The sequence below is a fragment of the Myxococcus xanthus genome (genome assembly GCF_006402735.1).
Classification (GTDB): Bacteria; Myxococcota; Myxococcia; order Myxococcales; family Myxococcaceae; genus Myxococcus; species Myxococcus xanthus_A.
Window position 1 is genome coordinate 432,092 of the sequence record NZ_CP017174.1, and the last position, 54,310, is coordinate 486,401.

Consider the following 54,310-nt stretch of genomic DNA (forward strand, 5'->3'; position numbering starts at 1 on the left):
CCACACCCTGGGGGTGTACCCCACCCAGCTCTTTGAGTCCGTCGGGCAGTTGGTGCTGTTCGTGGGGCTGCTGTACGCCCGGCGCTACCGCCGCTTCCATGGCCATGTCCTGGCGTTCTGGCTGATGGCCTACGCGGTGCTGCGGAGCACGGTGGAGCTGTTCCGAGGGGACGTGGAGCGCGGCACCCTGCACGGCCTGCTCCAGTCGCTGGGGGCGGGGGAGTTGGCGGCGGCGGTGCCCCTGGAGGCGTGGTACAATGTCTCCACCAGCCAGTTCATCTCCCTGTGCATGTTCACCTTTGGCGCGGTGCTGCTCGCCCAGAAGGGCCGCCGCCGGGAGAGCGAGGCGGCAAGCCTGGGGCCTACCCCCTCGGCTGCGTGAGGTTGAATCGCGCGGGCCTCTTGGGGACACTCTGAGGAGTCATGCCGCCCCCCGACGCCCGACAGTCCGCTTCCAAGAGCTTCGCTGGCAGGTCCACCTCGGCCGACCCCGGCTCCAGCGAGGCCGTCCTCCAGGAGTGCGAAGTCCTGGAGGCGGAGGTCGCCGTCCTCCGCAACCTCTATGAACAGTACTTCCTGGGCTACGAGCGTCAGGCGCCGTCGCGTGCTCACGAAGACCTCAAGAAGCGGATGAACAAGCTGAAGGGCGCGTTCATCCGCAGCACCTCCGCCAAGTTCCGCGTCGCCAGCCTGTACAACAAGTTCCTCACGTACGAACGGCTGTGGGTGCGCACGCTCCAGGAAATCGAAGCGGGCACCTATCGCCGGGATGTCTTCAAGGCGCGCCGCCGCGCGGAGGGCCGGAAGGCCAGCGCGACGGGCGCGGTGGGCCAGAAGGGCGTGGTCGAGCTGCCGGAGGACATCTCCGACATGGACTTCGAGGAGGTGGAGGAGTTGAGCCGCCCCCGTCCCGTCAATGAGCCGCAGGTGGCCACCAGCTATCTCCAGGCCACGGGTGGAACGCCGTCGAAGGGCACGCCCGCGGTCGCGCCGCTGATGCCCGCCATCGCGCCCCTCACGCCCGCGGTGGGAAGCACGCCGCTGCGAGGCACCCCCGCCGTGGCGCCGCTGACGGGCATTCCTTCCGTGGCGCCCGTGGCGGGGACACCGCCGCGCGGCCTGCCCACCGTGACGTCCGCGGTGGCTGGCACGCCCGCCCACGGCACGTCGGTGGCGCCGCCGGGCATGGCGGCGAAGGCACCGGGCGTCGTGGCCAGCACGCCGCCTCCGTCGCGGCCCGTGGCCACCGGCACCGGGAGCATGCCTCCCCCGTCGAAGGCCCCCGGAACGGGCGCGGCCGGCAGCATCCCTCCGTCGTCGCGGCCCGCTTCGATGCCACCTCCCGCCACGGCGGCACGGCCTCCCTCGGCGAGCGGCGGCGGGATGTCGGACGACAAGCTGCGTGCCGTCTACGACGCGTACGTCACCGCGAAGCGCCGCTGCCAGGAGGACACGTCGAAGCTGTCCTACGAGTCGGTGGCGGCCACGTTGCGCAAGCAGGTGCCGGAGCTGCTCAAGCAGCACAACGCGAAGGCGGTGGAGTTCAAGGTCGTCATCAAGGACGGCAAGGCGTCGCTCAAGGCCGTGCCGAAGTAGACGTCACCGGACAGTGCGCGGGCGTCCGCACGTCGTTGGCTGGACGCCGGTGTGCGCGCACCCCCTTCCGCCGCCGACCTGCCCCCCGCGCCGCCAGTGTCGGGAACCGTCGCCTGCTGAAAAAACGACTGCCTCTGCTGCTTGAGCGGGTTGTCGCCCCGGGGGTGCCTCCCTAGCTTGCGTTTCGCGTAAGCGGCCGGTGGGCGGCGCGAGACACTGCGGGAGGCGACGTGGGGATTCGGCGGAGGTGGCTCGGGCTTTCCATGGTGATGGGACTCTCCCTGGGCACGGGGTGCATGTCGCCCTCTCAGGAGGCTCAGGAGCGTCTCTCGGCGCTGGAGGCCGAAGGCGAGGCGATGGACGCGGTGCTCGACTCCGTCGAGGAGCGGCTCCTGGGCAACCAGGCCATGCTCCAGACGTGGCAGGAGCTTGGCCGCCGCCACCAGCAGGTGACGCAGCTGCACTGCGAGACGTCCGACCCGCACATGGTCGCGATGATGAAGCACTACAAGAAGCAGGAGGACCGCGCGCGTCAGCTCAAGCGGCGCGGCAGTGGTGTCGCCTCGGTGGACAAGGCGGTGCTCACCTCCGGCAAGGCGCCGCGCGGCAACAACTGACGGCGGGACATCTCCACCTCGCGGCCACTGCGCAGGCGCGCCACCAGCGTGCCGCTGGGCCCTGGCTCCAGGGACTCGATGAAGTCCAGGTTGATGCGGTGCTGGCGGCTGGCGCGGAAGCAACGCGCCGGGTCCAGCCGCTCCTCCAGATAGGTCAGCGAGCGCAGTCGCAGCGGCTCGTGCCCATCCAACGTCAGCCGCGCGTAGTTTCCCTCGGAGGTGATGAGCGGAACCTGCGCGAGCTGCACCCGCCAGAAGCGCTCACCATCCTTCACGAACACCCGCTCCAGCGGCGCACCCGGTGTCTGTCCGTGCAGCCGATGCCCGAACCCCCGCGGCCTCAGGAGGGCCCGTCCAATGCCACGGACGCACAGGCGAGCGAGCCCTTCGCGGTGTACCTGGTGCACAAGCTGCTGGCCGAGCAGGGCTTCGCGCCGGAGATGTTCGCGGAGTCGGAGCTGCGCGTGGCGGTCGCGCAGAAGCACATCCTGGTGCACTTCTTCGCGGGGACGGCGCTGCCGCTCATCCTCCACGAGGAACTGGCCATGGTGCTGATGCGCCAGGGACGTGAGGGCGAGGCGCGCACCTTGATGCAGCCCATCTGCAAACCGGGCGAGGACGGGATGCTGCCGCCGAGCCTCATCGAGCGCGGCCGCTGTCGGCCAGCGCCGTGAAGGGGCTCAGCGTCGTCGCAGAAGCCACGCGCGAGCGGAGCGGTCCATCGCGGCGACGGCGCGGAGGAAGAGGCTGGGGGACATGCGGCGCAGGCGCCAGCCCCAGCGCGCATCCGCCATGGGGACGGTGTAGAGGCTTCGCGCATCCACGGCCTTCAGGAGCCTGTGCGCGACGACCTCCGGGCCCACGCGGGCTTCATCCAGCATCATGCCGGCGAGGGTTCGAAGCGTGTCGTTGGTGTAGTGGCCCGCGCTGGCGATTCGGGTGCGAAAGAAGCTGGGGCACGCCACGGTGACGCCGATGCCGGTGGCCTTCAGTTCGGCGTGGAGTGTTTCGGAGAGCGCGACCACGCCCGCCTTGGACACGTTGTAGGCCGCCAGGTCAGGCACGTACACGAGCCCCGCCGCGGAGGCGATGTTGAGGATGTGGCCGGACCCCTGCCTGCGCATCCGGGGGACGAAGACATGGCAGCCGTGGATGACGCCCCACAGGTTGATGTCCAGCACGCGCTTCCATTCGGAGAGCGACAGCTCGCCCACCGGGCCCGCGCTGACGACGCCCGCGTTGTTGACCAGCAGGTCCACGCCGCCCAGGACCCGCTGCGCGGCGTCGGCCATGGCTTCGACCTGGGCCGGCTCGGTGACGTCACAGACATGGACGTGGGCTTCGCCTCCCGCGCGGGTGACGTGCAGCGCCGTCTCCTCGGCGGAGGTTGCGTTGATGTCGGTGACGAGCACGCGGGCCCGCCTGCGTGCGAGCTCCTCGCAGAGCGCGCGGCCCAGGCCGCTGCCTGCTCCGGTGATGACGGCTCTTGGATGGGATGGAAGGGTCATGGGTGTCGTTGCTGCAATGGCCCAGCATGTCTCCACCGCTGCCTTCGCCGCCATCTCCCCGGCGGCGCCTTGACGCGAGCGCCCAGAACGGCCCTGACACCGGGTGCTCCATGACACACCTGACATCCCTGTCCCAGAATCGAGAACGAGGCTCCTCCGCGGTGCCAATGAGCCAGGCAAGCAAGCGGGGCGTCAGTGACGACGCGGGCGAATCCGGGTAGAACCGCCGCCGTGAGACGCGCCTTGTGCGGAGCGTTCGCCGCCATCGCGGTGGGCCTCTTCGGATGCAACGACTTGGAAGTCTGTGGCTCGACGGCCAGCGACATCACGCGTGATGGCGGGGAGCCCTACCGCTGCGTCACGTCCGAGGACTGCCCGCGCACCTCGCGCGTCAACGTCTGCGTCACCGACGTCTCGCCGGTGGAAGTCTGCGTCCGCTGTCAGGACACGAAGTGCGTCACCGTGACGCCGGAGGCCTGCGACTGATGAAGTCCTTGCGGCTCGCGCTCGCCGTGCTGTCCCTGGCCGCCACGGCGTGCCGGGACAAGCCCGTGGACCATCTCCAGCGGGCCCGTGACGCCACCTACGAGAAGCGGCCCGACGAGGCGCTCGTCGAGTACCGCAAGGCCTTCGACGCGCTTCGCCACGACTCCTCGCCGGAGGCGCTGGTGCTCCGCGCGCGCGCCCTCAAGGGGGCCGCGGATGTCTACTGGCTGGAGCAGCGCAAGGTGAAGGAGGCGGTGGGCGTCTACCGCGAGCTCATCCAGCAGTGCCCCGAGTCGCCGGAGGCGCTCGAGTCCCGCATCATCCTGGCGGACCTGCTGCGCGTGCATTACCGCGACCTGCGCGGCGCCATCGACCAGCTCACCGCGGCCCTCAAGCTCAATCCACCGCAGGGCGCGGAGCTGCACTACCTGGTCACCAAGCTCTACTTCGAGCTGGGCGACTATCAGCAGTGCGAGCTGGAGACCCGCCGTGTCATGGAGCGCTTCCCCACGAGCGCCTACGTGGATGACGCCCTGTATCTCCAGGCCCAGGCCATCGCGATGATGGAGGGCCGCCGCCAGGAGGCCTCCCGCACCTTCGCGGACCTGCGCACGCGCTTCCCGGACTCCGAGTTGGCGCCGCACGCCCTCTTCGAGATGGGCAAGCTGCGCGCCGACGCCGGAGAGAATGAGAAGGCCATCGAGACGTGGGTGGATGCGCTGAAGACGCACCCCGACCCCGCGCTGGTGCAGGACTACATCGCGAGGGCGCGTCGGCGCATCGCCAACACCACGGCCGCGGGCGTGGGGCAGCGCGAGGTGGCCTTCGACCGCGTCCGCCCGGCGCGTACGTCGCTGGAAGCCGTAGGTGGCCGCCCCGAGGAAGCCGCGCACGAGCACGACTGACGCGGGGCGGACACGCCGCCCTACGCCGGGACGTCCAGCGTCGCTTCCAGCAGGTTCGCGGGGCCCGCCCCATCTTCGGAGAGGGCCGCCAGGAGCAGCCGCACGCGCCCCTGTTCCACCCGGGCATCCACGCCCGTCACCGTCATGTGGCCCTCCAGCGCGTCGAGGAACTGCGGCGAGCCATCCGGCGCCAGCACGCCCACGACGGAGCCGCCCACGGTTGCCGTCGGGCCGGTGCTCTTCGCGGTCGCGGTGAAGACCATCCGCCCGCCGGGAAGCGGCGATGCCGCCGTGAAGGACAGTCGCATGCCTCCGGCCTGTCCCAGCTCCCAGCGGCGCGTCATGCGCACCACGTCCGGGCCCAGCGCGCCGGCTTCCAGTCCGCGCAGCACCCGCTCCGCGTCCAGGTCCACCAGTGCGTCGGTGCCGGGCTCGCCGCTGCCGCGCTGGAGCAGCCGCAGCAGTCCGCCCGACATCGCCGCCCCGGCGATACGGAGCGGTCCGAACTCCCGGCTGATTTGGGTGTACAGCGCCGTGACGTCCACCGCCCGGGCGTCTCCCGCCAGGGTGCCGTCCGCGCCCAGGGCGACCAGCGCGCCGCGCTGCCTGCCTGCGGAGATGCCCGCCGGCAGCACCAGCAGCGAACCGTGGGGCGAGCTGCCCTGGGGCGCGAGCAGACATGGCACTTCCAAGTCGGGATGCGACGACTTGAGGGAGACGGGCTCGTCGGGCTGGTGGTTCGCGAAGAGCGCCACGCCATGCCCGGGACTTGCCCCCGACAGGGGGAACGCGGCCAGGTTCAGCGGCTCGTCCGCGACGGTGTAGAGCCAGTCGCCCGCGCGGACCAGTCCGCTCAAGACAGAGACGTGCGCAGGACGTCCTGGAGCGACGGGCGCCTCCAGGTCGAGGGTGCGCCGTGGGGTCAGGTGAAGCATGGCCGTGTCTCCCGCGAAGCCGCGGCCTCACGGGCCCCGGTGCTTCAGAGCAGCGTACCGCGCAGCAGGAGGCTGGCGACGGTGAAGTAGATGAGGACGCCGCTAACGTCCACCAGTGTGGCCACGAAGGGAGCGGAGGCGCTCGCGGGGTCGAAGCCGAACTTTCGCAGCACCAAGGGCAGCATGGAGCCGGCCAGGGTGCCGAACGTCACGACGCCCAGCACGGACAGGGCGACGGTGATGCCCAGCACCAAGGCGTGTTCCCCGTAGACGCCGGAAATGGAGTTCCAGATGAGGATGCGCGCTAGGCCCACCACACCCAGCACCACGCCCAGCACCAGGCCGGAGAGCAGCTCTCGGCGAGCCACGCGCCACCAGTCCCTCAGTCGCATCTCGCCCAGCGCGAGCGAGCGGATGATGAGCGTGGAGGCCTGACTGCCGGAGTTGCCGCCCGAGGAGATGATGAGCGGCACGAAGAGGCTCAGCACCACGGCGGTGGCGATTTCGTCCTCGAAGCTGCTCATCGCGGTGGCGGTGAGCATCTGCCCCAGGAAGAGCACCAGCAGCCAGCCGATGCGCTTCTTCAACATGCCGAAGAAGCCGGTCTCGAAGTAGGGCGCCTCCAGGGCCTCCATACCGCCGGCCTTCTGGATGTCCTCGGTGGCCTCTTCCTGGACGACGTCGACGATGTCGTCCACCGTGACGATGCCCTTCATCCGCTGCTGGACGTCGAGCACGGGCAGGGCCATGAAGCCGTGCTCGGTGAACAGTCGGCTCACGGCCTCCTGGTCGGTGTCTTCCGACACGGTGATGACGTCGCGCTGCATGACGTCCGCCACGCGCTTGTCGCTGGCCGTCTGGAAGAGCTGACGCAGGGACAGCACGCCCAGCAGGTGCTGTTCGGCGTCGAGCACATAGGCGTAGTAGACGGTCTCCACCCGCTCCCGCGCCTGCTTGCGCAGGTAGCTGATGGCCTCGTCGATGGACATGTCCGGCCGCACGCGTGCGAAGCGCGGATTCATCAGACCGCCAGCGTCGTCCTCCGCGTAGGCCAGGAGCACGTTGACTTCGCGGCGGCTGGCGTCGTCGAGCTGCGAGAGGATGGACTCCGCCTGCTCGGGCTCCACCGCTTGTACCAGGTCGGCCAGGTCGTCCGGGGGCAGCAGCCGGACCCAGGTCCGTCGCTCGGCCGGCTGAAGGTGGAGGATGAGCTCCGCCTGCTCACGCGCCGACAACGCCAGGAAGAAGTCGTCCGCCACCGAAGCGGGAAGCAGCCGGAAGCCCTCCAGCCGCTCATCGATGGAGAGCACGGGCCACGCCTCGTGCAGTTCCTCCATGGAGAGCGCGGCGCTCTGGGGGCTTTCCATCATGGGGGCTCACCTCCGGGCGTGTCGGGTGGAGCGCGTGGTGCCGCGGCGCGCCGGCCTCTCTACACCCGGAAGGCCAGGTATCGCGAGAGGCAGGCAGGCGACATTTCGCGCTTTTCCTTCCGTGTGTGCCCCAACCGTCTCGTTATTTCAACGGAGACGCACGCCGTTCGTATACCCGCGTGCCACCGAGCCCCTGCCCGCCGCCGGCCTCCCAGTAGAAGCGCGGAGAGAGGGTCCGCAGTCCGGGAGACAGGTCAGCGTTGCCCGGCAGCAGCTCCAGTCCCAGCGGGCCCTGTGACTCGGGTGGCACGGGCACGACGGAGCCGACGCGTGATTGCCGCCACTGGATGAAGGGGATTGCGAAGCCAGGGCGGAGGGGCGCGCTCACCAGATCGAGTGGCGCGTCCACCACCAGGGTGCCTCGTTCAGTCAGCGCGCCATCCACCGCGGCCCATCGGTACAACGTCTGTCCTGGCTGCGGCAGGAGCAGTGAGTCCACGCGGGTCCACACCGCGCCGTCCTCGATGCCCGCTGGCACGCCCGGCAGGCGCTGGCACGGCGCCTCCGAGGCGACGAAGGCCCCGTCCGGGCCCAACCGGAACGTGCACGCGCGGCTGTCGGGGTCCTGCGTCGCCTGGATGACGCTGACCGTGTCGGGGCCCAGACGCACGAGCAGGCCCAGCACCATGTCGACGCCGAAGGGCAGCTGGTTGACCCGTCCCCACGGCGTGGGGGCGGCACCGGTGACGACGCCTTCTGGGGTGAAGGCGAAACGGTGCAGGCGCTCCGAGTCGAGCACCCACAGCTCATCCGCGGTGGCGAGCCGGCTCTGGATGACCTTCACCGTGTCGCGCTGGTTGAGCAGGAGCGAGCCGGTGAGCTCGAGTTCCGAGCCGGTGTCGACGAAGCGGCGCACCCTGTCCTCGCCCACGACCCAGACGACATTTCCCGCGACGGCCACGTCGGGCATGCCAGAGACGCCGCCGAGTGGCGTCTGGGTTCCGTTCGCCGCGTGCACCGCCACGCCGTCACACAGCCAGGTGCCATGCGTGGTGCGGTCCAGTTGCGTGCAGCGGGGCAGCGGGAGCACCGTCGGACCTCCTCCGGTCCATGCGCGTGACACGTAGGCGCCGAACTGCTGGAGGCTGCCCACCGGTGCGAAGGCGACGCGGACATGGTGGCGTCCGGTGGTCGTCGGGGTGAAGCGGACGGTGGCCGCCTGTCCATTGCCGGTGAGGGACGCCTCTGAGGCCACGGTGTGGTTGTTCGGGTCGAACACCTCCGCCGTGATGCTGTCGGGGACCTGGGAGGTGTCGGGGCCCTCACAGATGAAGTTCATGCTCGGTTGGACGTGGAGCTCCGCGGGGACCTCCAGCGATAGCAGGGGCGGGCTCTGCCCCATGCCACCTGGAAGCGGGACGAGGCCGCAGTCATCGCCGGTGTCCGCACACCCGGACAGGGACAGCATCGCGGACCATGCGAGCAGGCAGGGAACGGTCTTCATCGAGGGGTGCGCCGCCCGGGTGACCTCGGCCAGGGGGAGGCGGCGCAGGCTCCGGGGCCTTCTTACCCCATCCGTGGTCCGGGCCGGTGACAGGCGTGGCGCCATGTCAGGTCCCGCGCTTCCAGCGCGTCATTTTTCACAGAAAGGAGCGGTGACATGCAGACGACGAACCTGACGAGCCCGATGAATCCCGACACCTTGAACGACACTGTCATCGGCATCGGCGTGCTCGCGCCCGTCGCCCTGCTGCCCGCTCCCGTGCTGCCCGGTCTACCCATTGGCGGTAGATGGCCCGGACTCTGACGCCTTTCGCCCGTCCATCGACGTGGCATGGCAGGCCAGAGGCCGGGCTCCCCAAGGGAACCCGGCCTCTTTCTTTTCCGGGTCGTCGCAGCACATGCGGTCGTGGCCGAGTGGTCAGGCCCCTGGTCGCCATCCAGGTGAACACGGGTTCGAATCCCGTCGACCGCTTTCCGGCAACCCACCCGGGTTGCCGTCATCGAATAACGCCGCGGTAGCCCAACTGGTAGAGGCGCTGCACTCAGAATGCAGAGGGTGCGGGTTCGAATCCCGCCCGCGGCAAGTTTTCCGAGTCTAGTTACGCAAGGTTGGCAACGGCCTCCGTCCGTGTTGCACCTGTGTCGCACGCGGGCGCAACAGGCAGGTCCAGGACGCTGACGGCGTTCCTCCGCGTGTCCGGGCTGAGATGGGCGTACCGCTCTCCGTCATATCGATGGTGGCGTGGCCCAGCAGCTCCTGAATGACCTTCACTTCAGCGGAACGCCCCGCATGGGGAGGTGGCTTCCGTAGGTGTGGCGCAGGTCGTGCCAGCCGATGATTCCCATCTCGCGAGCGATGCCCGCTCGTCGACGCGGCCTGTCCATCCTATGGGCAGTCAGCGGCTTGCCGTCATCCAGGCAGAACACGTAGGGCCCGCGCAGGTTCCCGCCTGGTTCGACGACTACAACCGATGCCACCCTCATCGCGGATTGAAGATGATGTCACCCCGCGAATTCCGTATTGCTATTTCCCAAGCCTGAGCTGTCCGATTTGACGGGGGCAACTCCACCGCGACTGCTACGCGCTATCGCGCTCAACGCCGCCAAGCTACCTGTCTGCCCAGCATCCAGCCTGTCGACTCAGAAGCTACTGCGGTGGACAAAACGGCCTCGCTGGGCTAGTACGCCAGCCGCACCAGCTGCACTCAGTTCAGATTGCAGCCCTGCCCGGACGAGATGCGCCGTACCCGGTTACGTAAGACGACGCCCTGACCAGGGGTGCGTTATGTCGTGGCTGCTTGTTCTCGTTGCTGGGTTGCTGGAGACGTGCTGGGCTGTGGGCCTCAAGTATACGCAGGGCTTCACCCGGCCTTGGCCCAGTCTCTTTGTTGCCGTCACGTTGATTAGCAGCCTGGCGCTGCTGTCCATCGCGATGCGCACGCTGCCGGCCGGGACTGCGTACGCGGTTTGGGTTGGAATTGGGGCCTTGGGCGCCGCGCTTGTTGGCATCGTGCTCTTCCGTGAGCCGGCCACACTGGGGCGCTTCTTCTTCCTTGGACTCATGGTCGTCTCTGTCGTCGGCCTGAAGTTCACCAGCGGCGGGGACGCGCACTAGGGGCTGTCTGTCCGAGCGCGCAGTGCGCTCGGGCAGCCGCGCCTCGGCCGTGGCTCGCCGAGCCAGGTCTTGGCCTTCCGCGAGAGTGCGCCCCCAAGAGGCTTCTCACGGGGCCTCTCAGACGAGCGGCAATCTTGGCTTCGTGCCCAGCGCGTGCGCGCCGGGCGGTCGCTGTACGAGCGCGCGCAGTACGTGTCGAGCCTTGGCGACGACGCGCACCGCGCCTATCGGCTGAGCCTCATCAACGCCATGGTGGTGCACCACGGTGACTCGGCCGTGTGCGCCGGCCAGGTGAAGGAGATGTCCCATGGACCCCATCACGCCTCCGCTCGCCCCCGGCCAGAAGCACGTCGTCGTGCTGGGGGCGGGCTTCGCCGGACTCACGGCCGCCAAGGCGCTCGCGCGCCACTCGGCGCTGTACGTGACGGTCCTCGACCAACGCAACCACCACCTCTTCCAGCCGCTGCTCTACCAGGTGGCTACTAGCGGACTGAGCCCCGCGGACATCGCGGTGCCCATCCGCTCGCAGTTCGCACGCAAGCCCAACGTGTCGGTGCACTTGGGCCGCGTCACGTGGGTGAACCTCAAGGAACGCTGGGTGGGCGGCGAGGGCGACGTGCGGCTGCGCTACGACTACCTCGTCATCGCGTGCGGCGCGCAGCACAGCTACTTTGGCAAGTCGGAGTGGGAGGACTTCGCCCCGGGCCTCAAGACGCTGGAGCAGGCGACGGAGCTGCGCCGCCGCATCCTCAGCGCCTTCGAGCAGGCGGAGAACGAGCGCGACGCCGAGCGCCAGCGCGCGCTCCTGAGCTTCGTCGTCGTGGGCGCAGGCCCCACGGGCGTGGAACTGGCGGGCGCCATCGCGGACATCAGCCGCACGGTGCTGGTGCGCGATTTCCGCCGCATCAAACCGTCCCGCGCGCGCGTCTTCCTCGTGGAGGCAGGCCCACGCATTCTGCCGTCCTTCAGCGAGAAGCTGAGTGTGCGTGCGCACCGCGACCTTGCGGCCCTGGGCGTGGAAGTGCGCACGGAGGCACGCGTGACGGCGGTGGACGCCGAGGGTGTGACGCTCGGCTCCGAGCGCCTGGCCTCGCGCACGGTGGTGTGGGCTGCAGGCGTGCAGGCCGAGTGCCTCACGCGCGGGCTCGGCGTGCCGCTGGACCGCGCGGGGCGCGTGCAGGTGGCGGCGGACCTCACGCTGCCCGGCCACCCGGAGGTCTTCGCCGCGGGTGACGTGGCCCACGTGAAACTGGACGGTAATCTCGTGCCCGGCGTCGCGCCTGCGGCCATGCAGATGGGCCGAGCCGTGGCGCGCAACGTCCTCGCGGACCTGCGCGGCCGCCCCCGCACGCCCTTCCGCTATAAGGACAAGGGCGCGATGGCCACCATCGGCAAGCACCGGGCCATCGCTGAGACGGGCCGCGCCAAGCTGACGGGCTTCGTCGCGTGGGTGGCGTGGCTCTTCATCCACGTCTGGTACCTGGTGGGCTTCAAGAACCGCTTCGGCGTGTTCGTCACGTGGGTGTGGAGTTACCTGTTCAGCACGCGCGGCGCGCGGCTCATCACGGAGAGCGAGTGGCGGCTGAGCCCGAAGGTCGCGTCTGAGCGCGCGCCGCACGCGGGCAAGGTGACGGCGGACGACCCCACGGCGCCCACCAGTGACGCGCGGCCGCCGGACGGGACGACGACGGCGACGCGCGGCACCGAGGGCAACCGCGCAGGGGCCTCATGGACCTGAGTGCACCCAAGCCCAGCGCTCACCCCGCCGGACTGCTGGCCATCGTTCTATTTTCGGAGAGGGAAGAGTCGCAGCCGCGCCTCCTCGGTTGCGTGTTCCGGGGCATGCCGAGCCCGGTCCGGGCCTCTCCCATTGGCCGGTTGACGGTGAATCTTCATTGCAGCCCCGCTCGCGTTGCGGAGCCGTTCCACATCGGCACGGTCCTCGAAAATGGCCAGCCAGTTCAGCACCTCGTTTGGTCGACAATCGCAGGGGAGCTGGGGCCAAGGCTGTTGAGCGGGAAGCGGCAGTAGAGGTCAGGCGTGAGCAACGCGGCCAAGAAAGCTTGGGGCTTGCCGATTCGGGCTCTCGCCGAGGAGTGCATGGACGAGGGGGCGTGTGGCGCGAGCGTTACCCAGTCGCGAATCTGCCGGTCAGGGTCGGGGCTCTCGGCTGCCAGGCCATGGATGCCCCCCCCTCCATGACGTAACCCGTCAGCCCCTTACCCGACTCCCTGAAGGGGGTTAGGTCCTGATGACGAGCTTCTGAGGACACTCCTCCCCGACGAAGAAGCGTGACCAATAGCCCGGCTTCGCAGGTTGGTGAGGCGGGCGCCGCATACCTGTCAGGCTCGCAAAGGCTACGGCCACACTCGATGGCCCCAACTGTCGGTACAAGAGAGGTCGAGCCATCCGCAACTCGGCCCCTCTCTATCAGGCCCCTCCATGTTGCACGTGTGCCGCATGAACCTGCGGAGCGCTCCGGAACAGGGCGGGACGACAGGGAACGCGGCGGGATGGTGAATCCGAAGCACTCCGGGAGGTTGCAAGGTAGGGGCGCTATCCTGCTGGGGTTTCGCTCCACCCGGTTGCGGGTTCGAATCCCGCCCGCGGCAAGGTTGTTTCCGGGACGTAGCTCAGCTTGGACAAGAGCGCGCGCTTGGGGTGCGCTGTCACTACCCCTCCATCGGCGAGCAGAGCTCCACCAGGACGCCGTTGAGGTCTCTCACGTAGGCCACCGTCTGCCCCCAGGGCTTCTGCTTGGGAGGCTGCGTGGCCTCGGAGCCCGCCTCCACGGCGCGCGTGTATGCGGCGGCCACGTCGGTGGTGACGAGCGCCAGTTCGATGGCCGCCGCGTCCTCCTTCGGCCGCAGATGGCGCACGGTGAAGCCGTGCTCCTTCGCCGCGCCTTCCTCGACGAAGGCCAGGGCGGTGGTGCCTGTCTCCATCTCCGCGTAGCCACCGCTCTCGTGGATGAAGCGGCGCGCCAGTCCGAAGGCCTTCTCGTAGAACGCGATGGCGGCGCTCACGTCCGGTACGTAGAGGATGATGTAGCCGAGCTTCATGGCGGACTCCTGTCGGTCAGTGGGACGTCTGTGTGAGTGCGTCGTCACACGGATGGCGCGGGCCTGTCTTGAAGGAATCGGACAGCGCTCAACCCACGAGTGCGGTGGGTGACACGCCGGCCAGTTCCCGCACGTCTCGTGACAAATGCGCCTGGTCCGCGTAGCCGCATTCGAGCGCGACGTCACACAGGTCCGTGCCCTCGCGGGAGCGCAGCAGGGACACCGCCCGCTGGAAGCGCAGGACGCGCGCGAGCAGCTTCGGCGGTACGCCGGCTTCGTCCAGGATGTCCCGGTGCAGGGTGCGCTCACTCACGCCCAGCGCGCGAGCGAGCGCGGCCATGCGCACCTGCCCCGACGAGGCTTGAATGTGTCCCAGGGCCTGGACGGCACGCGGCTTCGCGATGCTCCGGAACGAAGCCCAGCGTCGGGCGATGGTCTGCTGGAGCAGGGCCATGGCCTGGGCGGGCGAGGCACAGTCTTCCATCCGCCGCTGAAGCTGCGTGAGGGCGGGCGAGCAGTCCTGGGCGGAGACGTTGAGTCCGCAGAGTTCACGCGGACTGACACCCAGCAGGGCCTGCGCCCAGCCAGGACGGAGCCTGACGCCCAGGCTCACCCCGCCGGGCTCGAGGTCGACGAGGACGAAGCGCTTCATGGGGCCGACGACGGCCAGCCGGGGTGCGGCCAGCCACACCGGGCCTGGGGCGTGTTGGAAGCCGAAGATGAGGTCGGTGCAGCCATCCGGAAGCACCCGGTGCTGCCGGGGGAGGGGGACGCCGTGTTGCTTTCGGGGCACCCAGAACTGCCAGAACGCGTCCACCGCATCCGCCATCTCGATAGGCGGTGCCCACTGGGTGTAGCCCTGCTGCTGTGCGTCCTCCGCCATCGCGTCCCTGTCTTCAGCCCGTGCACAGCCCGTCAGGCTCTGTGCGGCCATTGCGTCCATTTCCCATGAAAGGAGCGGTGGCCATGAAGACGGCGAACCTGTCGAGCCCGATGAATCCCGACACCCTGAACGATACTGTCATCGGCATCGATGCGCTCGCGTTCGCTGGCCAGGCCACCGCTCTTGATTCCGAGCGGGGAGAGACCTCCCGTCGAGATCGCCCGCCTGGATTCTGACCCACCGTGCCCCGTCGAAGGACAGGGCATGGCAGGCCAGAGGCCGGGCTCCCCGAGGGAACCCGGCCTCTTTCTTTTCCGGGTCAACCCCACTGCTCCGGGATGCGATTGGAATCGCAGCACGGCCGTCTACCGTGTGAACAGGGTTCGATTCCCTGTCGGAGCGCTCATCCCCGAGGAGACGCCCATGAATCCCCTCTCCACTGATTCCGAGCCGGAAGACCTGTTCGACGGCATCGCTTCCTTCTGACACCGCGCCCCGTGGCTGGGGCGCTCTCGCAGTCGCAGTTCCGGTCTTGTAGCTCAGAGGATAGAGCACTCGGTTGCGGACCGAGAGGCCGCAGGTTCGACTCCTGCCAGGACCATACCTCCTTCAGTTGTCTGGCGCACCGTGGGTATGGCAAGTGGGGTCCACTCCGTCATGGATGACGCGACTTCCCTCTTGCTGGACACTCCGTGAGCCCGGTCACCCTGCAAATCAACCTCGCGCCCACGGACCATCCGCACGCGCGCCTCATCCTTCCGCATCAGCTTCGCCAACTCGGGCCCTCCGTGCAGGAGGTGCTGCTCGTGCTGGACCTGCACCGCAGCCAGGGCAGCCGCTTCGCGGGTGCGTGGCTGGAGCGAAAGCCGAAGATGGACGCGCTGCTGTCGGAGCTGTCCTCGGCGGACTCGCGCATCCGGGTGGCGGAGGTGGACTACTCCCCCGCCGTCACGAAGGCGCTCTCCGAGCAGTTCTTCGGAGGCTCCCGGCTGCCCATGAAGGACTCGCGCGGCGGGCCCTTCCATTCCTACTTCTTCGGGCTCGCGGCGGCGAAGCACCCGCACGTGATGCACCTGGACGCGGACATGCTCGTCGGTGGAGCGTCACGCACCTGGATGGCGGAGGCGGCCGCGCAGCTCGCGTCTCGCGAGGAGTTGGTGAGCTGCAGTCCTTTGTCGGGCCCGCCGCGCGCGGACGGGACGATTGCGGGAGACGGTCGCTGGTACGAGCCCGATGCACAGGGCTCCCACGCGTTCCGTTTCCGGCGCTTCAGCAGCCGCGCCTTCTTCGTGGACCGCGACGCCATGGTGCGCCGGGTGGGGCCGCTGCAGGCGAAGCTGGCGCCGCCCATTCACGTGCTGCGTGCCTTGCGCGCGGGCAATCCGCCGTACCGCGAGCCGGAGAACCTGGTCACCCGGAGGCTCAAGCGTCGCGGCTTGTGGCGGCTGGACTTCCTGGGCGCCGCGCCGGGCCTGTGGACGTTGCATCCCCAGTACCGTTCGCCCACGTTCTACGAGCGGCTGCCGGAGCTGATTACGCGCGTGGAGTCCGGGGACATGCCTGACGCCCAGCGCGGCCAGGAGAACGTGCAGGACTGCCTGGTGGACTGGTCCGACGTGAGGGCCGCGCGGCGGAAGTGGTGGCGACGCGGGTAGTGCCAGCACTTCCGCCCGGGGCCCCTGGCGTCAGCCCAGGGGTGACTCAGAGGTGACGATGCCGTCCAGGTCCGCGTAGACGTAGTGGCCGGGGCGGAAGGTGACTCCGGCGAAGCGGACCTCCACGTCGCGTTGTCCCTCGTTGCGCTTGAGGCTCTTGAGCGGGTGGGTGCCCAGTGCCTTGACGCCGATGCGCATGCGGCCCACGTCCTCGGCGTCGCGGATGCAGCCATTCACCACCACGCCCGCCCAGCCATTCTGCTGGGCGAGCAACGCGAGCTGGTCTCCCACGAGCGCGCAGCGGCGGCTGCCTCCGCCGTCCACCACCAGCACCCGGCCCTGGCCGGGTTCCTCCAAGGCCTTGCGCACGAGGGAGTTGTCCTCGGGCGCCCGCACCGTGCTGATGGGTCCCGCGAAGGTCCGGACGCCGCCGTAGTCCTGGAACCCGGGCTCGGCAATCTGGAACCGCGGGGTGCCCACGTGGGCATCGCAGAGGTCGGCCGTTTTGAAGTCGGTGAACGTGCTCATGGGCTTCGAGCCTTCTCAGGCCTCGCGGGACGACGCAACGTCCAGGGTGCGGAGGTCCTCCTCCGTCAGTTGCAACGTGAACGCACCCAGCAACTCCTGCGTCTGACTGGCGGACGTCGCGCTCGCGATGGGCGCCACGATGGTGGGCTGCGCCGCGAGCCACGCGAGCGCGACCTGGGCGAAGTTTGCTCCCGGATGCCGGCGCGTCACGGCGTCCAGGGCATCAATCACCGCCCAGCCGCGCGCGTTTCCATACTGCTTCAGCACGCCTTCGGCGCGGGCCGACTTTGGAGGCGGCTGGTCCTTGCGGTACTTGCCCGTGAGGAAGCCCGAGGCCAACGCGAAGTAGGGCGCCACCACGAGCCCTTCCCGTTCGCAGATGCCCCGGAGCGATGACTCGAAGTCCTTGCGCTCGACGAGGTTGTAGTGCGGTTGCAGCACCGCGTACCGGGCGAGGTTGTTGCGGCGGGATACCTCCAGTGACTCGGTGAGCCGCTGCGGGGAGTGGTTGCTGGTGCCCAGCGCGCGGACCTTGCCGGAGCGCACCAGCGCGTCGAAGGCCGCCATCGTCTCCTCCACCGGCGTGCCCAGGTCCTCGTAGTGCGCGTAGTAGAGGTCGATGACGTCCACCTGCAACCGGCGCAGCGAAGCCTCCACGCTGCGCTGGATGTGCTCGCGGCTCAGGCCCTTCCCCAGCTCCGTCTGCGAGCCCACCTTGGTGGCGATGACGATGCGCTCCCGAGCGCCGCGCGACTTCAGCCACTTTCCGATGAGCGTCTCCGACTCGCCGCCGCGGTTGCCGGGAACCCAGCTCGAATAGACGTCCGCCGTGTCGATGAAGTTGCCGCCGTTGTCGACGAAGGCATCGAGCACCGCGAACGAGGTCGCCTCGTCGGCTGTCCAACCGAAGACGTTTCCACCCAGGCACAGGGGGGATACCTGAAGGCCCGTGGTTCCGAGCGCCTTGCGTGCTTCGAGCTTCGTCTGGGGCATTGCCTGTCTCTCCCTCGATGAGTGGTCGGCCAGCGGGCCGTGACCGGCGTAGCTAACGCGTCCCGGAATGGGGTGCAGGTCAAAATGCCCCGTTCATCGGCGAGAATGTCTCCGTGCGGTATCGAGCATTTCCCACCGCAGGGGATGCTCCGCGAGCAGTGCAATCCAGGGGTTCACTTCGTTTCGAGCCGTGGCGCTCGCATTACGGAGCCGCTCGAGGACGGGCACGGCGCGGCTCAAGCCCAGCCGGGAGATGGATTCCAGCAGCGCCTCGCGCACGCTCGCCTCTGGTTCGGCGCTGTAGCGGGCGGCGAGTGCATCGAGGTTCGCGGAGAGCTCTGCCACGGGCGAGGTCGCCAGGGCCCGTGCAGCCGCGGCACGCACGACGGGGGACTGCGCTGACAGGAGCAATGTACGGGCCTGCGCCACGGACGGTCCTCTCACCGCTTCGATGGAAGACGCGCCCAGGAGTCCCGCTGCCGTGGCAGGGTCTTCCGCGACGGTGGCCAGCGACACCGCTCGCTCCGCCACCACGCGGTAGCGGCCGGCGTTGCGAGCGGCTTCCTCCCGGAAGTTCTCCACCGCGGCCGCGCGGACCTCGGGCGCTGCGTCCGTCACCCAGTCGCGGTAGACGTCTCGGCCCTTGAGGACATGGATGCCCAACAGTTGGGTGGAGGGCTCCCCCGTCTGTTGCAGTGAACGAATCAACACGGCACGCAGGCGCGCGTCGGGTGACTCACTGACGCGGTCCACCAGCCGCTCCAGGATGCGGGCCCGTCCCTCCAGTGCGTAGCGCAGCACCCAGGTGTCGGAGAGCAAGGCGAGCACGTCGGCGTCCTGCTCCTTGCTGAGGTGCTGCCAATGCACGTCCTCGGACAGTGACTCCACGAGCCCGCGGAGTTGTTCTCGCACGTAACGCCGGTACGCCGGTGAGGCGTGGCCCTGGCGATACTCCGCGAGGAGCGCGGTGAGCTCACACGGCACCTCCTTCAGCGGCTGCGCATGGGCGGGCAGGGGCGGGAGCGTCGAATGTCCGGCGTCAGCGTCCTGCGGCGTCGAGGCATCGAGGACAGGGTCGGTGTTCCTGTCTGGAGCCCTCCAGAGGCGTGTGCCCACCACGGCTGCGCCCAGCGCCCCGGCGAGGAGGACGCAGCCGAGCCTTCCACGCGGATTCCTCATGGCGTCCGGGCCTCCACGTCCTCAGGGCAGCGGTGATACACGCGCTTGTTCAGCCACAGCCGGTCGAAGTCCACGTGTCCCGCGTCGTAGAGCGCCTGGAAGTCGGCGACGTCTCGTGCGAATCGGCGGTCCTGCTTCGCGTAGTCCCGCACCTGGGGAAGGGCCTCGGCGCCGCCGGCCCGGAGCGTGTATCGCAGGAGCGCCCAGCGCACGCACAGGCGCTGCTCTCCAGGAAACGCGGCGCTGAAGTGCTTCAGCACCGCGCGCGTGTCGCGGCCATCGGACAGCGCTAGCGCCGCCAGCTCCCGGATGTTGGCATCTGTGTCACTCTCGAGCACCCAGGCCAATTGCTCCACGGCCCGCGCATCCAGTCGCACGGACAAGGATGCGGCCAGCTCCACCGCCAGGGCGCGAACGTGACGGTCCTCGGACTCCCGCGCCAGTGTCAGGAGCCGTGTGAGGTAAGGCTCCTCCGAGCCTCCTGCCTGGAAGTCGTTCTTCATCACCCAGCCCAGCGTTCTCACCGCGAGCAGGGACATGCCCTGAGGGGCCGTGCTTCTCCTGGCCAACGCCATCAGCCGGTCCTGCGCAGGGGCGCCGAAGCGCGCCTGTGTCTCCAGTGCCTGCAGCGCCTGTGCGCGGTGGTCGATGGAGGCGTGCTGCTCCGCCATCGTGAGGAGCCGCTCGGCCACCCGCGCATCCCTCACCGCGGAGGCTTCACGCAGGCCCGCCATCAGTACGGAGGCTTCGGGCGCCGGTGCGGTGTCAGCCCAGTCGAGCACCTGAAGCGCGGCCTGGGCGTCTTCACCCAGGACTTCCGGAATCCGTTCGGAGAGGAAGGTGAGGGCGGCGGGGTCGTGCTGCGCCAGGGCCTGCTGGATGGCGGCTCGCACCGTCGGCAGCCCGTGAAGTTGTTCGAAGTCCAAATAGCCCGCGCGGCAGGTGAGGTGTGGAAGACGTTGGATGGGCGGCTTGGCGGCCATGGCGGGGGTGACGCCACACACGAGGAACGGCCAGAGCGCGCGGGCCCAGCCTCGGACTCGTGCGCGAAGGGCCTGGCTGTGGGGAGGGGAGGCGGGCATGGCGCGTGTCGAGCCCCGGACGATGCGTCGCTGAAACCATCCAATTTAGTCAGATTTACAAGAAAGACGGTTTCTTCCGCACTGCCTGAGACTGTCCATAATGTGTCGACGACGGCACGAAGAAGCGGGGGGCATGGGAGCGGGCGTGCGGGGACGCAGACTGCCTCGTGCCGCATGTTATGGAACGCGCCATGAACCACGCTCACAGTCAGGCTCTCTTCGCTCGCGCGCAGGCCCGCATCCCCGGCGGAGTGAATTCCCCGGTGCGCGCCTTCCGAGGCGTTGGCGGCGACCCTGTCTTCTTCCGTGAAGGCACAGGTGCCTGGCTCACGGATGTGGACGGCAACCGCTACGTCGACCTCGTGGGGAGCTGGGGACCGCTCATCCTGGGCCACGCATATCCGCCCATCTTGGACGCCATCATCGACGCCGCCCGCCGGGGCTCGTCCTATGGCGCGCCGCATGCGGGCGAGGTGGAGTTCGCGGAGCTCATCTGCGCCACCATGCCCGCGGTGGAGATGGTGCGCCTGGTCTCCAGTGGCACCGAGGCCACGGTGGCGGCCATCCGCGTCGCGCGGGGCTTCACCGGCCGCGAGCACATCCTCAAGTTCGAAGGCTGCTTCCACGGCGCGGGAGACCCGTTCCTGGTGAAGGCGGGCAGTGGCGTGGAGACGCTGGGCCTGCCGGACTCGCCGGGCGTGCCGTCGGCGCTGGCGAAGCTCACGCTCACCGCGCCCTTCAACGACCTGGCCGCCGTGGAGCGCATCTTCGCGGAGAATGGCCAGGACATCGCGTGCGCCATCATCGAGCCGGTGGTGGGCAACATGGGCGTGCTGGTGCCGAAGCCGGGCTACCTCGAAGGGCTGCAGGCGCTCTGCCAGAAGCACGGCGTGCTGCTGGTGCTGGATGAAGTCATGACGGGCTTCCGGCTGTCGCGAGGCGGCGCGCAGGAGCTGTACGGCCTCAAGCCGGACCTCACCACCATGGCCAAGGTGATTGGCGGGGGCATGCCGATGGGCGCGTATGGTGGCCGCCGCGACATCATGGAGAAGGTGGCTCCCGCGGGCCCGGTGTACCAGTCCGGCACGTTGTCGGGGAACCCGGTGGCGGTGGCGGCGGGCCTGGCGTGCCTCAAGGCCCTGGCGGCCCCCGGCACCTACGCACGGCTGGAGGAGGTCAGCCGCATGTTGGAGGTCGGCCTGCTCGCCGAGGCCAAGGCCGCGGACGTGCCCGTCACCGTCAACCGCGTGGGCAGCATGCTCACGGTGTTCTTCACCGGTGAGCCCGTCTACGACTACACCAGCGCGAAGAAGGCGGACACGGCGCGCTTCGGGAAGTTCTTCCACGCCATGCTGAACGAAGGCGTCTACCTGCCGCCCAGCCAGTTCGAGGCGGCGTTCGTGTCGCTGGCCATTGGCGAGCCGGAAGTCGCGCACGTCCTCGCGGCGGCGAGAAAGGCCTTCCGTTCGCTTGGCAAGACCGGTTGAGCCCGCGCCCCTCGAGGGGCCCGTTCGCTTCGGTCCCTATACCCTCGTGCGCCGCATTGGCGCCGGGGGGATGGGAGAGGTGTTCCTCGCGCGTGAGGAGGCGCCTCGTCGTGCCTGTGTGGTGAAGAAGGTCCTCCCGCAGCTCATGGCGAGCCCTCAGTTCGCCGGACGCTTCCGGGATGAAGCCCGCGTCGTGGTGCGGCTGCACCACCCGAACATCGCGCGCGTGTACGCCATGGGCGAGGTGGAAGGGCAGCTCTACCTGTCCATGGAGTACGTGCAGGGCAAGACGCTCAGCCGGCTGACGTACCGGTTGCGGCAGCTCGGGCGGACGCTGCCGCTGGGCATCATGCTCCACCTGGGGCAGCGGCTCTGTGAGGGCCTGGCCTACGCGCACGACGCGACGGATGAGTTCGGCAATCCGCTGCACCTGGTCCACCGGGATTTGTCTCCCGCGAACGTGTGCATCAGCTACGCGGGCGAGGTGAAGATCATCGACTTCGGCGCGGCGCAGTCCACGCTGAAGGAGCAGCAGACGGCGCCCCGGGTGGTGATTGGCAACCTGACGTACATGGCACCGGAGCAGGCGCGGAAGCGCTTCGTGGACCGGCGCGCGGACGTGTACGCGGTGGGCGCGCTGCTGTGGGAGCTGTTCGCGTGGAAGCCCCTGGCGCAGCGGGGCGACCCGGTGGAGCGGTGGCGGCGCGCGGCATACCCCCAGTGGGAGCCAGCGGGGAGCGTCCGGCAGGGCGTGCCTACCAGCGTGGATGCGTTCCTGATGCGCGCGCTGGCCTCCGAGCCCGACAATCGCTTCCCGGACGCGGCCGCCATGGGCGCGGAGCTGGCGCGGATGAAGGCGAAGCTGGCGCCCAACGTGGGGGATGCGGACGTCGCGCGCCTCATCGCGGCCGCGTTCCCCCGCGAGAAGAAGGCGGAGGAGCTCGTGCTCCGCGAACTGCTGCGGGAGCCGCGTTCCCGCGCACTCACCGAGCCAGCGTTGGCCATCGTGCTCGCTCCGCCCACCGCGCTCGCGTTCGAGCACGAAGGCATCGACGCGCCCGAGGACTACGTCCCGGCCGAGCGCGGCGACGCGGAGACTTCGAAGGCGCCGCCGTCCGCCCAGTCTGATGCGAATGTCCCAGCCGCGCCGGATGCCTCCACGCGAGGCATGCCAGCGAAGGCCGCGCCCGCCGCGCGTGATGACGCGGATGAACTTGAAGTCACGGTGCGCGGGATTCCTGGAAGGGCGCCGGAGTTGCCCCGCGCTGTGAATGCGCCTCGCGTCACCGCGCTGTACGGGACGGAGGACGAGGCGACGGTGGTGGAGGGCGGAGCCTCGCGAGCGCGACGGGGCCTTCCCGTCGGCGAACGGGCACACCTCGATGAGGACGGGGATGCCACCGTCGTCCATCCATCGCGAGGCCCGGCCGCGAGCGCGCCATTCGATGCGGACGAGGAGACCACGGTCGTTCAGCCCGAGCGTGCCCGGATGGCGGCGGACGCTGGCGTGGCTGCGAAGTCCTCGGTGGACCCTGGGGCCGCGAACTCCGGAGCCCGCCTGGGCGGAGACGCGGCGGCTACCGAAGCCGTCGATGCGGCGAAGCTGATGGTCGCGCTCGAACGGGCAGAGGCCAGCCGAGGCCAGGGCGCCCGTGCCACCGCGCCCGAGGATGTCACCGTGACGGAGGTGAATCCCGCCAGGGCGCTCCAGTCCTTGCCGCCCCAGGCCGCGCAGCTGCGCCGAGCCACCCGCGAAACACAGGTGGGCTTCGGCGTGGACATCTCCCAAGCGGTGGATGCCGCGGCGGTGGAGGCCCGTCGTCTGGAGCTGGTGCGCGCCATCACGGGGGATGAAGCGCTGCCCGTGCCAGAGGTCGAGGAGGACTCCGGCACATGGCTTCGCGGCGGGCGCCCCTGGCTCGTCGCGGGGCTCTGCGCGGGCGCGTGTGCCCTGGGGCTCGCGCTGGCGTGGGCGCTGGCCTGAATCCATCCGCGGGCGTCAGCTTCCCCAGGGCAGCCGGTAGCTGAAGCCCAGGCTGATGGTGGCGGTATCAATCCAGTTGCTGGTGAAGCCGTCGCCAAACTCGTCCTCGTTGTCGTCCGACGTGCCGCGCGCGCCGCCGCCCAGGTAGCGCAGGTTGAGGAACGCATCCACGTTGTCGGTGATGCGCACGCCGCCGCGCAGGGACGCGTCCAGCAGCGCGCCCGTGGTGTTGGAGTCACTGTCGCCGTTGATGATGGCCGTGGGCGCGTAGCTGCCGTCCGCCTCGAAGCCCAGCCACCAGCCACCGCCCAGTCCCCACCGTCCGCGCACCTTCAGCAGCGGCACTGGCCCCACGTCCCGCGCGGTCCGCCGCAGCGTTCCGTCCGCGGAGGTGAAGACATAGCTGGCGGATGCTGTGAGCCAGCACGTCCAGGAAGCCCATCTCTCCCACGAACTTCAGCTGCACCCGAGGCTCGTCCGGAGATGTGGGCGCCTGGGCCTGGACGGTGAAGGCGCGCAGACAGAGAAGGACTCCCAGGACGGCGGCATGGCGGTGCATTTCTGCTCCTCGCGAAGGGATTTGCGCCCCGGACGCGTGAGCTTCAAGTGCGTTACCAGTCTTCGTTTACCGCCGCGGCGGAGGTGTCCAGAGGGAGATAGAGCCGGAAGGTGGTGCCCTGGCCCGGCTGGGATTCCAGCGCGACCCGGCCCTGGTGCGACTCGATGATGCGCTTCACCACCGCCAGCCCCAATCCGGTGCCCTTGGCCTTGGTGGTGAAGAAGGGCTCGAAGATGCGCGCCCGCACGTCGGGGGAGATGCCTGGCCCGCTGTCCGTGAACTGCACCTCGACTTCGGGAGTCCCCGTCGCGCGCCGGACACTCGCGCGCAGCATGCCGCCCTGAGGCATGGCCTGCACGGCGTTGATGGCGAGGTTGAGGAAGGCCTGGCGCATCATCCGCTCGTCCACGGTCACCGAGGGGACATCGTCCGCCAGGTCCATCTCCACGCGCACCTGGCCCGGGGCCTCCGCCAGCGCGCCTCGCACCGCATCCTCCACCAGGGGCGACAGCGGCACGGCATAGGGATGCGGCGCGGGCGGCCGCGCGAAGGTGAGGAGGTCCGCGACGATGCGGTTGAGCCGGTCCGACTCCTCTCCGACGATGTCCAGCAGCGGCACCGCCGCGCTGTCCGGCCCGACGATGCGGCGGATGGATGCCACCGAGTTGAAGATGGCACCCAGTGGATTCCGCACCTCGTGGGCCACCACGGCGGACAGCTCGCCCAGCGCGGCCAGCCGCTCGCGGCGCACCAACTGGGCCTGGGTCCGGGCCAGCTCCACGTAGCTGGCTTGAAGGTCCTCCACCAGCCGCGCGCCCTCGCGGGCCAGCGCGAGTTGGTTGGCGATGGCACTGGCTCGCTCCACCTCCGCGAGCGTGAAGCGCCGCGGCCGCCGGGTCTCCACCGCCATCATCACGCCCATGGGGCGCTCGTGGACCACCAGGGGGAGCACCAGGAATGCTCGAGCACCGGGCAGGCGCCGCACCTCCTCGTTGACGCGCAGGTCGGAGCGGGCGTCCTCCACCATCACCACCTCGCGCGTGTGGAACGCCACCGACGCGAGTGACGCATCGGCCGGAATGAGTGGCAGGGCGGGCCCTTGAAGCTCCGGTGAGCCTCCCGTCATCGCGCGAAGCTGGAGCCGTTCCCCCGAGACATCCGGCAGGAACACGTAGGCATCCGACGTGTCCACGATGCGCGCCAGGCTGGTGGCGCCAATGTGCAGGAGCTTGTCCAGTTCCAGGGTGGCCGCCAGCGCCTTGGCCACCTCGTGCAGCAGGGCCAGGTCCTCGGCGCGGCCACGAAGTTCATGCAGCAGCCGGTGGGATTCGATGGCCGCCGCGAAGTGGCTGCCCATGGCCTGCAACGTCTCCCGTTCGAGCGGCGTCAAGGGCCTCCGTTCCCGGAAGAGGGCGGACAGGGTGCCCACGCCCCGCGAGCGCACCCGCAGGGGGACGACCACCACGGTGCGGAAGCCCTGCCGGAGCAGCTCCTCGCTCAGGTCGTCCGGACAGGACTCCACCTCGCGCTCCAGCGGGATGCCTTCTCGTTGCGCCTGGAGGCACAGGCTTCCGGCTCGCCAGCGCCGCGTGAAGTCCTCCGAGCCTTCGGTGTCCAGGCCGCTTGAGTACGCGAGCTCCACTTCGCCGTCGTCCGCTGGCAGGAGCACCGTCACCGCGTCGCAACCCAGGAGCCCGGCGATTTCGTCGGTCCCCGGCGCGAACAGTGCCTGTGGGTGCGGCGCGGAGGCCGTCACCGAGGCCAGGCGGTTGAGCGCCGCCAGCGCCGTGTTCTGCGCGGACAGGCGGGAGATGGTGAGCGCCGCGTCCAGCGCCGCGGACACCTGCGCGCCGAAGAGCCGCACGGGTGGCAGCTCCTCCTCGCGCAGCCAGTCCGCCACCAGCGCGAGCATGGCCCGGGGCTGGCCCTCCACGTCGATGCGCACCGCGATGGCACGCGTCTGTCCGGCGCGCTGGATGCCCTGGCGAACCAGCGCGCCCCGGGCGCCTCGGAGGAAGCGCTCGGCCTCCTGGGGCAACTCGTCTGTATAGGCCGCGCCGTCGCGCCAGGCGCGCTTCAGCAGGGGAGGCCACTGGCCCACCACATCCCGTACCCAGCGGCCACTCAGTTCTGCGGCTTCCGTGGGCACAATGCCGGGCGGCACGAACGTCTGTCCCAGCCGGACGCCCAGCCGGTCTGGCGAAAGCCACGCGCAGCCAAGTCCCAGCTCCTCCACGTTGGAGAACATCCTCCGCAGCACCTCGCCCTCGGTGCGCAGCGAGGGCAGGCTCGCGCCCAGCTCGGCCAGCCGCTGGAGCACGCTGCGCCGCCGGGCCCTCGCCGACACGTCGCGCACCAGCACCACCCACTCCGTGCCGCTGGGGATGACGGTCAGCTCCACCCGCCGCTCCCCTTCGGTGGTGCGCAGCATCGTCTCGTACGTGGTGGGGACGGGCTCGCCGCGCTTGCGACGGGCATGGCGGGACGCCAGCTCCGCCTCGCTCTCCGCCGAGACGAGGAGCGTGGCGGGCTCACCCAGCACGCCCTCGCGTGGGTAGCCCGACATCGTCACCAGCGCTTCGTTCACATAGACGAAGCGGCCGTCACGGACGACGCAGACACCCACGGACATCGCATCGAAGGGGCCGTAGGCTGCCCCGGTTTCGGCGGCGGTTTTCACGGCGGGCCTGACTCTTCCACCGCTGCCAGTCCGTGCGAAATTGCTGACCCGCCGCTTCGCCCACCATCCCACAACCCGGTGCCAGCCCTGCGGCTTGTACTTAGAACGGGCCCGGCCGCGCAGGGCGGCCGAGCCCGTGTCCTCATGGTTGCTGTCGCCCGAGCCGAATCAGGCGGGAGTGGCCCCGGGGGACTCCGCGCCGCGGTGGTGGACCTTGGTGTACAGGCCGATGAGCTCCGCCTGTCCCACGATGTGGCCTTCCATGGCCTCCCGGAGCTGTGTGCGCGAGGCGCGGCCCAGGTCCGGTAGCACCGTGTCCAGGGCGAACAGGCGGAAGTAGTACCGGTGCATGCCCACGGGCGGCATGGGGCCCCCGTAGTTCTGGCGGCGGAAGTCGTTCTGACCCTGGCGGGCGCCCTCGGGGAGGACGTCCGGCGTGGCGCCTTCCGGCAGGCCCTGGGCCGAAGGTGGGATGTTGTAGACAACCCAGTGGGAGAAGGTCATTTGGGGATTGCGCGGGTCTGGCGCGTCCGGATCCTCCACGATGAGGGCCAGGCTCTTCGTCCCGGCGGGCATGCCCGTCCATTGAAGCGGCGGTGAGATGTCCTCGCCCTCGCCGGTGTAGGCAATGGGGATGAGGTCGCCGTCCTTGAAGCGGGGGGACGTGAGCACGAGCGGCTTCGGCATGGAGTCCTCCAGAGGTGTCACGGTGGGTTGACGCGTATCGGGTGCAAGCTGGCGACGCAGGCGCCCGGGCGCCGAGGAGCGGGCCGGCCGGCGCCCGGAGGCTGGCCACCCGGGCGTTGGGGCAGGCGCCCCCATCCCCATGCGCCTGCTCGGGCCGCCGGACCCCAGCGCCTCACCCAGAGGCGAACCCGGGCCCTGGCGAGCCCCCAGGAAGGGCCCTCGATTCCATGCGGGGCAGATCGGCGATAGCTGAGCTTGCCGAAGCGGCAATCGCCACTGGGGGCCGGGGGCCGCTGCCCATGGTACCGGTTGCGTGTGCCGCGTGTTCGGTGTTAAGCGGCGCCCCGCGTAGAGGGGTTGGATCGGCGGGGTTGGAAAAGCGAGGTTTTCCCAGGGTTTGGGGAGGCGTCCGAATGGAAGTGAAAGAGCCCCGGAAACCGGGCGGTTCGGACGGCAGCGAGTTGGGGGAGACGGCCCGGCAGATGAGGGCGGCGCAACCCTACATCTCGGCGGTGTGGAAGCTGGTGGGCGGATCGGTGGTGGGCGTGCTGGGCGGCTACTGGCTGGATGGGTGGTTGGGGACGGGCCCCTGGTTGATGGTGGTGATGAGCCTGGTGGGTATCTGCGTGGGCTTCTATGGGTTCCTCCATGAGATGGCCCGGCTGGGGAAGCGGAAGTGACGGCGCGTGGCGGCGGTAGCGGGACGGACTCCTTCAAGAGTCATGCGGCGCTGGCGGGTGGCGTGGCGGTAGTGGGCCTGGCGCTGGCGGCGTTGATGCCGCAGGTGGTGGAGGACCGGGTTTCGGCGGTGTGGGGCGTGGGGCTGGCGGCGGTGACGGGCGCGGTGGCGCTGGTGCTGAAACGGCGGGCGGTGCGGCAGGACCTCAATGCCGCGCTGAAGGTGGTCGGAATCATCTTTGGCCTTCGGGCCGTGGGCGTGTTGGCGGGGCTGTTGGGCGTGGTGTCGCGGGGAATGGCGGCGGTGCCGTTCATCGCCGGCTTCTTCGGCGTCTACTTCGCGCTGCAGTGGATTGAAGTGAGCTACGTGATGGCCGCGTCGAAGGAATCGGCGGGCGGAGACGAGTGATGCGCAAGGCAATGGTGCTGTTCGCCAGTCTGTTTGCTGCCACGGCGTGGGCCGCGGGGTCCGAAGACGACGTGCCAGGGTACATCCTCCACCACGTCGTGGACTCGCCCTACATCGAGATCGAGGTCCCGCTCAGCACCCCCATCAAGGTGCTGGAATTCCCGAAGTGGCACGTCCCGCTGAAGGCCAACGGGTGCGCGCCCCGGATGACGGAGCACGGCGAGGAGGTTCCGGGCTTCATGGAAGGCTGCCTGGACCTGTCCCTCACGAAGCACGCTGTCATGGTGTTTCTGGCCGCGCTGCTGGTGATGGCCACCCTGTTCATCTGGAGCAACCGCGACAAGACGAAGCTGGTGCCGCGCGGCGCGGGCGCCAACCTCCTCGAGATGCTGGTGTTGTTCATTCGTGACGAGGTGGCCATCAAGAACATCGGCAAGGAGGAGGGCCCCCGCTATGTGCCCTTCCTGCTCAGCGTGTTCTTCTTCATCCTGTTCATGAACCTGCTGGGCATGATTCCCTGGATGGCGGCCGCCACCGGCAACGTGTCCGTCACCTTGGCGCTGGCGGTGTGCACCTTCGTCATCACCCAGGCGGCCGGTATCCGCGCGGCGGGTCTGGGCGGCTACCTGAAGCACCTGACGGGTGGCGTGGCCCCCTGGCTGTGGCCCATCATGATTCCGGTGGAGGTGCTGGGTCTGGTCACCAAGCCCTTCGCCCTCACGATGCGTCTGTTCGCCAACATGCTGGCGGGCCACATCGTCCTCTTCTTCCTCCTGGGCCTCATCTTCATCCTCGGCCACCCCGCGGTGGCGACGGTGAGCGTGCCCTTCGCCTTCGCCTTCTACCTGCTCGAGCTGTTCGTGGGCTTCGTGCAGGCGTACGTCTTCACGATGCTGTCGGCGCTGTTCATCGGCATGAGCGTGGCCATGGGTCACCACCATGACGACCACGGCCACGACCACCCGGAAGCGGGCCCCAGCCACGACCACGGCAAGGCGCACCACGTCTAGGTCGTTCTGACGAGTTAGCGGGGCGCTGAAGTCCGGTGCCCCGGTCGAAGACCCGGCGGTTCGAAAGGCCGCCGGAGGTAGTCCTCAAGGGACATCACGACCCCCCCACAAGCGGGTCCACGCTACGAAAGAACAAGTGTCACCATGACCAACCTCGCTCTTGCCTTCCTCGCCGCCGGTCTGGGTGCCGGTCTCTCCATCATCGGTGCCGCGCTCGGCATTGGTAAGCTGGCCGCCGCCGCCATGGACGCCACGGGCCGTCAGCCGGCCGCGGGCGGCGACATCCGCACCACGATGATCATCGCGGCGGCCCTCATCGAAGGCGCCACGCTGTTCGCGCTGGTCGTTTGCGTTCTGCTCGCCACCAAGTCTTAAGGCGAGCGCAGGTCGAGTCATCGCTGGACGGTCGCCGGTGCCCGTAGGGAATTCCACCGCGGGCGCCGGCCGCTCCTGCCGCGGAAACCGAAGTCTTCGCAGCATCCCTCCCTCACGCTGGACATCCCGCCATGTTCCTGCCCTCCGTCCTCGCCGCCAGTAACCTCGTGAAGGTCCAGCCGGGCCTCATCTTCTGGACCCTTGTCACCTTCATCCTCGTCGCCATCGTCCTGAAGATGAAGGCGTGGGGCCCCATCCTTTCGCTGGTCGAGGAGCGCGAGAAGCAGATCGCCAACTCCATCGAGAGCGCCAAGCGTGAGCGCGCCGAGGCGGAGAAGCTGCTGGCCGACCAGAAGACGGCCATCGCCGAGGCCCGTCGCGAGGCCGCGGAGATGATGCGCCGCAACACGCAGGAGATGGAGAAGTTCCGCGAGGAGCTCATGGCCAAGAGCCGCAAGGAGGCCGAGGAGCTCAAGCTGAGCGCGCGTCGCGAGATTGACGAGCAGAAGGCGAAGGCCATCGCCGAGGTCCGCTCCATGGCGGTCGACCTGGCCATGGAAGTCGCCGGCAAGCTCATCAGCGAGCGCATGGACGACAGCAAGCAGCGCGCGCTGGCCGAGCAGTTCGTCCAGGGCCTGCCGCTGAACGGCACCAGCGCTACCGGCGCCGTGCGCCGCACTGCCTAATCCCCTTTTGGGGAAGCGCGCCCCCCGGCGCGCGTGTTCCAGGGAATCACCATGGGTCTATCCATCGGAATCGTCGGGCTGCCCAACGTCGGCAAGTCCACCCTGTTCAACGCGCTGTCGGCCGCGGGCGCGCAGGCGGCCAACTATCCCTTCTGCACCATCGAGCCCAATGTGGGCGTGGTGCCCGTGCCGGATGACCGCCTGGACCAGCTGTCCGCGCTCATCAAGCCGCTGAAGAAGGTGCCCACCTCACTGGAGTTCGTGGACATCGCCGGCCTGGTGCGCGGCGCGTCCAAGGGCGAAGGCCTGGGCAACCAGTTCCTGGGCAACATCCGCCAGGTCAACGCCGTGCTCCACGTGCTGCGCTGCTTCGAGGACGACAACGTCACCCACGTCGAGGGCGGGGTGAATCCGGTGCGGGACCGGGACGTGGTCGACACGGAGCTGTGCCTCAAGGACCTGGAGACGGTGGAGAAGCGCCGCGAGCGCACCTTGAAGAACACGAAGGTGGGCGGCAAGGCCGGCGAGGAGGCCAAGGCCGAGGTGGCGTTGCTGGACCGCATCAAGGCGAGCCTGGACAACGGCATCACCGTGCGCGCCCAGAAGCTCACCGAGGAGGAGAGCGCTGTCATCCATGACCTGTTCCTGCTCACCGACAAGCCCGTGCTGTACGTGGCGAACATCGGCGAGGCGGAGCTGGGCAAGGAGGACGCCAACCCCCACGTGAAGGCTGTTCGGGAGATGGCCGCGAAGGAGGGCTTCGAGGTCGTGGTGCTCGCCGCCGCGCTGGAGTCCGAAATCCAGCAACTTCCGGAGTCGGAGCGTCCGGGCTTCCTGGAGAGCGCGGGCCTGTCCGAGCCGGGCCTGCACAAGGTGGTGCGCGCCGGCTACAAGCTGCTGGGCCTGTGGACGTACTTCACCGTGGGCGAGCAGGAGTGCCGCGCGTGGACCATCCACCAGGGCTACAAGGCCCCGCAGGCCGCCGGCGTCATCCACTCCGACTTCGAGCGCGGCTTCATCAAGGCCGAGGTGATGCGCTGGGAGGACCTGGTGAAGCTGGGCAGCGAGTCCGCAGTGAAGGAGAAGGGCATGCTGCGCGTGGAAGGCAAGGAGTACGTCGTCCAGGACGGCGACTGCATGCACTTCCGCTTCAACGTGTAGCGGTCAGCACACGGCAGTCATCGCGGGCGCTGTGCTTCCGGACGGTTCAGTCTGGAGGCGGCGCCCGCGAGCCGTTTCAGGGCCTGGCGGCTCAGAAGCCGCGCGGGCCTTGCAGCACGGTGTAGACCCAGATGCCCACGGCGATGAGCGCCAGCACGGTGGTGAGGGTCGCCGTGCGCCGCATGCGTGGGCGTTCCTCCACCGGGTGGCGCGAGGCGAAGAGCCACATGCCGCCGACCCGCAGGACGAGGAACATGAGGAGCAGGAGCGGGCCGACCACCTGCCAGCCCGAGGGACGCATCAGCACCACGCCCCAGGAGGCGAGGAAGGCGACGTTGCCGAGCAGTGAGGCGATGGCGAAACGGGGATATACGCGTCGAGTGTCCACGGCGCGGGAGTTTCCCCTCACGCGTGCGTGCCTCCAACGACGGACTTCGTTGGGTGCGCGGCAGGAGACAGTGGCCGTTGGCTCAGTCCCGCGTCACGCCGTGCCTGGACGCTTCGCTTCCACGTAGCGGGCCCGGGGGCGCAGCAGGTGGCCTTGCTCGCGTTGCTCCAGGACGTGGGCCACCCAGCCCGCCGCGCGCCCCACGGCGAACAGCGTGGCGCCAGCGCCCGGAGGCAGCCCCAGCGCTCCGGCGAGCATCACCAGCCCGAAGTCCACGGACGGGGGCGGATGTCCCGCCGCGCGCATGGCTTCCAGCACGGCGCTGGCGATACGGACACTGGCAGCCTCGGGGCTCACGGCACGAGCAGCTTCCACCAGCGGCGGCGTTCGCGGGTCTCCGTCCGGGTAGAGCTGATGGCCGAAGCCGGTGATGGCCTCACCGCGCCGCAGCCGCTCCCGGATGACCTCCGCGGCACGCTCCGGCCGTCCCACCTCCACGAGCAATGCCTCCACGCGGTCGCAAGCCCCTCCATGCTTGGGGCCGGAGAGCGCGGCCAGTGCGGCGCTCAGGCAGGCGTAGAGGTCCGCGCCGGAGGAGGCCACCACGCGCGTGGCGAACGTGGACACGTTCAGCTCATGGTCCGCGCACAGCACCAGCGCGCGGTTGAGCAGCTCCGGTGCGCGCTTCAGGCGGGTGTTCCAGGCGCGCGCCAGGGATTGCGCCACCGTGGGCTCGTTCAAGGCTTGCGTCACCCGCCCCGGCGCGTTCGCCACGCAGACCCACGCGGACAGGTGGCGCAGCAACCTCCGGGCGCGGGCCCGCTCCTGCTCGGGCGGAGAGGCAAAGCGCACCTGGTCCCGTGTGCCTAGAAGTGGCACGAGCGCAGACAGCGCGGCCACGGGAGGTGTTCCACGGGGCAACAGCTTCGCCAGCTCGGATGGTGGAAACGCCGGCTCGGGTGAGGGCCACCGTGACGCTTCTTCGGGCAGCGTGCCTGTCCACAACAGCTCGGCCACGTCCTCGAACGCGCGCCCCTCCACCGCGAGCGTCACCGCCGAGTGGCCTCGGTACGCGAGCCCCTCCGCGCCCACGCGGGACACCGACGAGTCGATGACGGGCTCGCCCCAGCGCAATGCGCCCGAGGCTACCGCTGCGTGTCCCGCTCTCGCGTCGTGCCGCGCTTTCAGGCGCTCCAGGTCGGAGCGCACATAGCGGTTCTCCTTGGTGCCTCGCTCCGGCACGCAGCGCACGAGGCCTCGGCTCACGTAGGTGTAGAGCGTGGCTCGCTTCACGCCCAGGAGCGCGGCGGCCTGTGCCGCGGTCACCAGTTCCTCCTCAGGTCGATGGTCGAATCGAGATTGAGAGCGTCCGCCCTTGGGCCTACTCATGTCTCACGCACCTCCGCGAAGGCCATTGTCGACTCGACTGGATGACGTGTCGATACGTCCCCAGGTCGGCGGGGCCCGCGTGTGCCCGCGAGGAGAGGAGCCTGTCATGCAGGTGGACTTCGGACGCACGTCGTCGGACTACGTGAGGCACCGGGCGGGCTTTCCGGAAGCCTTCTTCGAACGGCTCGACAAGGAGGGCCTCCTTCGTCAGGGCCTCCGCGCCGTCGACCTGGGGACGGGCACGGGCACGGTGGCCCGGGGATTGGCACAGCGCGGCGCCGTGGTGACGGGGCTGGATGTGTCCGCGGACATGCTGGATGCCGCCCGTGGGCTCGCTGCTGGAATGGGCCTGGGCATCGACTTCCGACAGGCGCCCGCGGAGAACACGGGCCTGCCGTCACAGGCGTTCGACCTGGTGGTCGCGGGACAGTGCTGGCACTGGTTCGACCGGCCCGCCGCGGCGCGTGAGGCCGCGCGGTTGCTCGTTCCCGGGGGCCGTCTGGTCATCGCCCACTTCGACTGGCTGCCGCTGCCCGGCAACGTGGTGGAGGCCACCGAGTGGCTCATCGAGCGCTTCAACCCGGGCGCGCCCGCGCCCTTCGTGCCCTTGAGCCAGTCTTCCGGTGTCTATCCTCCGTGGTTCCGCGACGCCGCCGAGGCGGGCTTCACCCGGCTCACCTCGTTCTCCTTCGACGTGTCCGTGTCGTACAGCCACCGCGCGTGGCGGGGCCGCATCCGCGCCAGCGCGAAGGTGGGCGCGTCCGTGCCCGCGACCACGGTGAGCCGCTTCGACGCCGCGCTCGCGGACCTGCTCGCCGGGAGCTTTCCGGCGGACCCGCTCGACATTCCCCACCGCGTCTTCGCGCTGCTCGCGACGCGACCCTGAACAGGAGCACCTGCCCATGTCCTCGCATCCTCACGTCGTCCACGAGCCCGAGCTTCCCTGGATCGAAGTCACGCAAGGTCCCCGGGTGGAGTACCGCCGCAAGCAGTTGGGCGCCGCCGCCAAGGGCCGCAAGCTGGGGTGCAGCTTGATGGAGCTGCCACCCGGCAAACACGCGTGGCCGCGGCACTACCACCTGGCCAACGAAGAGGCCTATTTCATCCTCGCGGGCACGGGCCGGCTGCGCCTGGGGGACGACACTGTCGCCATCAAAGCGGGCGACTACGTGGCGCTGCCGGTGGGGCCTGGTGGCGCGCACCAGCTCCTCAACGACGGAACTGAGACGCTGCGCTACCTCGCCTTCTCCACCATGGTGGAGCCGGACGTCATGGTGTACCCGGACTCAGGGAAGGTGGTCATCTCCGCGGGCAGTGCTCCTGGGGGCGACAAGGCGGCTCGGACCCTGTTCACCACGCTGCCCCTCTCCGCGGAGGTGGACTACTGGAGCGGTGAGGAGCGATAGGCTGTGGGGCTCGATGGCCCCATTGCTCGACGTGCTCATCCAGGAGCGACTCCTCAAGGACCGCGATGCCGCCGCGGCGCTGCTGCCGCGTGGCGAGCCTCCCCATGTGTCCATGCTGCGTCTGTGTGACGCGGGCCTGCTCGAAGGCGGCTTGTCCGTGGGGTACGGCGTGCGCGCCGACGAACTGGTGGGGCCGCTCACCACCGCCATGGGCGGCGCGGCCCGCCGCTTCAAGGTGGTGGACGTGCGCGAGCGCCCCGTACTGGAGCTCCACGTCATGGCCGGTGACGTGACGGAGCGCTGGGAGGTGGAGGACCTGTCCGCGTTGGTGCACAACCTCAACAGCCTCTATCGCGATGCGCCGGACGTGCGCGCGGTGGCCGAGCTGGGCGAGTGGGAGGATGCGCTCCAGCTCTGGTGCGTGGACAAGCGCGCCCTGCCGAGGCTCGCGCGCCAGCCCTTCTTCGCACCGCGCAACGCCCGGGCGCTGATGAACCCTTCGGGGGAGTGAGTCCCCCAGGGGGCCCGCACTCGCGGTAGACCCGGTTTCTGAGGCAGCATGAGGGGGCATGCGCTTCGTCCTCTCCTGCCTGCTCGTGTTGCTCCCGGCGTCCCCCGCGTTGGCGGAGCTGGATTCCTTCGGCCTGGGCTCGGGCCGCGATGGCGCGCTGTCCGTCTCGACGGTGGGGCGCGTCCTCAATGCCGCCACGCCGCTGACGGACCTCGCGGTGGCCGGCGCCCGCGACGTTCCGGTGCAAAGCGTCTCGGGCTTCACCGCCGGCACGTTGGTGCTCCTCCATCAGAGTGGTGGGGCGCAGGAGGCAGTGGTCTCCAGCGATGGCGGCACCCTGGAGCTTCGACGGATGGGCCACTGGGAGCTGGCGCGCGTGGATGCCGTGACGGCCTCGCCGCCCGTGCTGCGCCTCTCCGAGCCCCTGGTGCATGCCTACACCGCGCCCGGCGCGCAGGTGGTCTCCGTGCCCGAGTACACGAACGTCCTCGTGTCCGCGGGCGCCACCGTCATGGCCCGCCCATGGGATGGGCGCAGCGGCGGCATCCTGGCCTTCCTTGCCACGGGCACGGTGACGAACCAGGGCCTCATCAGCGCGGAAGGAATGGGCTTCCGGGGCGGGCTCTTCGTCAATCACGCGGACCTCATTGGCTGCACCGACCTGGACCTCACTCCCGAGGCAGGTGGTGCCTACAAAGGGGAGGGCCTGCGGATGGGCCGCTTCGGCACGGCCTCGGGGCGCGGCTCCGTGGCGGGTGAGGGCGGCGGTGGCAACTGCCACAACGCGGGTGGTGGCGGAGGCGGGAATGGGGGCCGGGGCGGTGTCGGGGGCCGCACATCGGAGGCGGACATGACGCGGGACGAGGGCGGTTTCGGTGGCGCGCCCGCGAAGTACTCGCTCATCGACAAGTTTGTCTTCGGGAGTGGCGGTGGCGCGGGGGAGGGCAACGATGACCTGGGCTCGAGTGGCGGCGCGGGCGGCGGAGTTGTGTTCATCCGGGCCAGGGCGTTTTCGGGCGCCGGGCGCTTCTCCGCGGATGGGCTCGCCGCCAGCCACACGCCGGGCGACGATGGCGCGGGCGGTGGTGGCGCGGGCGGTGTCCTCATCCTTCGCGCGCAGGACTCACTGTCCTGCGGGAGCGCCCGAGCCGCGGGCGGCAACGGTGGCAACGTCAGCTACCCGGGCTGGGTGCTCGGCCCGGGCGGCGGTGGTGGTGGCGGCGGCGTGCTGCTGCAAGGGGCGATGGCGTCGTGTCCCAGGAGCATGTCGGGCGGCGCTGCTGGGACCCTCACCCCGTCGGATGGTGGAACGCATGGCGCGGGTACGGGGAGCGAAGGCTTCGCCGAGGAATACCACGTGGCCTACCGCACGCCCGGGACGCCGTCTGTCAGCTCTCCCGTGTCCGGAGCGGTGGGCGTTCCTCACCGTCCTCGCATCGAAGGCCAGGCGGACCCTGGCGTTCGAGTCCTCGTGTTCGTCGATGGCGTGGAGCGGCTTCAGGTGAGCTCTGGCGCGGATGGTGTGTTCACCGCTGGCATCCCTCCGCAGCAGGCGCCGCTCGATGTCGGCACGCACACGGTCCACGTGGTGACGGAGGGGCTGGGGGCGTACAGCGCGCCCTCCGCGCCTGTGTCGTTCTCTGTCGCGGCCACCTTGGAGGATGGTGGCGTGGTGGTGGAGCCCATCCTGGTGATTCCGCAGGACGGGGAGACGGTGGGAACCACGCCGTTGTTCGCGGGCGTCGCGCCCAACGGGCAGACGGTGGGCATCGAGGTGGACAATGGCCCCGAGGTCATCATCCCCGTGGATGGCGCGGGCCGCTTCCGCTACCAGTGGCCTGCTGAATCGCCGCTGACGCCGGGCCCTCATTTCGTCACCGTTCATTCGCACAACGAGGCGGGAATCAGCGGGCCCTACTCGCAGCCCATCCGATTCGAGTCCCAGGCGGTGAGCGGCGAGGGTGACGGAGGGACGTCCGGGCAGGATGCGGGCACGTCCCAGGGAGATGGCGGCACCCAGGTCCCGGAGGACGGCTGGCCGGTGCTGGTGGTCCCCGCTGATGGCGAGGTGGTGGACTCCACGCCGCTCTTCGCGGGCGCGGCGACGGCTGGCGCCACGGTGGTCATCGAGGTGGATGGCATTGAAGTCGCCACGGTGACGGCCGATGACACCGGGGCCTTCCGTTACCAGGTGCCCCGCGAGAGCGCGCTGTCCGTGGGCGCGCACAGCGTCGCGGCGCAGGAGCAACTCGTCACCTCCAGCCGCGTGCCGGCGCGCTCGCGGACCACGGGCTTCGAGGTGCGGGGGCCCGCGGCGCTCGACGTGGGGTGTGGCTGCGGCGCATCGCCCGTGGGCGTGGTGGGCTCCTGGGTGCTGCTGGCGGGACTGGCCGGCCTGTCGCGGCGGCGGCGCGGATAGCGGTCCGCGAACGGCCGGCCTGCCCGGTGCGCTAGTCGTCGCCGAGCAGGCTGCCCAGTCCGACACCACCCAGCACGCTGCCCTCGTCGCGAGCGCCACCCGGGCGCGAGGCGGAGAGGATGCGGCCCGCGAGCCGGCTGAACGGGAGCGACTGGAGCCACACCTTGCCGGGGCCGCGCAGGGTGGCGAAGAAGAGGCCCTCGCCGCCGAAGAAGGCCGTCTTGATGCCGCTCACCATCTGGATGTCGTAGTCCACGGTGGGCTGGAACGCGACGATGCAGCCGGTGTCCACGCGCAGCAGTTCACCCGGGCCCAGCGTGCGCTCGTGCAGCGTGCCGCCGGCGTGGATGAAGGCGAGCCCGTCACCCTGGAGCCGCTGCATGATGAATCCCTCGCCGCCGAACAGGCCGGTGCCCAGCTTCTTCTGGAAGGCGATGCCCAGCGTCACGCCCTTGGCCGCGGCGAGGAAGCTGTCCTTCTGCGCAATCAGCTCGCCACCGAGTTCACCCAGGTTCACCGGGATGATTTTGCCCGGGTAGGGCGCGGCGAAGGACACCTTGCGCTTGCCGCCACCGCTCTTGTTGAGGAAGACGGTGGTGAAGAGGGACTCGCCCGTCAGCAGTCGCTTGCCCGCGCCGAGCAGCGAGCCGAAGAAGCCACTCGTCTTCTCCGAGCCGTCACCGAAGATGGTCTCCATCTCGATGCCGTCTTCCATGTACATGAGGGTGCCGGCTTCGGCGACCGCGGCTTCTCCCGGGTCCAACTCCACCTCGACGAACTGCAGGTCCTCGCCGTAGATGTGGAAGTCCACTTCGTGCATGCGTGCCATGGATGCGCTCCGTCGTGAGGGAAACGGCGCGCACCATAGCCGCCCCGCGGTGGGCTACCGCGACAGAATCAAAGCCAGGGTGGCCACGAGCCGGGCGTCGTCGCCGCCAATGGCAGGCGGAATCGACAGCGATACCGGGTTCTCCAATCCGGCGAGACACGAACGCCAGCCTTGATAGCGACCTTCCGCGGAGGCCGTGAGCTGGTAGCTGCACCGGCCCACGTCGCCCTTGAACGTCTGCGGCGTCACCTGGAAGTCGGTGAGCTGCCCACCGAACGTACCCTTGGCGCGCAGGGCTCCTTCTTCCTGCGTCATCCGCAGGTCCACGGGACCGCTTCCATAGATGCCGCGGATCCGCGCGGCGTCCAGCGTGAGGTTGAGGGGCCTGCCGAAGGCCCGGCCTCGAAAGAAGTCGTCGCTGAAGCCGACCTGCAGGTCTGGGCTGGTGAGGTCGCGGTCGGTGACACGCGCGTTGAGCGCGACCCGAGGCGTTCGCAGGTCCAGGTACTGGACGGGCTGGGCCCAGGCCGAGCCTGCCGCTGCAAGCATTGCGGCTGTGAAGATACGTGAAGTTCTCATGCGTTGAACGTAGCTGGCTCGCCAACCCGTCGCCCGTGTCTTAGGTGTGGTGCACGAGATGAGGCGTTGACCCGCCTGGCGTACGGGCGGGTTGCCGGGCATCGGCCCTAGGCGGTCGTTATGTCCCCGCGTTCCGGGCGCGGTCATGGCTGGCACCGGTGAGAAGGAGGACGTCGTTCGTGGCGGAGCTGACCCCAGGTGTGGAGCCGGAGGCCCGGCGGCCCAGAGTGTCCCTGTCGCTGGCATTGCGGTGGTTGATGTCGCTGGGTGGCATCCTCACGCTGATGGGCGGGCTGCACGCGTACATCGCGGTGCGCCTGTTCGTGAGCCCGCAGCTGCCCCTGCCGTGGGCATGGCTGGGGCCCGTCCTGGTGGCGCTGCTCTTCCTGGCGCTGCCAGTGGGGATGGTGGCGTCGCGCCGCGAACCGACCTTCTGGACGCAGGCGCTCCAGTGGACGTCCTACGTGTGGCTGGGGGCCTTCGGCATCCTGCTGAGCGCGGTGGTGGTCGCGGACCTGGTGGGGCTGGGCCTTTCGTGGTCGGGCGTGGTGACGGACGCGCTGGCCCTGACCCGGGGCAAGGCCCTGGCGGCGGTGGGGGTGACGGTGCCGGCGGTGGTGTACGCCTTCATCACGGCGCGTGGCCGGGCGACGGTGGAACGGGTGACGGTGCCGGTGGTGGGCCTGGCGCCCGGGCTCAGCGGCATGAAGGTGGTGCAGATTTCGGACATCCACGTGGGGCCCACGTTGGACGGACGCTGGCTGCGGCGCGTGGTGGAGCAGGTGAACGCGCTCCAGCCTGACGTGGTGGCGGTGACGGGCGACCTGGTGGACGGCACCGTGGACGCGCTGCGGGACGAGGTGAAGCCCCTGTCGGAGCTGCGCGCGTCACTGGGCGTCTTCTACGTCACCGGCAATCACGAGTACTACCACGGGGGCCCGGCCTGGGCGGCGGAGGTGGCGCGCCTGGGCCTCACCGTCCTCCAGAACGAGCACCGGGTGGTGGAGCGCGACGGAGCGCGGCTCACCATCGCGGGAGTGACGGACCATGACGCGGGGCACATCATTCCCTCGCATGCCAGCCGTCCGGAGCTGGCACTGCGCGGGGCGCCGCGGGGCGTGCCGCGTCTGTTGTTGGCCCACCAGCCCCGGTCCGCCCTGCGCGTGGCGGAGGCTGGCGTGGTGGTGGACCTGCAGCTTTCCGGGCACACGCACGGCGGACAGGTGTTTCCCTTCATGTTCCTCATCAAGTTGCAGCAGCCGGTGGTGCGCGGTCTGGCAACCATTGCCGGGGTGCGCGTCTATACCCACAGGGGGACAGGCTATTGGGGGCCGCCGCTGCGGTTGGGGCCCTCGCCTGAGATTGCGGAACTGACCCTGGTGCCTGCCCCGGGGTCATTGCACACCATGTGCAACTGTTGAGTATCCGCCTAGAATCCGGGACCTTCCTTGCTGAAGAGGGTCACTCCCCTGGATCTGGCAACGCTTAACAAGCTGCTCGCGGTCGGTGTGCAGAACGGTGCATCGGACATCCACTTCCGGCCGGGGGACCCGCCCATCTACCGGGTCAATGGCGCGCTCCGGCCCTTGAAGATGGAGAAGCTTCACGCGGACCACACGCGACAGGTGGCAGTCCATGTCGTGTCGGACCCCGAGGTGAAGAAGCAGATTGACACGCTTCAGGAGTGCGACGCGTCCTACAGCCTCCCGGGCGTGGCGCGCTTCCGGGTGAATATCTACCGGCAGCGGGGCTCGCTGGCGTGCATCCTGCGCATCATCCCGGATGAAATCCCAACCATTGACGGACTGGGATTGCCGCAGGTGTTGAAGAAGATTGCCGGCAACGAGCGCGGGCTGGTGCTGGTGACGGGCGCGACGGGCTCGGGGAAGAGCTCCACGCTGGCGGCGATGATTGACCACATCAACCGCACGGAGAACCTGCACGTCCTCACCATCGAGGACCCCATCGAATTCATCTACAAGAACATCAAGTCCTCCATCTCCCAGCGGGAGATTGGTCCGGACACGCAGAGCTTCGCGATTGCCCTGCGCGCGGCGCTGCGCCAGGACCCGGACGTCATCCTGGTGGGCGAGATGCGCGACACGGAGACCATCGACATCGCGCTCAAGGCGTCGGAGACGGGGCACCTGGTGCTCTCCACGGTGCACACGACGGATGCGTCACGCACCATCAACCGCCTGGTGTCGGTGTTCCCCGCCGAAGAGCAGACGATGGTGCGCATGCGCCTGGCGGACTGCCTCAAGGCCACGGTGTCGCAGCGCCTGCTGCCCCGGGCCAGCGGCAAGGGCCGCACCGTGGCGCTTGAAATCATGGTGCAGACGAAGACGGTGGAGCAGTACATCCGCGACGACCGCGCCAACGAGCTGAAGGACGTCATCGAGAAGGGCCGCGACATGTTCGGCATGCAGTCCTTCGACCAGCACCTGACGCAGCTCTACCGGGAGGGGCTCATCACCCTGGATACGGCGCAGAGCGCGGCCTCCAACCCGGCCGACTTCCAGCGCGCGCTCGAGTTCGAGTGAGCGCCACGAGCGCCGCCTTGCCCGAGGGGGCAGGGCTGGCGCTTTCTGTCAGGGCGGGGCCCCTGAGGCGTAGGTCGGCGGCGTAGAATCCACGCCACGCTGAGGGGGCTGCCGATGCTGACGTTCGAGGTGGATGCCGTCGAGGAGGCCTCGACGCCTCCTGTCACCGCGCCGTTGGGGACGTTCGTGGAGGATGCGCTCTGGATGGCGCCCGGGCCGGACACGCGGGTGCTGGAAACGCATGGCGTGCACCCGTTGCTCGCCGCCGTCCACACGGCCTTCGCGGAGCATCGGCCGCTGGTGCTCTCGCCGGACGCCATCTGGCTCACGATGGCGCAGGGCGTGGCGCAACACATCCGGTTGAACGGGGAGTCCCTCCGTGACCGCCTCGTCCGGCATGAGGGCCGCAAGAAGCTGACCGTCGAGCGAGCCAACTGGTGCCCCAGCCGCCTCCTCCCAAGGTGGATGGGCTCGAGCTTGATGGCTGGATCGTAACGGGTGGGCGGCCAGGGATGCGCCTCCTGAGCGCCCAGCAACCGGCCGCGGAGGTTCCTGTCGTTGGTACTTCCCTCGTGGCTGTGCTCATGCACGCACTGGAGCACGGCGGCTCCACCGACCTCCCCGTCTTGGGGATGCTCGGCGACCGGCTGTTGCCCTGGGAACGCCTGCGCAAGTAACGCGAGCGCACCTGTCCCCACCTGAAACGACGGGTCACTCTAGACCCGATACACCTGGATAGGTGTTACTTCCGACCCACTGAACAGACGTGTCAAAGCGTCCGTCTCCGCGGGTTTGGAGGTCCCGTAAACCAGGAACTATGCCCGAAAATTGAAGCAAAGATTGATATTTCCGCTATTGCTGGTTATTGTCGCGTTGTGTCCAGCGCCCCCTCCCCCCTGATTCGCCGTGCGCAGTCCCTCCTCGATACCCGCCACCTGGTGGAGGCTGGCGCACTGCGTCTTCCCATCGAGCCCACTCCCGCGCCCGCACGGCGTCACCGGAGCGTGCCCAAGGGGCCTCGGGTGATGCTCGTCTCGGAGGAGCCGCTCTTCCGGCTGGCCATGGGCCGCGAGCTGGCGTCAGACTTCGAGCTGGTCCCTACGTTGGGCATCGCGTCGGCGGACCGTCGGATGGACCTGGGCGTGGTGCCCGAGGCGGTGGTCGTGGACCTGGACTCCGTGGAGCGAGCGGCCGTGCCGACCTTCCTGGCGCGGTTGGTGGAGCGCGACCTGGCGGGGCCGCGCATCCTCGTGTCGTCCCACTTCCGTCCCGAGGTGGCGGCGGCCTACAGCGCCTCCAGCCTCACGCACTTCGCGCTGTCCCGCCCGTGGCGCCCGGGTGCGCTGCGCACGCTGGTGGAGTCCGTCATGGGCCTCTCCGGGCTGCGCGCCATGGCGGCGGGGCGCTGAGGAACATGGAATGAGCCACGCGTCCACCTTCTCTGATCGGCTGGTGGATGCGGGCCGGGGTCTGCTCACCGGTGTCACGAGCGCGTCGGTGGGAGTGGCTCGCAGCGTGGGCGTGGTGCTGAAGGCGATGGGCGGAGGCGTGGCGCAGTGCGCGCGCGGCCGGCCTCGCGAGGGACTGCCCCAACTGGGCCAGGGACTGACGCGCGTGGCGCAGCTTCCCGCGGATGCCGTGTTGATGGTGGGCGGGCGCGTGCTCAGCTCGGTGCAGGTGCTGGTCGGTCTGGAGCCGCCGGGCCGCCGCCTCACGGCGGATGAAATCGTCCGTCTGCGACCCGTCTTCGGAGACAGCCTGAACTACGCGGCGGTGCGGGTGAAGGTCGGCCGGCTGGGACTGCTGGGCCTCCCCGGGCGGGCCTTCGCGCACGGCAACACTGTCTTCGTCCCGCCTCGGAGCGGGGGCGTGGATTTCGGCCTGCTCGTCCATGAGCTGACGCACGTGTGGCAGCACCAGCACGGCGGCACGGCCTACCTGAGCGCCGCCCTGGCCGCGCAGTGGTCCGGCGATGGATACGACTGGCGCAAGGGAGTGAGCCGCGAGAAGCGTTGGGCCCAGCTCAATCCCGAGCAACAGGCTCAGCTCATCGAGGACGCCGCCGTCGCCGGCCTCATCCCCGTCACCACGTCTGTGTCCCCGCGCATGAAGCTGCGGGGCTGGTCCGACGCGGCGCTCGACCTGCTGGATGAGGCCGTGGTCTGCCTGCACGCGGGCCGCGGCGCGCCCTGAGCACTCACAGCTTGGGCGGGGCCAGCGGGTCATGCTCGGAGAGGAGCCGGGACACGCGCGCCTCATCCAGCCGCGTGCCGAGCTGGTCCATTTCATGCTGGTCACGCACCGTCTTCGACAGGCTGAAGGTCGAGCCGACGGTGAAGAGCAGGCCCATGCCCAGGAAGGACTTCACCCAGATGTCCACGGGCAGGTTCCAGATACCGACCGCCGTCACTCCGACGGAGAGGACGAAGGAAAGCCAGGTCTGGGCGACCCAGGCGGAGCTGTGGGCAACGACGACCTTCGGCGTGGCGCGGGACATGGCGACTTCCTCCTCGTGGCGAGTCGTGCTCGCTGACGGGAAGAACCATGCGCCTTTCCACCGTAAAGCGCATGGAACTAATTGAAGCGCCATTGATAACCTGGAGTGAATGATTCAGCTCCAGCGGCTCGAAGGCTTCTACCGGGTGGCGCGCGCGGAAGGGTACGCGCGTGCCGTGCCCACCTTCCCGTATCCGATTACGCAGCCGGGAATCCATCAGCAGGTGAAGCGGCTGGAGGCGGAGGTCGGCGTGCCGCTCTTCGAGCGCGTGGGCAAGGACCGCGTGGTGCTCACGCCCGAAGGCCGCACGCTGTACGCGCACGTGGCGCCGTTCCTCGAAGGACTGGACACCGTGGTGCAGTCGCTGCGCAAGGGCGAGGTGGGCGGCACGCTGCGCATCCATGCCTCCGGCCACGTGCTGCGGCACCTGCTGCCCGCGTGGCTGCGCAAGCTCCAGGCGAAGCGGCCGGACATCGAGGTCGCCCTCTTCGAATCCAAGACGCCCGCGCTGGACGTGCTGCGCCTGGGGGACACGGATCTGGTGGTGGACCATCTGCCGGCGGTGCCCGATGACGTGGAGACGCGCGAGGTGGGGCGCACGCATCCCTTCCTCGTGCTGCCCGCGCACCACCCGCAGGCGAAGCGGAAGCAGGTGCGGCTGGAGCAGCTCCGTGACGACGCGTTCATCGCCTACAGCACGGACCGGTACCTGAGGGATCTGCAGCTCGCGGCGCTGGCGCGGGCGGGCGTCACGCCCAGGCGCCTGCACGCCGCGGATTCCTCGGAGACGATTCTGGGCTTCGTGGCCGCGGGGCTGGGCTTCTCACTGCTGGCCTCGCTCCTGCCGGGAGGTCCACGCGAAGCCGGCGTGGTGTCCAAGGCGCTTCCGGGCGCGGGCACCGGCACCGTCCACGCCGCCTGGCGCAAGACGGCCGCACGCAGCCCGCTCATCCAGGCCGCGTTGCAGCTGGCGCCGCGGCTCTGAGCCGCCGCGGGCGCGTGAACGCCAGCGGGGCCCCGGGTCCGCCTGGAAGGTCGGACGCGGAGCCCCGTGGGTGCTCGCTCATGTTCGTGCGGGCGCTCAGCCCTGGTACTGGTGCACTGCCATGATGGGGTAGTTCATGCTGGAGATGGTGACGCGCTGCGAACCATCCGAGTTGACGTTGTTGGAGCCGATGAACGTCGGCTTGCCGTCCTTCCAGCCCGCGAACATCACCACGTGCTGGCCGCCGTTGGTCTTCATGGAGACCACGTCACCCGGCTTCGCGTCCTTCAGGTCGATGCGCTTGAAGTTGGGGTCCCTGTCCAGCTTGGCCATCAGGCCCATCACGCTGTTGTCGTGCTGCGCGTCGGAAATCTGGCCCGCCTGCTCCAGCACGGCGGACACGAAGTTGGCGCAGTTGACGTTGTTGGGGACCCAGTCCTCCATGTCCGCGCCCACGCCGTTCTTCTCCAGCTTCAGCGAGCTCGCGTTCTTGTTCAGGTGCTGCGACGCGATTTCAAAGGGGCTGCCCTTGGGGCCGCGGATGCCGGGGCCGGAGCTGCTGGGGCCCTGCACGCCCTGCGCACCGCCGCTGCTGCCACCACCGCCCGTGGCGCCACCCGCGCCACCCGCGGAGCCGCTCTCGAAGGAGTCCCGCGAACCCGGGATGTTCAGCGACTTGCCGGCGTAGATGAGGTCCGCGTTCTTGATCTGCGGATTCGCCTTCATCAGCGCGCTGACGCTGGTGTTGTAGCGCTGCGCCAGGTGGGAGAGGGTGTCGCCCGACTTGATGCGGTAGCTGCTGCTCATGGGGGCTCCGTAGGGGGGTAGAGCGGCACGGGGGCGCCGCATGTACGTCTTGCACCTATTCTCGAAGGTTGAGACCTGGAGTTGCGTGCCTCTCGATTTTCGAGGCTGACACCGCGGAACCCCCTGTGATTCCAGCGGATTTCCCAGAAGGTGGGTCGAAAAACACTTCAAAAGGCGTCCTGGCGTCCGCAGAGGCTGCCAGCGCCAGCGAGCTGCCCTACCTTGGGCCGCATGAGCGCGCTGTCCCGGAGATTGAACCTGGACTGGGTGCTGCCCTCGCTGGCGGTGGGGGGCCGCTTCCCCATCGATACGGCGGAGCATCTCGCGGGGGCGCTTGGCATCCGCTGTGTGGTGGACGTGCGGGTGGAGGCCTGTGACGACGAGCACGTCCTGCGCGAGCACGGCATCACCTTGTTGCACCTGCCCACCGAGGACCTCCGGGCCATCCGTGGCGACCGGCTGGATGACGGCGTCGCGTGGGTGACGGAACAACTGGCCCGGGGCCACAAGGTCTACATCCACTGTGAGCATGGGGTGGGGCGCAGCGCGCTGCTCGCCTTGTGCGTCCTGGTGGCGTTGGGGCATCCCCCGCTGGAGGCGCTGTCCCTGGCGAAGCGGCGGCGCTGGCAGGTGTCGCCCAGCACGGAGCAGCTGCGCACCTTCATTGCGTGGGCGGATGCCTGGCGTCAGCGGAACGCGGCGACGTGGCGTGTGCCCAGGTTGGAGGAGCTGGCCGCGATTGCGCACAGCCACCTGACCCAGCCGCCACCCGCTTCCCGCGGGAATGAGGACTGAGGGAGCGCCGCGATGCTGGTGTCCGGAGAACATCCGCGAGAGGTGGACCCGACCGCGGAGGCGCGGGCGCTGGCCTGTGCCTGGTGGGAGGTGGACGCGCTACCGCCGGGCCTGACGCGCCACGCGGCGCTGGTGTCGCTGCTCATCCGCGCGGGGGAGTGGGCGCAGGGGGTCCTGGACGCGGAGCAGGTCGTCCATCAGGGCGAGGATGGCGACACGGTGCTGGCGCGGGCCTGCGAGTCCACGCTGCTGGCGCTGGGCCACGCGGTGGTGGCGTCCTGGACGGACGGCTTCCGCGCGGACCTGTCGCAGGTGGGCAGCTCGCTGGAGACGCTGGGTGGACTGGGGCTGCCGCAGCGGGTGCGGTGCAAGGTGCCTCGGGGGTATGCGCTTCAAGGCCTCTACCCGGAGAGCTACCTGGCGTCGGCGCGGGCGCTGCCGAAGCAGGGCGGCCCCTGTCGCGTCGTGGGCATTCGCGGCATCGGCACGGGACTGGCGGGCGTGGTGGCCGCGGCGCTGGGCACCCAGGCGTTGTGCTTCGTCCGGCCTCGCGGGCATCCCTACCGGCGCACGTTGTCGCTGTCACCCGAGCGGACCTCGCAACTGGTGGACGAGGCACGCGCGGGCTACCGCTTCGTGGTGGTGGACGAGGGTCCGGGACGGTCCGGCTCCTCGTTCGGCGCGGTGGCCGAATTCCTGGAGGCGCGTGGCGTGGCGCCTTCGTCTCTGTACTTCCTGCCGGGACACGGCGGTGACGTGGGACCTCACGCAACGCCGAGGCACCGGGAGCTCTGGCGCCGAGCCCAGCGCGGCGTGGTGGATTTCGAGTCGGTGATGGTGACGCCGACCGAGCCTTCACATGCGCTGGCCAGCTGGGTGGAGGACGTGACGGGTAAGGCGACCGCGCCGCTGGAGGACCTGGGTGCTGGAGGCTGGCGGAAGCACCTGCTGCACGACATGCCGAAGGCGGCGTGGCCCCCAGTGCACCGCTGGCGTGAGCGCCGCAAGTACCTGCTGCGCGCGGGCGGTCGGCCCTGGTTGCTGAAGTTCGCGGGCCTGGGGGCCTATGGCGCGCGCGCCTATCTCCAGACGCGGGTGTTGGCGGACGCGGGCTTGGGTGTGCCTGTCTCGGGGCTCAAGCACGGCTTCCTGGTGCAGCCGTGGCTGGAGGAGGCGCGGCCCCTGAGCGCGGTGGGGCGCGGGGTGGACCGCTGGGAGCTGGTGGCGCGCGTGGGGGCGTACCTGGGTTTCCGCTCGCGTCACTTCGGCAGGGTGGAGGAGGGGTGCGGCGCCTCCACGCGCGAGCTGTGGGAGATGGCTCGCTACAACACGGAGGTCGCGTTGGGGCGCGAGGTGGCGCAGGCCCTCCATGTGTGGATGCCCCGGCTGGGCGCGCTGGAGCGGATGGTGCGCCGGACGGTGACGGACAACCGGATGCATGCGTGGGAGTGGCTGGTGTTGCCCGGTGGCCGCGTGCTCAAGGTGGATGCGGTGGACCACCATCGGGCGCACGACCTGGTGGGCTGCCAGGACCTGTCCTGGGATTTGGCGGGCGCGGCGGTGGAGCTGTCGCTGGACTCGGAGGAGTTGGCCGCGCTCTGCGCCGTGGTGGAGCGCCACAAGGGCCGGCTTCCACCCCTGGAGTTGCTGCGCTTCCACCGGCAGGCCTACCTGGCATTCCAACTGGGGGACCATGCGCTGGCCGCCGAGTCCTACGACGCCCACGCGCCAGACGAGGCGGCCCGGCTGCGGCATGCCGCGGCTCGCTACGCGGAGTTGCTGCGTCGTGAGCTGGCCCCGGCCAGCAGCCGTCCGCTGATGGGCGGAGTGGGTGTGGGCGCGCGGATGTAATGACGCGCAGTTCCCTCGTTACTGTCACCCGCCGACATCTGGTGGCCCGCGGATGCCGAGGCGCTTGAAGCGGGCCAGGGCTCCGCGCATGGTGCTGGTGTGAGCTCCATTCCTCATCCTGACTTCACGGCCGCGCGTTTCTCCTCCTGTCCGGACGCGCGCTTCCAGCCGGCGCCCGCGGACGGCGTGTTGCCGGAGGGCTTCTTCACCACGACGAATCTGCCTACCTACGTGCGCGTGGGCGGCGCGTGGCGCATGCCGCGCGAGCCGCGCATGGACGGGGCGCTGGTGCTGGATGCGCAAGGCGAGCTGTGGATTCGCGAAGGCCGTCGCGTGCGTGCGGGCGAGCACGTGGTGGTGGGCTTCGCGGAGGACGGCAGCGAAGGCGTGTACGTGAACGCCGCCTACCTCGCGGGTGAGGGGGAGGGGGAGTTCAAGTTCATGACGAGCGCGGTGTCCCGCGAGAAGCCCATCGACTACGCGCACATGGCCCGGGTGCTGGTGGACGAGCGCGAGCGCGGGGGCTACCCCATCTGGGTGACGGGGCCGGCGCTGGTGCATTCGCGGGCGCGCGCGGACATGACGTGGTTCGTCGCCAATGGCTTCGTAGGCGCGCTGCTGGCGGGCAACGCGGTGGCGGTGCATGACATCGAAGCCTCCATCTTCGGCACCACGCTGGGGATGAGCGGCTCGGGCGAGGCCACCTCGGGCGGCCACGGCTTGCATATGCGCGCCATCAACAAGGTGCGGGCGGCGGGCTCCATCGCCAAGGCGGTGGAGGCCGGGGTGATTACCAACGGCATCATGCACGCGTGCGTGGTGCACAAGGTGCCCTTCGTGCTGACGGGCTCCATCCGTGATGACGGGCCGCTGCCGGACGTGGTGACGGACAACCTGGAGGCGCAGGTGGCCATGCGCGAGCACGCGGTGAAGTCCACCATGGCGGTGATGATCGCCACGGCGCTGCATGCCATCGCCACCGGAAACATGCTGCCGGCGTTCGTCACGGAGAAGGACGGCTCGTTGCGGGAGCTGCCCACCATCTGCGTGGACTCGTCCGAGTTCGTGGTGAGCAAGCTGAAGGACCGCGGCACGCACCAGGCCTTCGGCGTGGTGACGAACGCGCAGGACTTCATGCATGTCCTACGGCTGTACGTGGAGCGTGACCTGGCGGCGCGCGGGCTGCCGGTGCCGGGTGACGCGCTGAGGAAGTAGCGGGCGCCTTCCGGCCGCGACGGCGGGCCTGGCACCGGTGGCCAGGCTCGCCTCGGTGTCTCCGCGTCAGAACGACTCTTCCGGCACCTCCATCAGGTCCAGGTTGCCGTGCTCCACCATGCGGGCGGCGTGGGCGACGCCGGGCAGCACCTCGTGGCAGAACCAGCGGGCGCTGGCGAGCTTGCCCACGTAGAAGGCGCGGTCCCCGGGGTTGCTCTTCATGCGCTCCAGCGCGACCTCCGCGTGGCGCACCAGCAGCCAGCCGATGACGACCTCCGCGACGGCGGCCAGCACGCGGTTGCCCTGCAGGCCCACGTGGTAGACGGACTCGCCTAGCTTGCCCATCAGCGTGCCGAGCATCGTCTCCAAGTCGCCCAGCGCACGGCCCAGCGCGGCGCGCTCGGCCTCCAGCTCCTTGCCCTCACCGGTGCGCTCGGCTGTCTCGCGAATCTGCGACAGCAGGCCCTGGAGCGTCGCGCCGCCGTCACGCGCCACCTTGCGCATGAGCAAGTCGAGCGCCTGGATGTGCGTGGTGCCCTCGTAGAGCGTGTCGATTTTCTGGTCCCGGATGTACTGCTCCACCGGGTAGTCCTGCAGGTAGCCGGAGCCGCCGTGGACCTGGAGCGACAGCGCCAGCAGCTCGTAGACCTTCTCCGAGCAGTAGCCCTTCACCAGCGGCAGCAGCATGTCGTTGAGCGTGTCCAGCTCGCCCGCCTCGGTGGCGCGGTGGCCGCCCTTGCGCTCCACTCCGTCCTGGATGAACGCGGTGTAGAGGCACAGCGCGCGCATTCCCTCCGCGTGGGCCTTCTGCGCCATCAGCATGCGGCGCACGTCGGGGTGGCGGAAGATGGGCACGCGCGGCGCCGTCTTGTCCCGGGCCTGCATCAGGTCCGCGCCCTGGAGGCGGTCCTTGGAGAAGGCCAGCGCGCGGCCGTAGCCGGCCGACAGCGTGGCCATGGACTTCACGCCCACCGCCATGCGGGCCTGCTCGATGATGTAGAACATCTGCCGGATGCCGTCGTGGACCTCGCCCAGCAGCAGGCCGCGACAGGGCTTCCCGTCGCCGAAGGTCATCTCACAGGTGACGGAGCCCTTCAGCCCCATCTTCTTCTCCAGCTTGGTGCACACCACGCCGTTGGCTTCACCCAGGCTGCCGTCCTCGTTCACCCAGTACTTGGGCACGACGAACAGCGACAGGCCCTTGGTGCCGGGCGCCGCGCCCTCCGGACGCGCCAGCACCATGTGGATGATGTTCTCGGACATGTCCGAGTCACCGTTGGTGATGAAGCGCTTCACCCCTTCGATTTCCCAGACGGTGTCGGAGACGCGGCGGGCCTTGGTTCGGGCGGCGCCCACGTCACTGCCGGCGTCGGGTTCGGTGAGCACCATGGAGCCACCCCAGCGGCGGTCCAGCATGTGCGGCAGGAAGCGCTGCTTCTGCGCGTCCGTGCCCAGCCGGTCGATGATGCGCGCCAGCAGGTTGCCCAGCGTATAGAAGGCCAGCGAGGCATTGGCGCCCACCAGCAGCTCGAACGCGGCCCATCCCAGAGAGGGCGGCGCGCCCAGGCCGCCCAGGTGCGGCGGCTGCTCCAGCAGGTGCATGCCCGCGTCGAAGAAGGCATTCATCGCCTTCTTCAGTCCGGGCGGCAGCGTCACCTCGCCATTCTCGAGCTTCGGCGGGTTGTGCTCCGGCTCCTCGAAGCTCTGGGCCAGTTCGTTGGTGCTGAGCTGGGCGAACATCTGGAGCATCTGGCGTGCGGCCGTCTCGTCCAGGTCGCCAAAGGGTGCGTGGCCCAGCGAGGCTCGGCCGATATCGAGGAACTCGAAGAGGTTGAACTCGATATCGCGCAGGTTGGGGACGTAGTGGTTCGAAGACGACATCTCGGGCTCCTCGCGGGTGTGGGACCGCGAGGCTAACCCGAGATTGATTCGCGAGTCAGTGACTCTTCAGCTGCAGGGTGGGCACTGCGCCCTCGCCGAGGACGAGGTGCACCTGCCCCACCTTGGACGCGAGGTCCTTATAGGCCTCCAGCTCCTTGAGGCGCACCAGCAGCGGGTTCTCCGCCAGCACCTTGGCCGTCTGCGCCATGGAGCGGGTGGCGGCCGTCTCCTCGCGCCGCATGATGACGTTGGCCTCCGCTTCCTTCTGCGCCTGGATGACGCGGTTGAGCAGCTCCTTCATCTCACCCGGGAGGACGACGTCCTTGATGCCGAAGCGCAGCAGCTCCAAGCCCACCGTGCTGGCGCGGTCCTTCACCTGGGTGAAGAGGCTTTCGGCCACGGCTTCGCGCGAGGCGAGCAGCTCATCCAGCGTCCGCTCCGACACGGCCTCGCGCGCGGCCAGCTGCATGGCCAGGTAGAGGACGTCATCCGGAGCGCGGGACACGACGGCGAGCCGGCGCGCGTCCGAGACGCGGAAGGCCGCTGACAGGTTGAGGCGCAGGGTGACGCGGTCCTTCGTCATCACCTCCTGGCCGGTGACGTGGAGCAGGCGCTCGCGCAGGTCGATGAGGGCCAGCTGCACCTTGCGGGCGACCGTCCACGCGGCGTGACGTCCCGGAGGAAGTTCGGCGTCCAGCACACCATCCACGTAGCGGAGCACGACGGTGCCCTCGGTGGCGGTGGCCTCCGTGTAGTCGCTGGCGGGGACCAGGGCGCGCACGTCATCGTGCAGCGGCGCCGTGGCGACACCCGAGGTGTCCACGCGCTCCATGCGCACGGTGGGGGCGCCGGGCGTCAGCTCGCGGCTGGGAAGGCGCTCCACCGTCCACGCCTGGTGCAGGCCCCGGCCGAGCCAACGCACGGGGCGGCCCTTGTGGAAGAGGATGGCGCGTTCGTCGGCGCCGAGTTCGATGACTTGCAGGTCCGCTTCCGGCACGAGGGCCAGGAGCGCCGCGTCCAACTGGACGCGGGGCTGCTCGGTGCTCACGCGCACCAGCCGGACCTTGCGGAAGGGGTGGATCAGCCAGTATCGGCCGGGAACGAGGTATCGCTCCGGCTTCTCGTCCACCAGTACGAACGCCCGCTCATTCTGCCCGACATCCACACGCATGATGCTCATCGCGCACCTCCTTTCCCCCGCCGGGGGAGCTTGAAGAACCGGGACGTTCCCGTGCGCGTTGTCGCGCGTGTCCCGGGCACTGCTGAAAAGTGAGGGCCCCACCGTTCACGGACGTGGAGCGCGGACTGCCTGTCGTGGCCGCCTCCTGGCTGCTCGCGCCTGCGCGTCGGGCACATCCGCGGGCGGCGGCAGGGGCTTCCGCTGACGGCTCGGAAGGGGCCTTGTCGCCCTGGCGGAAGGCCGGGCATCGAGGTGGGAGGAGTGGGAAGCGGTGGACCCGCGCTCACGTCAGCTCGCGGCGGAACCCTCTGGATTGAACGAAGGAATCGAACCTTCTCCGCAGGATTGGTGACCTGTGCTCTACCAGTGAGCGAGTTCGGAGCCAGGCGCATCTGGCGCCTGCTGCCTGTTGGACCCGACGGGGGCCCGGCCGGGCGGTCCGATGCGAGGAAACCACTGCGAGCGATGGACCCGGGAACACCCGCGTCGGCACCTGGGCGCAGCGCACCCGAGCCCGGAGCCGGGAGCCCAGGGACAGCCCCGTGACACCTCTGGATTCCGCCGAGGTCGAGCGACGGGACGCCGCGTGGAGTCTGACAGCGTTGATGGCGAGCACGCGGAAGGCCGCCCACTTCGTGTGAAGGGGCGGCCCGCGGTGGTGTGTCTCGGCGTTACTTCACGTCGTCAGCGTCCTGGGGCACCAGCGGGATGGGCGCCTTCGCTGTCTGCTGCGCGGGCGTTGCCAGGATGGCCTCCTCCGGCTCGGCGGGCTGGAAGGAAGGCGCAGGCTTCATCGGCGTGCACTCGGCCGCGTTCCGGACGCCGGGTCGCTTCTTCCCCGAGGACGAGCGCGACTGATTCGCCTTCGCCATCGTCGCTGACGACAGCTCGCACATGGGCGGCGTGTCGTCCGTGGTGTCGATGATGGGCTTCATTACCTTCGGCGGTGGCGCGGTCTGCGTCCCCTGCGACGACGAGCTCTGTCGTTCCGTGGACGACACGTCACCCCGGAGCGCCGCGTCGCTGCGCTGCGTGGAGTCGGTCTGCGTGTTCGCCATGCCCTCGCTGCTGGACGTGGAGGTGGACGTCGCCACCGCGGAGGGCGCGGGCTTCTTCGCTGCTTCGCCCAGTGCCTCCGCGAGCAGGTTGTTGCTCTCGTGCATCTGGTTGCGCGCCCGCTCCATGCTGGCGTCGTGACGGTTGAGCTGCTCCGTGAGGGTGGCTTGATGTTGGTTGCGCTCCTTCTCGATGCTCGCCTTCAGCGTGTCCCGCTCCTGCGCCACCTCGCTCAGCCGCTGCTCCAGTGCGCCCTTCTCCGTGTTCAGGATGGTCTCCGCCCGGGCCATGCAGGCCGCGAGGACCTTCTCCTCGGACTCCCGTTCCGGCAGGGGTTCGCTCCGGT

55 protein-coding genes, 3 tRNA genes, 1 pseudogene and 1 riboswitch (2 of these 60 cut by a window edge) are annotated in these 54,310 nt (G+C 69.4%); of the genes and pseudogenes, 35 read left to right on the forward strand and 24 right to left on the reverse strand.

Annotated elements, in window-relative coordinates:
- The 3 genes from BHS09_RS01820 to BHS09_RS01830 form a co-directional block, all read left to right on the forward strand.
- On the forward strand, window positions 1-382 hold the end of the coding sequence (locus BHS09_RS01820) for a prolipoprotein diacylglyceryl transferase (RefSeq protein ID WP_140786803.1). It extends 923 nt beyond the left edge of the window; 382 of the gene's 1,305 nt are visible here — the last part of the coding sequence; its start codon lies off the left edge, out of view; it ends in the stop codon at window positions 380-382.
- 41 nt (window positions 383-423) lie between these two features.
- Entirely contained in the window at window positions 424-1,596 is a 1,173-nt protein-coding gene (locus BHS09_RS01825) for an MXAN_5187 C-terminal domain-containing protein (RefSeq protein WP_140786804.1), read from the forward strand.
- 230 nt (window positions 1,597-1,826) lie between these two features.
- Window positions 1,827-2,213, forward strand: coding sequence for a hypothetical protein (locus tag BHS09_RS01830; protein ID WP_140786805.1), 387 nt, complete (start codon window positions 1,827-1,829; stop codon window positions 2,211-2,213).
- Here BHS09_RS01830 and BHS09_RS01835 read toward each other — a convergent pair.
- Entirely contained in the window at window positions 2,129-2,488 is a 360-nt protein-coding gene (locus BHS09_RS01835) for a LytTR family DNA-binding domain-containing protein (RefSeq protein WP_237077946.1), read from the reverse strand. The genes BHS09_RS01830 and BHS09_RS01835 overlap by 85 nt on opposite strands.
- A 45-nt stretch (window positions 2,489-2,533) precedes the next feature.
- On the opposite strand from BHS09_RS01835, the gene BHS09_RS01840 reads away from it, so the two are divergent.
- On the forward strand, window positions 2,534-2,887 hold the full coding sequence (locus tag BHS09_RS01840; RefSeq protein WP_162520978.1) for a hypothetical protein: 354 nt from the start codon (window positions 2,534-2,536) through the stop codon (window positions 2,885-2,887).
- A 6-nt stretch (window positions 2,888-2,893) separates the two neighbouring features.
- On the opposite strand, the gene BHS09_RS01845 is transcribed toward BHS09_RS01840, so the two are convergent.
- Window positions 2,894-3,721 (reverse strand): SDR family NAD(P)-dependent oxidoreductase, encoded by an 828-nt coding sequence (locus BHS09_RS01845; RefSeq protein WP_140786807.1) that lies wholly within the window; start codon window positions 3,719-3,721, stop codon window positions 2,894-2,896.
- Window positions 3,722-3,916: 195 nt separating this feature from the next.
- On the opposite strand from BHS09_RS01845, the gene BHS09_RS01850 reads away from it, so the two are divergent.
- The gene (locus BHS09_RS01850; protein WP_140786808.1) at window positions 3,917-4,207 is read left to right on the forward strand and encodes a hypothetical protein; all 291 of its coding nucleotides are present in this window, start codon (window positions 3,917-3,919) and stop codon (window positions 4,205-4,207) included.
- Entirely contained in the window at window positions 4,207-5,112 is a 906-nt protein-coding gene (locus tag BHS09_RS01855; protein ID WP_140786809.1) for a tetratricopeptide repeat protein, read from the forward strand. Before BHS09_RS01850 ends, BHS09_RS01855 begins: the two co-directional genes overlap by 1 nt.
- 20 nt (window positions 5,113-5,132) lie before the next feature.
- Here the strand turns inward: BHS09_RS01855 and BHS09_RS01860 are convergent, their stop codons facing one another.
- From BHS09_RS01860 to BHS09_RS01870, 3 genes are all read right to left on the reverse strand, one after another.
- Complete coding sequence (locus tag BHS09_RS01860) at window positions 5,133-6,047, reverse strand: DUF6929 family protein (protein WP_140797007.1); 915 nt, start codon at window positions 6,045-6,047, stop codon at window positions 5,133-5,135.
- A gap of 44 nt (window positions 6,048-6,091) precedes the next feature.
- Window positions 6,092-7,417 (reverse strand): magnesium transporter, encoded by a 1,326-nt coding sequence (gene mgtE / locus BHS09_RS01865; RefSeq protein WP_140786811.1) that lies wholly within the window; start codon window positions 7,415-7,417, stop codon window positions 6,092-6,094.
- A gap of 142 nt (window positions 7,418-7,559) precedes the next feature.
- Window positions 7,560-8,921: a PPC domain-containing protein gene (locus tag BHS09_RS01870; protein ID WP_140797008.1), complete on the reverse strand. Its 1,362-nt coding sequence runs from the start codon at window positions 8,919-8,921 to the stop codon at window positions 7,560-7,562.
- A 156-nt stretch (window positions 8,922-9,077) separates the two neighbouring features.
- On the opposite strand from BHS09_RS01870, the gene BHS09_RS38785 reads away from it, so the two are divergent.
- The 3 genes from BHS09_RS38785 (at window position 9,078) to BHS09_RS01880 (ending at window position 9,503) form a co-directional block, all read left to right on the forward strand.
- On the forward strand, window positions 9,078-9,224 hold the full coding sequence (locus tag BHS09_RS38785; protein WP_011550518.1) for a hypothetical protein: 147 nt from the start codon (window positions 9,078-9,080) through the stop codon (window positions 9,222-9,224).
- 96 nt (window positions 9,225-9,320) lie between these two features.
- Window positions 9,321-9,392: transfer RNA gene (locus tag BHS09_RS01875), tRNA-Gly, on the forward strand.
- 37 nt (window positions 9,393-9,429) lie between these two features.
- Window positions 9,430-9,503, forward strand: a tRNA-Leu gene (locus BHS09_RS01880).
- Between the two features lie 16 nt (window positions 9,504-9,519).
- On the opposite strand, the pseudogene BHS09_RS39125 reads toward BHS09_RS01880, so the two are convergent.
- A pseudogene (locus BHS09_RS39125) lies at window positions 9,520-9,865 on the reverse strand (tyrosine-type recombinase/integrase); the annotation flags it as partial.
- Window positions 9,866-10,132: 267 nt separating this feature from the next.
- Window positions 10,133-10,190: riboswitch (guanidine-III (ykkC-III) riboswitch) on the forward strand.
- A gap of 15 nt (window positions 10,191-10,205) precedes the next feature.
- On the opposite strand from BHS09_RS39125, the gene BHS09_RS01890 reads away from it, so the two are divergent.
- A complete protein-coding gene (locus BHS09_RS01890) occupies window positions 10,206-10,535 on the forward strand; it encodes a DMT family transporter (RefSeq protein WP_140786813.1) in 330 nt (109 codons plus the stop codon).
- Window positions 10,536-10,842: 307 nt separating this feature from the next.
- Window positions 10,843-12,273 carry an NAD(P)/FAD-dependent oxidoreductase gene (locus BHS09_RS01895; protein ID WP_140786814.1) on the forward strand — a complete coding sequence of 477 codons (1,431 nt, stop codon included), beginning with the start codon at window positions 10,843-10,845 and terminating at the stop codon, window positions 12,271-12,273.
- Window positions 12,274-13,207: 934 nt separating this feature from the next.
- Here BHS09_RS01895 and BHS09_RS01900 read toward each other — a convergent pair.
- Window positions 13,208-13,597 (reverse strand): VOC family protein, encoded by a 390-nt coding sequence (locus tag BHS09_RS01900; protein WP_140786815.1) that lies wholly within the window; start codon window positions 13,595-13,597, stop codon window positions 13,208-13,210.
- 88 nt (window positions 13,598-13,685) lie between these two features.
- A complete protein-coding gene (locus BHS09_RS01905) occupies window positions 13,686-14,531 on the reverse strand; it encodes an AraC family transcriptional regulator (protein WP_237080134.1) in 846 nt (281 codons plus the stop codon).
- 32 nt (window positions 14,532-14,563) lie between these two features.
- On the opposite strand from BHS09_RS01905, the gene BHS09_RS38490 reads away from it, so the two are divergent.
- From BHS09_RS38490 to BHS09_RS01915, 3 genes are all read left to right on the forward strand, one after another.
- Window positions 14,564-14,716 carry a hypothetical protein gene (locus BHS09_RS38490; protein WP_161605114.1) on the forward strand — a complete coding sequence of 51 codons (153 nt, stop codon included), beginning with the start codon at window positions 14,564-14,566 and terminating at the stop codon, window positions 14,714-14,716.
- Window positions 14,717-15,008: 292 nt separating this feature from the next.
- Window positions 15,009-15,081: transfer RNA gene (locus BHS09_RS01910), tRNA-Arg, on the forward strand.
- Window positions 15,082-15,172: 91 nt separating this feature from the next.
- The gene (locus BHS09_RS01915) at window positions 15,173-16,135 is read left to right on the forward strand and encodes a hypothetical protein (protein WP_140797010.1); all 963 of its coding nucleotides are present in this window, start codon (window positions 15,173-15,175) and stop codon (window positions 16,133-16,135) included.
- A 30-nt stretch (window positions 16,136-16,165) separates the two neighbouring features.
- On the opposite strand, the gene rraA is transcribed toward BHS09_RS01915, so the two are convergent.
- From rraA to BHS09_RS01935, 4 genes are all read right to left on the reverse strand, one after another.
- Entirely contained in the window at window positions 16,166-16,663 is a 498-nt protein-coding gene (gene rraA / locus BHS09_RS01920; RefSeq protein WP_140797011.1) for a ribonuclease E activity regulator RraA, read from the reverse strand.
- Window positions 16,664-16,678: 15 nt separating this feature from the next.
- On the reverse strand, window positions 16,679-17,656 hold the full coding sequence (locus BHS09_RS01925; protein ID WP_140797012.1) for an aldo/keto reductase: 978 nt from the start codon (window positions 17,654-17,656) through the stop codon (window positions 16,679-16,681).
- Window positions 17,657-17,749: 93 nt separating this feature from the next.
- On the reverse strand, window positions 17,750-18,835 hold the full coding sequence (locus BHS09_RS01930; protein ID WP_237080135.1) for a hypothetical protein: 1,086 nt from the start codon (window positions 18,833-18,835) through the stop codon (window positions 17,750-17,752).
- On the reverse strand, window positions 18,832-19,917 hold the full coding sequence (locus tag BHS09_RS01935; RefSeq protein ID WP_174260482.1) for a hypothetical protein: 1,086 nt from the start codon (window positions 19,915-19,917) through the stop codon (window positions 18,832-18,834). Before BHS09_RS01935 ends, BHS09_RS01930 begins: the two co-directional genes overlap by 4 nt.
- Window positions 19,918-20,108: 191 nt before the next feature.
- On the opposite strand from BHS09_RS01935, the gene hemL reads away from it, so the two are divergent.
- Window positions 20,109-21,404 carry a glutamate-1-semialdehyde 2,1-aminomutase gene (hemL, locus tag BHS09_RS01940; protein ID WP_140797013.1) on the forward strand — a complete coding sequence of 432 codons (1,296 nt, stop codon included), beginning with the start codon at window positions 20,109-20,111 and terminating at the stop codon, window positions 21,402-21,404.
- Entirely contained in the window at window positions 21,388-23,388 is a 2,001-nt protein-coding gene (locus tag BHS09_RS01945) for a serine/threonine protein kinase (RefSeq protein ID WP_140797014.1), read from the forward strand. Before hemL ends, BHS09_RS01945 begins: the two co-directional genes overlap by 17 nt.
- Before the next feature lie 15 nt (window positions 23,389-23,403).
- Here BHS09_RS01945 and BHS09_RS39130 read toward each other — a convergent pair whose 3' ends face one another.
- The 3 genes from BHS09_RS39130 to BHS09_RS01960 all read right to left on the reverse strand — a co-directional run bounded on the left by BHS09_RS39130 (window position 23,404) and on the right by BHS09_RS01960 (window position 27,314).
- Window positions 23,404-23,733 carry a hypothetical protein gene (locus BHS09_RS39130; RefSeq protein ID WP_237077949.1) on the reverse strand — a complete coding sequence of 110 codons (330 nt, stop codon included), beginning with the start codon at window positions 23,731-23,733 and terminating at the stop codon, window positions 23,404-23,406.
- 266 nt (window positions 23,734-23,999) lie between these two features.
- Window positions 24,000-26,627, reverse strand: a complete 2,628-nt coding sequence (locus tag BHS09_RS01955) for an ATP-binding protein (protein WP_140797015.1) — start codon at window positions 26,625-26,627, stop codon at window positions 24,000-24,002.
- Between the two features lie 168 nt (window positions 26,628-26,795).
- Window positions 26,796-27,314: a YbhB/YbcL family Raf kinase inhibitor-like protein gene (locus BHS09_RS01960; protein ID WP_140786823.1), complete on the reverse strand. Its 519-nt coding sequence runs from the start codon at window positions 27,312-27,314 to the stop codon at window positions 26,796-26,798.
- A 413-nt stretch (window positions 27,315-27,727) separates the two neighbouring features.
- Here BHS09_RS01960 and BHS09_RS01965 point away from each other — a divergent pair, with 413 nt between their 5' ends.
- From BHS09_RS01965 to ychF, 6 genes are all read left to right on the forward strand, one after another.
- Window positions 27,728-27,994, forward strand: a complete 267-nt coding sequence (locus tag BHS09_RS01965) for an AtpZ/AtpI family protein (protein WP_140786824.1) — start codon at window positions 27,728-27,730, stop codon at window positions 27,992-27,994.
- Entirely contained in the window at window positions 27,991-28,401 is a 411-nt protein-coding gene (locus BHS09_RS01970) for a hypothetical protein (protein ID WP_011550536.1), read from the forward strand. Before BHS09_RS01965 ends, BHS09_RS01970 begins: the two co-directional genes overlap by 4 nt.
- The gene (gene atpB, locus BHS09_RS01975) at window positions 28,401-29,411 is read left to right on the forward strand and encodes a F0F1 ATP synthase subunit A (RefSeq protein WP_140797016.1); all 1,011 of its coding nucleotides are present in this window, start codon (window positions 28,401-28,403) and stop codon (window positions 29,409-29,411) included. Before BHS09_RS01970 ends, atpB begins: the two co-directional genes overlap by 1 nt.
- 144 nt (window positions 29,412-29,555) lie before the next feature.
- Window positions 29,556-29,786, forward strand: a complete 231-nt coding sequence (locus BHS09_RS01980) for an ATP synthase F0 subunit C (protein ID WP_046710603.1) — start codon at window positions 29,556-29,558, stop codon at window positions 29,784-29,786.
- 131 nt (window positions 29,787-29,917) lie between these two features.
- Window positions 29,918-30,472, forward strand: coding sequence for a F0F1 ATP synthase subunit B (atpF, locus tag BHS09_RS01985; protein ID WP_140786826.1), 555 nt, complete (start codon window positions 29,918-29,920; stop codon window positions 30,470-30,472).
- Window positions 30,473-30,523: 51 nt separating this feature from the next.
- Complete coding sequence (gene ychF, locus BHS09_RS01990; protein ID WP_140786827.1) at window positions 30,524-31,633, forward strand: redox-regulated ATPase YchF; 1,110 nt, start codon at window positions 30,524-30,526, stop codon at window positions 31,631-31,633.
- A 91-nt stretch (window positions 31,634-31,724) separates the two neighbouring features.
- Here ychF and BHS09_RS01995 read toward each other — a convergent pair whose 3' ends face one another.
- Both BHS09_RS01995 and BHS09_RS02000 read right to left on the reverse strand, forming a co-directional pair.
- Window positions 31,725-32,021 (reverse strand): hypothetical protein, encoded by a 297-nt coding sequence (locus BHS09_RS01995; RefSeq protein WP_090486717.1) that lies wholly within the window; start codon window positions 32,019-32,021, stop codon window positions 31,725-31,727.
- Window positions 32,022-32,114: 93 nt separating this feature from the next.
- Window positions 32,115-33,410, reverse strand: coding sequence for a citrate synthase family protein (locus tag BHS09_RS02000; RefSeq protein WP_140797017.1), 1,296 nt, complete (start codon window positions 33,408-33,410; stop codon window positions 32,115-32,117).
- A gap of 106 nt (window positions 33,411-33,516) precedes the next feature.
- On the opposite strand from BHS09_RS02000, the gene BHS09_RS02005 reads away from it, so the two are divergent.
- Genes BHS09_RS02005 through agmC form a run of 4 tightly spaced genes read left to right on the forward strand, consistent with a single transcriptional unit; the run spans window position 33,517 to window position 37,746 of the window.
- Window positions 33,517-34,296 (forward strand): class I SAM-dependent methyltransferase, encoded by a 780-nt coding sequence (locus BHS09_RS02005; RefSeq protein ID WP_174260483.1) that lies wholly within the window; start codon window positions 33,517-33,519, stop codon window positions 34,294-34,296.
- 16 nt (window positions 34,297-34,312) lie between these two features.
- The gene (locus tag BHS09_RS02010) at window positions 34,313-34,816 is read left to right on the forward strand and encodes a cupin domain-containing protein (RefSeq protein ID WP_140786829.1); all 504 of its coding nucleotides are present in this window, start codon (window positions 34,313-34,315) and stop codon (window positions 34,814-34,816) included.
- 13 nt (window positions 34,817-34,829) lie between these two features.
- Complete coding sequence (locus tag BHS09_RS02015; RefSeq protein WP_140786830.1) at window positions 34,830-35,327, forward strand: hypothetical protein; 498 nt, start codon at window positions 34,830-34,832, stop codon at window positions 35,325-35,327.
- 58 nt (window positions 35,328-35,385) lie between these two features.
- A complete protein-coding gene (gene agmC, locus BHS09_RS02020) occupies window positions 35,386-37,746 on the forward strand; it encodes an adventurous gliding motility protein AgmC (protein ID WP_140797018.1) in 2,361 nt (786 codons plus the stop codon).
- A gap of 31 nt (window positions 37,747-37,777) precedes the next feature.
- Here agmC and BHS09_RS02025 read toward each other — a convergent pair whose 3' ends face one another.
- Both BHS09_RS02025 and BHS09_RS02030 read right to left on the reverse strand, forming a co-directional pair.
- Window positions 37,778-38,575, reverse strand: a complete 798-nt coding sequence (locus tag BHS09_RS02025; RefSeq protein WP_140786832.1) for a TIGR00266 family protein — start codon at window positions 38,573-38,575, stop codon at window positions 37,778-37,780.
- A gap of 54 nt (window positions 38,576-38,629) precedes the next feature.
- Window positions 38,630-39,124, reverse strand: coding sequence for a hypothetical protein (locus tag BHS09_RS02030; protein ID WP_237077951.1), 495 nt, complete (start codon window positions 39,122-39,124; stop codon window positions 38,630-38,632).
- A 209-nt stretch (window positions 39,125-39,333) separates the two neighbouring features.
- Here BHS09_RS02030 and BHS09_RS02035 point away from each other — a divergent pair, with 209 nt between their 5' ends.
- From BHS09_RS02035 to BHS09_RS02055, 5 genes are all read left to right on the forward strand, one after another.
- A complete protein-coding gene (locus tag BHS09_RS02035) occupies window positions 39,334-40,575 on the forward strand; it encodes a metallophosphoesterase (protein WP_140786834.1) in 1,242 nt (413 codons plus the stop codon).
- A gap of 27 nt (window positions 40,576-40,602) precedes the next feature.
- Window positions 40,603-41,697, forward strand: coding sequence for a type IV pilus twitching motility protein PilT (locus BHS09_RS02040; protein ID WP_140786835.1), 1,095 nt, complete (start codon window positions 40,603-40,605; stop codon window positions 41,695-41,697).
- Between the two features lie 114 nt (window positions 41,698-41,811).
- On the forward strand, window positions 41,812-42,192 hold the full coding sequence (locus BHS09_RS02045) for a DUF4419 domain-containing protein (protein ID WP_237080137.1): 381 nt from the start codon (window positions 41,812-41,814) through the stop codon (window positions 42,190-42,192).
- 380 nt (window positions 42,193-42,572) lie between these two features.
- Window positions 42,573-43,106 carry a hypothetical protein gene (locus tag BHS09_RS02050; protein ID WP_237080138.1) on the forward strand — a complete coding sequence of 178 codons (534 nt, stop codon included), beginning with the start codon at window positions 42,573-42,575 and terminating at the stop codon, window positions 43,104-43,106.
- Between the two features lie 10 nt (window positions 43,107-43,116).
- Window positions 43,117-43,890: a DUF4157 domain-containing protein gene (locus BHS09_RS02055; RefSeq protein WP_140786836.1), complete on the forward strand. Its 774-nt coding sequence runs from the start codon at window positions 43,117-43,119 to the stop codon at window positions 43,888-43,890.
- Between the two features lie 4 nt (window positions 43,891-43,894).
- Here BHS09_RS02055 and BHS09_RS02060 read toward each other — a convergent pair whose 3' ends face one another.
- A complete protein-coding gene (locus BHS09_RS02060; RefSeq protein WP_140786837.1) occupies window positions 43,895-44,194 on the reverse strand; it encodes a YiaA/YiaB family inner membrane protein in 300 nt (99 codons plus the stop codon).
- A 109-nt stretch (window positions 44,195-44,303) separates the two neighbouring features.
- Here BHS09_RS02060 and BHS09_RS02065 point away from each other — a divergent pair, with 109 nt between their 5' ends.
- Window positions 44,304-45,179: a LysR family transcriptional regulator gene (locus tag BHS09_RS02065; RefSeq protein WP_140786838.1), complete on the forward strand. Its 876-nt coding sequence runs from the start codon at window positions 44,304-44,306 to the stop codon at window positions 45,177-45,179.
- A gap of 96 nt (window positions 45,180-45,275) precedes the next feature.
- Here BHS09_RS02065 and BHS09_RS02070 read toward each other — a convergent pair whose 3' ends face one another.
- Complete coding sequence (locus tag BHS09_RS02070; RefSeq protein WP_174258611.1) at window positions 45,276-45,986, reverse strand: C40 family peptidase; 711 nt, start codon at window positions 45,984-45,986, stop codon at window positions 45,276-45,278.
- Between the two features lie 150 nt (window positions 45,987-46,136).
- Between BHS09_RS02070 and BHS09_RS02075 the strand changes: the two genes are divergently transcribed.
- From BHS09_RS02075 to BHS09_RS02085, 3 genes are all read left to right on the forward strand, one after another.
- On the forward strand, window positions 46,137-46,781 hold the full coding sequence (locus BHS09_RS02075) for a protein-tyrosine phosphatase family protein (RefSeq protein WP_140786839.1): 645 nt from the start codon (window positions 46,137-46,139) through the stop codon (window positions 46,779-46,781).
- 12 nt (window positions 46,782-46,793) lie between these two features.
- Complete coding sequence (locus tag BHS09_RS02080) at window positions 46,794-48,632, forward strand: hypothetical protein (protein ID WP_140797019.1); 1,839 nt, start codon at window positions 46,794-46,796, stop codon at window positions 48,630-48,632.
- A gap of 99 nt (window positions 48,633-48,731) precedes the next feature.
- Window positions 48,732-49,847 (forward strand): putative NPN-dependent ornithine cyclodeaminase, encoded by a 1,116-nt coding sequence (locus tag BHS09_RS02085; RefSeq protein WP_140797020.1) that lies wholly within the window; start codon window positions 48,732-48,734, stop codon window positions 49,845-49,847.
- A 66-nt stretch (window positions 49,848-49,913) separates the two neighbouring features.
- Here the strand turns inward: BHS09_RS02085 and BHS09_RS02090 are convergent, their stop codons facing one another.
- The 3 genes from BHS09_RS02090 to BHS09_RS02100 all read right to left on the reverse strand — a co-directional run.
- Window positions 49,914-51,728 (reverse strand): acyl-CoA dehydrogenase, encoded by a 1,815-nt coding sequence (locus BHS09_RS02090; protein ID WP_140797021.1) that lies wholly within the window; start codon window positions 51,726-51,728, stop codon window positions 49,914-49,916.
- 55 nt (window positions 51,729-51,783) lie between these two features.
- Window positions 51,784-52,908: a slipin family protein gene (locus tag BHS09_RS02095; protein ID WP_140797022.1), complete on the reverse strand. Its 1,125-nt coding sequence runs from the start codon at window positions 52,906-52,908 to the stop codon at window positions 51,784-51,786.
- 671 nt (window positions 52,909-53,579) lie between these two features.
- A protein-coding gene (locus BHS09_RS02100) for a hypothetical protein (protein WP_237080139.1) crosses the window boundary here: on the reverse strand, window positions 53,580-54,310 show its 3' portion. It continues 244 nt past the right edge of the window; only the last 731 of its 975 coding nucleotides appear in the window; its start codon lies off the right edge, out of view — the gene reads right to left on this strand; it ends in the stop codon at window positions 53,580-53,582.

What these genes read in the sequence shown, in the direction of transcription:
- BHS09_RS01900 (WP_140786815.1), bottom strand. Translation starts at nt 13,597, where the DNA reads ATGAAGCTCGGCTACATCATCCTCTACGTACCGGACGTGAGCGCCGCC.
- BHS09_RS02025 (WP_140786832.1), bottom strand. Translation starts at nt 38,575, where the DNA reads ATGGCACGCATGCACGAAGTGGACTTCCACATCTACGGCGAGGACCTG.
- BHS09_RS38490 (WP_161605114.1), top strand. Translation starts at nt 14,564, where the DNA reads ATGAAGACGGCGAACCTGTCGAGCCCGATGAATCCCGACACCCTGAAC.
- BHS09_RS02030 (WP_237077951.1), bottom strand. Translation starts at nt 39,124, where the DNA reads ATGCTTGCAGCGGCAGGCTCGGCCTGGGCCCAGCCCGTCCAGTACCTG.
- BHS09_RS01870 (WP_140797008.1), bottom strand. Translation starts at nt 8,921, where the DNA reads ATGAAGACCGTTCCCTGCCTGCTCGCATGGTCCGCGATGCTGTCCCTG.
- atpB (WP_140797016.1), top strand. Translation starts at nt 28,401, where the DNA reads ATGCGCAAGGCAATGGTGCTGTTCGCCAGTCTGTTTGCTGCCACGGCG.
- BHS09_RS02065 (WP_140786838.1), top strand. Translation starts at nt 44,304, where the DNA reads ATGATTCAGCTCCAGCGGCTCGAAGGCTTCTACCGGGTGGCGCGCGCG.
- BHS09_RS01960 (WP_140786823.1), bottom strand. Translation starts at nt 27,314, where the DNA reads ATGCCGAAGCCGCTCGTGCTCACGTCCCCCCGCTTCAAGGACGGCGAC.
- BHS09_RS38785 (WP_011550518.1), top strand. Translation starts at nt 9,078, where the DNA reads ATGCAGACGACGAACCTGACGAGCCCGATGAATCCCGACACCTTGAAC.
- BHS09_RS01965 (WP_140786824.1), top strand. Translation starts at nt 27,728, where the DNA reads ATGGAAGTGAAAGAGCCCCGGAAACCGGGCGGTTCGGACGGCAGCGAG.
- agmC (WP_140797018.1), top strand. Translation starts at nt 35,386, where the DNA reads ATGCGCTTCGTCCTCTCCTGCCTGCTCGTGTTGCTCCCGGCGTCCCCC.
- BHS09_RS01840 (WP_162520978.1), top strand. Translation starts at nt 2,534, where the DNA reads ATGCCCGAACCCCCGCGGCCTCAGGAGGGCCCGTCCAATGCCACGGAC.
- BHS09_RS02060 (WP_140786837.1), bottom strand. Translation starts at nt 44,194, where the DNA reads ATGTCCCGCGCCACGCCGAAGGTCGTCGTTGCCCACAGCTCCGCCTGG.
- BHS09_RS02015 (WP_140786830.1), top strand. Translation starts at nt 34,830, where the DNA reads ATGGCCCCATTGCTCGACGTGCTCATCCAGGAGCGACTCCTCAAGGAC.
- BHS09_RS01860 (WP_140797007.1), bottom strand. Translation starts at nt 6,047, where the DNA reads ATGCTTCACCTGACCCCACGGCGCACCCTCGACCTGGAGGCGCCCGTC.
- mgtE (WP_140786811.1), bottom strand. Translation starts at nt 7,417, where the DNA reads ATGATGGAAAGCCCCCAGAGCGCCGCGCTCTCCATGGAGGAACTGCAC.
- BHS09_RS01925 (WP_140797012.1), bottom strand. Translation starts at nt 17,656, where the DNA reads ATGCCCCAGACGAAGCTCGAAGCACGCAAGGCGCTCGGAACCACGGGC.
- BHS09_RS01855 (WP_140786809.1), top strand. Translation starts at nt 4,207, where the DNA reads ATGAAGTCCTTGCGGCTCGCGCTCGCCGTGCTGTCCCTGGCCGCCACG.
- BHS09_RS02090 (WP_140797021.1), bottom strand. Translation starts at nt 51,728, where the DNA reads ATGTCGTCTTCGAACCACTACGTCCCCAACCTGCGCGATATCGAGTTC.
- BHS09_RS02095 (WP_140797022.1), bottom strand. Translation starts at nt 52,908, where the DNA reads ATGAGCATCATGCGTGTGGATGTCGGGCAGAATGAGCGGGCGTTCGTA.
- BHS09_RS02010 (WP_140786829.1), top strand. Translation starts at nt 34,313, where the DNA reads ATGTCCTCGCATCCTCACGTCGTCCACGAGCCCGAGCTTCCCTGGATC.
- BHS09_RS01845 (WP_140786807.1), bottom strand. Translation starts at nt 3,721, where the DNA reads ATGACCCTTCCATCCCATCCAAGAGCCGTCATCACCGGAGCAGGCAGC.
- BHS09_RS01980 (WP_046710603.1), top strand. Translation starts at nt 29,556, where the DNA reads ATGACCAACCTCGCTCTTGCCTTCCTCGCCGCCGGTCTGGGTGCCGGT.
- BHS09_RS02045 (WP_237080137.1), top strand. Translation starts at nt 41,812, where the DNA reads ATGCTGACGTTCGAGGTGGATGCCGTCGAGGAGGCCTCGACGCCTCCT.
- BHS09_RS02080 (WP_140797019.1), top strand. Translation starts at nt 46,794, where the DNA reads ATGCTGGTGTCCGGAGAACATCCGCGAGAGGTGGACCCGACCGCGGAG.
- BHS09_RS02055 (WP_140786836.1), top strand. Translation starts at nt 43,117, where the DNA reads ATGAGCCACGCGTCCACCTTCTCTGATCGGCTGGTGGATGCGGGCCGG.
- BHS09_RS01890 (WP_140786813.1), top strand. Translation starts at nt 10,206, where the DNA reads ATGTCGTGGCTGCTTGTTCTCGTTGCTGGGTTGCTGGAGACGTGCTGG.
- ychF (WP_140786827.1), top strand. Translation starts at nt 30,524, where the DNA reads ATGGGTCTATCCATCGGAATCGTCGGGCTGCCCAACGTCGGCAAGTCC.
- BHS09_RS02070 (WP_174258611.1), bottom strand. Translation starts at nt 45,986, where the DNA reads ATGAGCAGCAGCTACCGCATCAAGTCGGGCGACACCCTCTCCCACCTG.
- BHS09_RS01905 (WP_237080134.1), bottom strand. Translation starts at nt 14,531, where the DNA reads ATGGCCGCACAGAGCCTGACGGGCTGTGCACGGGCTGAAGACAGGGAC.
- atpF (WP_140786826.1), top strand. Translation starts at nt 29,918, where the DNA reads ATGTTCCTGCCCTCCGTCCTCGCCGCCAGTAACCTCGTGAAGGTCCAG.
- rraA (WP_140797011.1), bottom strand. Translation starts at nt 16,663, where the DNA reads ATGAGCACGTTCACCGACTTCAAAACGGCCGACCTCTGCGATGCCCAC.
- BHS09_RS02005 (WP_174260483.1), top strand. Translation starts at nt 33,517, where the DNA reads ATGCAGGTGGACTTCGGACGCACGTCGTCGGACTACGTGAGGCACCGG.
- BHS09_RS02000 (WP_140797017.1), bottom strand. Translation starts at nt 33,410, where the DNA reads ATGAGTAGGCCCAAGGGCGGACGCTCTCAATCTCGATTCGACCATCGA.
- BHS09_RS01895 (WP_140786814.1), top strand. Translation starts at nt 10,843, where the DNA reads ATGGACCCCATCACGCCTCCGCTCGCCCCCGGCCAGAAGCACGTCGTC.
- hemL (WP_140797013.1), top strand. Translation starts at nt 20,109, where the DNA reads ATGAACCACGCTCACAGTCAGGCTCTCTTCGCTCGCGCGCAGGCCCGC.
- BHS09_RS01930 (WP_237080135.1), bottom strand. Translation starts at nt 18,835, where the DNA reads ATGAGGAATCCGCGTGGAAGGCTCGGCTGCGTCCTCCTCGCCGGGGCG.
- BHS09_RS01825 (WP_140786804.1), top strand. Translation starts at nt 424, where the DNA reads ATGCCGCCCCCCGACGCCCGACAGTCCGCTTCCAAGAGCTTCGCTGGC.
- BHS09_RS01935 (WP_174260482.1), bottom strand. Translation starts at nt 19,917, where the DNA reads ATGCCCGCCTCCCCTCCCCACAGCCAGGCCCTTCGCGCACGAGTCCGA.